This window comes from Haloarcula amylovorans (assembly GCF_004681185.1).
Taxonomy (GTDB): domain Archaea; phylum Halobacteriota; class Halobacteria; order Halobacteriales; family Haloarculaceae; genus Haloarcula; species Haloarcula amylovorans.
Genome location: NZ_SRIF01000008.1, coordinates 109855 through 163895, shown reverse-complemented (window position 1 = coordinate 163895; position 54041 = coordinate 109855). Strand labels below are relative to the sequence as shown.

General features: G+C 65.5%; 61 protein-coding genes and 1 tRNA gene (2 of these 62 only partly in view). 34 read left to right on the top strand and 28 right to left on the bottom strand.

Annotated elements, in window-relative coordinates; all coding sequences use genetic code 11:
- Both E4S61_RS20740 and E4S61_RS20735 read left to right on the top strand, forming a co-directional pair.
- Window positions 1-40: the 3' portion of a hypothetical protein gene (locus tag E4S61_RS20740; RefSeq protein WP_135305838.1), read on the top strand. 299 nt of this gene lie to the left of the window's left edge; 40 of the gene's 339 nt are visible here — the last part of the coding sequence; its start codon lies off the left edge, out of view; the stop codon is at window positions 38-40.
- Between the two features lie 95 nt (window positions 41-135).
- The gene (locus E4S61_RS20735) at window positions 136-1899 is read left to right on the top strand and encodes a nitrite/sulfite reductase (protein WP_135305837.1); all 1764 of its coding nucleotides are present in this window, start codon (window positions 136-138) and stop codon (window positions 1897-1899) included.
- Between the two features lie 45 nt (window positions 1900-1944).
- On the opposite strand, the gene E4S61_RS20730 is transcribed toward E4S61_RS20735, so the two are convergent.
- The gene (locus E4S61_RS20730) at window positions 1945-2292 is read right to left on the bottom strand and encodes a hypothetical protein (protein WP_135305836.1); all 348 of its coding nucleotides are present in this window, start codon (window positions 2290-2292) and stop codon (window positions 1945-1947) included.
- Between the two features lie 91 nt (window positions 2293-2383).
- Between E4S61_RS20730 and E4S61_RS20725 the strand changes: the two genes are divergently transcribed.
- Together E4S61_RS20725 and E4S61_RS20720 are read left to right on the top strand one after the other, a co-directional pair.
- On the top strand, window positions 2384-4078 hold the full coding sequence (locus E4S61_RS20725) for a histidine kinase N-terminal 7TM domain-containing protein (RefSeq protein WP_135305835.1): 1695 nt from the start codon (window positions 2384-2386) through the stop codon (window positions 4076-4078).
- A gap of 90 nt (window positions 4079-4168) precedes the next feature.
- On the top strand, window positions 4169-5272 hold the full coding sequence (locus E4S61_RS20720; protein WP_135305834.1) for a tRNA (guanine(26)-N(2))-dimethyltransferase: 1104 nt from the start codon (window positions 4169-4171) through the stop codon (window positions 5270-5272).
- Window position 5273: 1 nt separating this feature from the next.
- On the opposite strand, the gene E4S61_RS20715 is transcribed toward E4S61_RS20720, so the two are convergent.
- Both E4S61_RS20715 and E4S61_RS20710 read right to left on the bottom strand, forming a co-directional pair.
- Window positions 5274-5702 carry a hypothetical protein gene (locus E4S61_RS20715; RefSeq protein WP_135305833.1) on the bottom strand — a complete coding sequence of 143 codons (429 nt, stop codon included), beginning with the start codon at window positions 5700-5702 and terminating at the stop codon, window positions 5274-5276.
- Window positions 5703-5769: 67 nt separating this feature from the next.
- On the bottom strand, window positions 5770-5964 hold the full coding sequence (locus E4S61_RS20710; protein WP_135305832.1) for a hypothetical protein: 195 nt from the start codon (window positions 5962-5964) through the stop codon (window positions 5770-5772).
- A 103-nt stretch (window positions 5965-6067) separates the two neighbouring features.
- Between E4S61_RS20710 and E4S61_RS20705 the strand changes: the two genes are divergently transcribed.
- The 3 genes from E4S61_RS20705 (at window position 6068) to E4S61_RS20695 (ending at window position 9747) form a co-directional block, all read left to right on the top strand.
- Window positions 6068-7504 (top strand): MATE family efflux transporter, encoded by a 1437-nt coding sequence (locus E4S61_RS20705; protein ID WP_135305831.1) that lies wholly within the window; start codon window positions 6068-6070, stop codon window positions 7502-7504.
- Window positions 7505-7591: 87 nt separating this feature from the next.
- The gene (locus E4S61_RS20700; RefSeq protein ID WP_135305830.1) at window positions 7592-8851 is read left to right on the top strand and encodes a YihY/virulence factor BrkB family protein; all 1260 of its coding nucleotides are present in this window, start codon (window positions 7592-7594) and stop codon (window positions 8849-8851) included.
- On the top strand, window positions 8848-9747 hold the full coding sequence (locus E4S61_RS20695) for a phosphatase PAP2 family protein (RefSeq protein ID WP_135305829.1): 900 nt from the start codon (window positions 8848-8850) through the stop codon (window positions 9745-9747). The genes E4S61_RS20700 and E4S61_RS20695 overlap by 4 nt, the downstream gene beginning before the upstream one ends.
- A gap of 44 nt (window positions 9748-9791) precedes the next feature.
- On the opposite strand, the gene glnA is transcribed toward E4S61_RS20695, so the two are convergent.
- Complete coding sequence (gene glnA, locus E4S61_RS20690) at window positions 9792-11147, bottom strand: type I glutamate--ammonia ligase (RefSeq protein ID WP_135305828.1); 1356 nt, start codon at window positions 11145-11147, stop codon at window positions 9792-9794.
- A 126-nt stretch (window positions 11148-11273) separates the two neighbouring features.
- Here glnA and lrp point away from each other — a divergent pair, with 126 nt between their 5' ends.
- The 3 genes from lrp to E4S61_RS20675 all read left to right on the top strand — a co-directional run bounded on the left by lrp (window position 11274) and on the right by E4S61_RS20675 (window position 13929).
- Complete coding sequence (gene lrp / locus E4S61_RS20685; RefSeq protein ID WP_135305827.1) at window positions 11274-11738, top strand: HTH-type transcriptional regulator Lrp; 465 nt, start codon at window positions 11274-11276, stop codon at window positions 11736-11738.
- A 78-nt stretch (window positions 11739-11816) separates the two neighbouring features.
- Window positions 11817-12416, top strand: coding sequence for a TetR/AcrR family transcriptional regulator (locus tag E4S61_RS20680; RefSeq protein ID WP_135305826.1), 600 nt, complete (start codon window positions 11817-11819; stop codon window positions 12414-12416).
- 25 nt (window positions 12417-12441) lie between these two features.
- A complete protein-coding gene (locus E4S61_RS20675) occupies window positions 12442-13929 on the top strand; it encodes an MATE family efflux transporter (RefSeq protein ID WP_135305825.1) in 1488 nt (495 codons plus the stop codon).
- 33 nt (window positions 13930-13962) lie between these two features.
- Here the strand turns inward: E4S61_RS20675 and E4S61_RS20670 are convergent, their stop codons facing one another.
- A complete protein-coding gene (locus E4S61_RS20670; RefSeq protein WP_135305824.1) occupies window positions 13963-14937 on the bottom strand; it encodes a DUF5784 family protein in 975 nt (324 codons plus the stop codon).
- A 157-nt stretch (window positions 14938-15094) separates the two neighbouring features.
- On the opposite strand from E4S61_RS20670, the gene E4S61_RS25670 reads away from it, so the two are divergent.
- Window positions 15095-15271 carry a DUF5786 family protein gene (locus E4S61_RS25670; RefSeq protein ID WP_220580278.1) on the top strand — a complete coding sequence of 59 codons (177 nt, stop codon included), beginning with the start codon at window positions 15095-15097 and terminating at the stop codon, window positions 15269-15271.
- Here the strand turns inward: E4S61_RS25670 and E4S61_RS20665 are convergent.
- From E4S61_RS20665 to E4S61_RS20655, 3 genes are all read right to left on the bottom strand, one after another.
- The gene (locus E4S61_RS20665; RefSeq protein ID WP_135305823.1) at window positions 15258-15992 is read right to left on the bottom strand and encodes a DUF7530 family protein; all 735 of its coding nucleotides are present in this window, start codon (window positions 15990-15992) and stop codon (window positions 15258-15260) included. The genes E4S61_RS25670 and E4S61_RS20665 overlap by 14 nt on opposite strands.
- Complete coding sequence (locus E4S61_RS20660; RefSeq protein ID WP_135305822.1) at window positions 15989-16924, bottom strand: NAD(P)H-binding protein; 936 nt, start codon at window positions 16922-16924, stop codon at window positions 15989-15991. Before E4S61_RS20660 ends, E4S61_RS20665 begins: the two co-directional genes overlap by 4 nt.
- Window positions 16925-16991: 67 nt before the next feature.
- On the bottom strand, window positions 16992-17852 hold the full coding sequence (locus E4S61_RS20655) for a YkgJ family cysteine cluster protein (RefSeq protein ID WP_135305821.1): 861 nt from the start codon (window positions 17850-17852) through the stop codon (window positions 16992-16994).
- A 63-nt stretch (window positions 17853-17915) separates the two neighbouring features.
- On the opposite strand from E4S61_RS20655, the gene E4S61_RS20650 reads away from it, so the two are divergent.
- Window positions 17916-18134 (top strand): DUF7561 family protein, encoded by a 219-nt coding sequence (locus E4S61_RS20650; protein WP_135305820.1) that lies wholly within the window; start codon window positions 17916-17918, stop codon window positions 18132-18134.
- A 13-nt stretch (window positions 18135-18147) separates the two neighbouring features.
- Here E4S61_RS20650 and E4S61_RS20645 read toward each other — a convergent pair whose 3' ends face one another.
- The 3 genes from E4S61_RS20645 to E4S61_RS20635 all read right to left on the bottom strand — a co-directional run bounded on the left by E4S61_RS20645 (window position 18148) and on the right by E4S61_RS20635 (window position 19358).
- On the bottom strand, window positions 18148-18567 hold the full coding sequence (locus tag E4S61_RS20645; protein WP_135305819.1) for a hypothetical protein: 420 nt from the start codon (window positions 18565-18567) through the stop codon (window positions 18148-18150).
- An 8-nt stretch (window positions 18568-18575) separates the two neighbouring features.
- Window positions 18576-18944: an amphi-Trp domain-containing protein gene (locus tag E4S61_RS20640; RefSeq protein ID WP_135305818.1), complete on the bottom strand. Its 369-nt coding sequence runs from the start codon at window positions 18942-18944 to the stop codon at window positions 18576-18578.
- A gap of 219 nt (window positions 18945-19163) precedes the next feature.
- Window positions 19164-19358 carry a cold-shock protein gene (locus E4S61_RS20635; RefSeq protein WP_135305817.1) on the bottom strand — a complete coding sequence of 65 codons (195 nt, stop codon included), beginning with the start codon at window positions 19356-19358 and terminating at the stop codon, window positions 19164-19166.
- A gap of 156 nt (window positions 19359-19514) precedes the next feature.
- On the opposite strand from E4S61_RS20635, the gene E4S61_RS20630 reads away from it, so the two are divergent.
- Window positions 19515-21251 carry an ATP-dependent DNA helicase gene (locus E4S61_RS20630; RefSeq protein WP_135305816.1) on the top strand — a complete coding sequence of 579 codons (1737 nt, stop codon included), beginning with the start codon at window positions 19515-19517 and terminating at the stop codon, window positions 21249-21251.
- A 204-nt stretch (window positions 21252-21455) separates the two neighbouring features.
- Here E4S61_RS20630 and E4S61_RS20625 read toward each other — a convergent pair whose 3' ends face one another.
- Window positions 21456-22757 carry a ferritin-like domain-containing protein gene (locus tag E4S61_RS20625; protein ID WP_135305815.1) on the bottom strand — a complete coding sequence of 434 codons (1302 nt, stop codon included), beginning with the start codon at window positions 22755-22757 and terminating at the stop codon, window positions 21456-21458.
- A gap of 203 nt (window positions 22758-22960) precedes the next feature.
- Between E4S61_RS20625 and E4S61_RS20620 the strand changes: the two genes are divergently transcribed.
- Entirely contained in the window at window positions 22961-23404 is a 444-nt protein-coding gene (locus tag E4S61_RS20620) for an acyl-CoA thioesterase (protein ID WP_135305814.1), read from the top strand.
- 28 nt (window positions 23405-23432) lie between these two features.
- Here the strand turns inward: E4S61_RS20620 and E4S61_RS20615 are convergent, their stop codons facing one another.
- The 3 genes from E4S61_RS20615 to E4S61_RS20605 all read right to left on the bottom strand — a co-directional run bounded on the left by E4S61_RS20615 (window position 23433) and on the right by E4S61_RS20605 (window position 25120).
- Window positions 23433-24167 carry a hypothetical protein gene (locus tag E4S61_RS20615; protein ID WP_135305813.1) on the bottom strand — a complete coding sequence of 245 codons (735 nt, stop codon included), beginning with the start codon at window positions 24165-24167 and terminating at the stop codon, window positions 23433-23435.
- 163 nt (window positions 24168-24330) lie between these two features.
- A tRNA-Thr gene (locus E4S61_RS20610) sits at window positions 24331-24402 on the bottom strand.
- 67 nt (window positions 24403-24469) lie between these two features.
- Window positions 24470-25120, bottom strand: a complete 651-nt coding sequence (locus E4S61_RS20605; protein WP_135305812.1) for a DUF7114 family protein — start codon at window positions 25118-25120, stop codon at window positions 24470-24472.
- Between the two features lie 60 nt (window positions 25121-25180).
- On the opposite strand from E4S61_RS20605, the gene E4S61_RS20600 reads away from it, so the two are divergent.
- The 4 genes from E4S61_RS20600 (at window position 25181) to E4S61_RS20585 (ending at window position 31364) form a co-directional block, all read left to right on the top strand.
- Window positions 25181-25861, top strand: a complete 681-nt coding sequence (locus E4S61_RS20600) for an enoyl-CoA hydratase/isomerase family protein (protein WP_135305811.1) — start codon at window positions 25181-25183, stop codon at window positions 25859-25861.
- Window positions 25862-25962: 101 nt separating this feature from the next.
- The gene (locus tag E4S61_RS20595) at window positions 25963-27885 is read left to right on the top strand and encodes a PAS domain S-box protein (protein ID WP_135305810.1); all 1923 of its coding nucleotides are present in this window, start codon (window positions 25963-25965) and stop codon (window positions 27883-27885) included.
- Window positions 27886-27932: 47 nt separating this feature from the next.
- Complete coding sequence (locus tag E4S61_RS20590) at window positions 27933-29906, top strand: DUF460 domain-containing protein (protein ID WP_135305809.1); 1974 nt, start codon at window positions 27933-27935, stop codon at window positions 29904-29906.
- A gap of 453 nt (window positions 29907-30359) precedes the next feature.
- Window positions 30360-31364, top strand: a complete 1005-nt coding sequence (locus tag E4S61_RS20585) for a sensor histidine kinase (RefSeq protein WP_135305808.1) — start codon at window positions 30360-30362, stop codon at window positions 31362-31364.
- Here E4S61_RS20585 and E4S61_RS20580 read toward each other — a convergent pair.
- The gene (locus E4S61_RS20580) at window positions 31361-31552 is read right to left on the bottom strand and encodes a DUF7470 family protein (protein ID WP_135305807.1); all 192 of its coding nucleotides are present in this window, start codon (window positions 31550-31552) and stop codon (window positions 31361-31363) included. The genes E4S61_RS20585 and E4S61_RS20580 overlap by 4 nt on opposite strands.
- A gap of 38 nt (window positions 31553-31590) precedes the next feature.
- Entirely contained in the window at window positions 31591-32004 is a 414-nt protein-coding gene (locus tag E4S61_RS20575) for an SCP2 sterol-binding domain-containing protein (protein WP_135305806.1), read from the bottom strand.
- 106 nt (window positions 32005-32110) lie between these two features.
- Here E4S61_RS20575 and eif1A point away from each other — a divergent pair, with 106 nt between their 5' ends.
- The 8 genes from eif1A to E4S61_RS20535 all read left to right on the top strand — a co-directional run bounded on the left by eif1A (window position 32111) and on the right by E4S61_RS20535 (window position 38936).
- Entirely contained in the window at window positions 32111-32398 is a 288-nt protein-coding gene (gene eif1A / locus E4S61_RS20570; protein ID WP_135305805.1) for a translation initiation factor eIF-1A, read from the top strand.
- 42 nt (window positions 32399-32440) lie between these two features.
- Window positions 32441-33379 (top strand): serine/threonine-protein kinase Rio1, encoded by a 939-nt coding sequence (gene rio1 / locus E4S61_RS20565; RefSeq protein WP_135305804.1) that lies wholly within the window; start codon window positions 32441-32443, stop codon window positions 33377-33379.
- A gap of 70 nt (window positions 33380-33449) precedes the next feature.
- Entirely contained in the window at window positions 33450-33998 is a 549-nt protein-coding gene (locus E4S61_RS20560; RefSeq protein WP_135305803.1) for a KH domain-containing protein, read from the top strand.
- 171 nt (window positions 33999-34169) lie between these two features.
- Entirely contained in the window at window positions 34170-35165 is a 996-nt protein-coding gene (locus E4S61_RS20555) for an AAA family ATPase (RefSeq protein ID WP_135305846.1), read from the top strand.
- Window positions 35166-35319: 154 nt separating this feature from the next.
- Complete coding sequence (gene thsA, locus E4S61_RS20550) at window positions 35320-36999, top strand: thermosome subunit alpha (protein WP_135305845.1); 1680 nt, start codon at window positions 35320-35322, stop codon at window positions 36997-36999.
- 345 nt (window positions 37000-37344) lie between these two features.
- Window positions 37345-37890: a hypothetical protein gene (locus E4S61_RS20545; protein WP_135305802.1), complete on the top strand. Its 546-nt coding sequence runs from the start codon at window positions 37345-37347 to the stop codon at window positions 37888-37890.
- Window positions 37891-38110: 220 nt separating this feature from the next.
- Window positions 38111-38416 (top strand): hypothetical protein, encoded by a 306-nt coding sequence (locus E4S61_RS20540; protein ID WP_135305801.1) that lies wholly within the window; start codon window positions 38111-38113, stop codon window positions 38414-38416.
- Window positions 38417-38504: 88 nt separating this feature from the next.
- On the top strand, window positions 38505-38936 hold the full coding sequence (locus tag E4S61_RS20535; RefSeq protein ID WP_135305800.1) for a DUF5807 family protein: 432 nt from the start codon (window positions 38505-38507) through the stop codon (window positions 38934-38936).
- A 9-nt stretch (window positions 38937-38945) separates the two neighbouring features.
- Here E4S61_RS20535 and E4S61_RS20530 read toward each other — a convergent pair whose 3' ends face one another.
- The 4 genes from E4S61_RS20530 to E4S61_RS20515 all read right to left on the bottom strand — a co-directional run bounded on the left by E4S61_RS20530 (window position 38946) and on the right by E4S61_RS20515 (window position 42136).
- The gene (locus E4S61_RS20530; RefSeq protein WP_135305799.1) at window positions 38946-39383 is read right to left on the bottom strand and encodes a hypothetical protein; all 438 of its coding nucleotides are present in this window, start codon (window positions 39381-39383) and stop codon (window positions 38946-38948) included.
- 69 nt (window positions 39384-39452) lie between these two features.
- Window positions 39453-40544 (bottom strand): DHH family phosphoesterase, encoded by a 1092-nt coding sequence (locus E4S61_RS20525; protein WP_135305798.1) that lies wholly within the window; start codon window positions 40542-40544, stop codon window positions 39453-39455.
- Window positions 40545-40583: 39 nt separating this feature from the next.
- Window positions 40584-41612 (bottom strand): hypothetical protein, encoded by a 1029-nt coding sequence (locus tag E4S61_RS20520; RefSeq protein WP_135305797.1) that lies wholly within the window; start codon window positions 41610-41612, stop codon window positions 40584-40586.
- A 59-nt stretch (window positions 41613-41671) separates the two neighbouring features.
- Window positions 41672-42136 (bottom strand): universal stress protein, encoded by a 465-nt coding sequence (locus E4S61_RS20515; protein ID WP_135305796.1) that lies wholly within the window; start codon window positions 42134-42136, stop codon window positions 41672-41674.
- 115 nt (window positions 42137-42251) lie between these two features.
- Here E4S61_RS20515 and E4S61_RS20510 point away from each other — a divergent pair, with 115 nt between their 5' ends.
- Window positions 42252-42689, top strand: a complete 438-nt coding sequence (locus tag E4S61_RS20510; RefSeq protein ID WP_135305795.1) for a universal stress protein — start codon at window positions 42252-42254, stop codon at window positions 42687-42689.
- Here E4S61_RS20510 and E4S61_RS20505 read toward each other — a convergent pair.
- A complete protein-coding gene (locus E4S61_RS20505; protein ID WP_135305794.1) occupies window positions 42686-43207 on the bottom strand; it encodes a GNAT family N-acetyltransferase in 522 nt (173 codons plus the stop codon). The two genes, E4S61_RS20510 and E4S61_RS20505, sit on opposite strands and share 4 nt — an antisense overlap.
- Window positions 43204-43575 carry a universal stress protein gene (locus E4S61_RS20500; RefSeq protein ID WP_135305793.1) on the bottom strand — a complete coding sequence of 124 codons (372 nt, stop codon included), beginning with the start codon at window positions 43573-43575 and terminating at the stop codon, window positions 43204-43206. The genes E4S61_RS20505 and E4S61_RS20500 overlap by 4 nt, the downstream gene beginning before the upstream one ends.
- 116 nt (window positions 43576-43691) lie before the next feature.
- Here E4S61_RS20500 and E4S61_RS20495 point away from each other — a divergent pair, with 116 nt between their 5' ends.
- Together E4S61_RS20495 and E4S61_RS20490 are read left to right on the top strand one after the other, a co-directional pair.
- Window positions 43692-44438 (top strand): DUF5806 family protein, encoded by a 747-nt coding sequence (locus tag E4S61_RS20495; protein WP_135305792.1) that lies wholly within the window; start codon window positions 43692-43694, stop codon window positions 44436-44438.
- A 52-nt stretch (window positions 44439-44490) separates the two neighbouring features.
- Window positions 44491-44865, top strand: coding sequence for a hypothetical protein (locus E4S61_RS20490; RefSeq protein WP_135305791.1), 375 nt, complete (start codon window positions 44491-44493; stop codon window positions 44863-44865).
- Window positions 44866-44880: 15 nt separating this feature from the next.
- On the opposite strand, the gene E4S61_RS20485 is transcribed toward E4S61_RS20490, so the two are convergent.
- The 3 genes from E4S61_RS20485 to E4S61_RS20475 form a co-directional block, all read right to left on the bottom strand.
- Window positions 44881-45060: a hypothetical protein gene (locus tag E4S61_RS20485; protein WP_135305790.1), complete on the bottom strand. Its 180-nt coding sequence runs from the start codon at window positions 45058-45060 to the stop codon at window positions 44881-44883.
- A gap of 69 nt (window positions 45061-45129) precedes the next feature.
- Window positions 45130-46434, bottom strand: coding sequence for a dihydroorotase (locus tag E4S61_RS20480; RefSeq protein ID WP_135305789.1), 1305 nt, complete (start codon window positions 46432-46434; stop codon window positions 45130-45132).
- A gap of 69 nt (window positions 46435-46503) precedes the next feature.
- The gene (locus E4S61_RS20475; protein ID WP_135305788.1) at window positions 46504-47184 is read right to left on the bottom strand and encodes a lipoate--protein ligase family protein; all 681 of its coding nucleotides are present in this window, start codon (window positions 47182-47184) and stop codon (window positions 46504-46506) included.
- Window positions 47185-47398: 214 nt separating this feature from the next.
- Between E4S61_RS20475 and E4S61_RS20470 the strand changes: the two genes are divergently transcribed.
- On the top strand, window positions 47399-48235 hold the full coding sequence (locus E4S61_RS20470; RefSeq protein ID WP_135305787.1) for a hypothetical protein: 837 nt from the start codon (window positions 47399-47401) through the stop codon (window positions 48233-48235).
- A gap of 23 nt (window positions 48236-48258) precedes the next feature.
- Here E4S61_RS20470 and E4S61_RS20465 read toward each other — a convergent pair whose 3' ends face one another.
- Window positions 48259-48831 (bottom strand): cysteine hydrolase family protein, encoded by a 573-nt coding sequence (locus tag E4S61_RS20465; protein WP_135305786.1) that lies wholly within the window; start codon window positions 48829-48831, stop codon window positions 48259-48261.
- Between the two features lie 81 nt (window positions 48832-48912).
- Here E4S61_RS20465 and E4S61_RS20460 point away from each other — a divergent pair, with 81 nt between their 5' ends.
- On the top strand, window positions 48913-50415 hold the full coding sequence (locus E4S61_RS20460) for an Hvo_1808 family surface protein (RefSeq protein ID WP_135305785.1): 1503 nt from the start codon (window positions 48913-48915) through the stop codon (window positions 50413-50415).
- Complete coding sequence (locus tag E4S61_RS20455; protein ID WP_135305784.1) at window positions 50408-51742, top strand: Hvo_1808 family surface protein; 1335 nt, start codon at window positions 50408-50410, stop codon at window positions 51740-51742. Before E4S61_RS20460 ends, E4S61_RS20455 begins: the two co-directional genes overlap by 8 nt.
- Before the next feature lie 17 nt (window positions 51743-51759).
- On the opposite strand, the gene E4S61_RS20450 is transcribed toward E4S61_RS20455, so the two are convergent.
- Complete coding sequence (locus E4S61_RS20450; protein ID WP_135305783.1) at window positions 51760-52554, bottom strand: DUF3592 domain-containing protein; 795 nt, start codon at window positions 52552-52554, stop codon at window positions 51760-51762.
- A 133-nt stretch (window positions 52555-52687) separates the two neighbouring features.
- Here E4S61_RS20450 and E4S61_RS20445 point away from each other — a divergent pair, with 133 nt between their 5' ends.
- Together E4S61_RS20445 and E4S61_RS20440 are read left to right on the top strand one after the other, a co-directional pair.
- Window positions 52688-52885 (top strand): hypothetical protein, encoded by a 198-nt coding sequence (locus E4S61_RS20445; RefSeq protein WP_135305782.1) that lies wholly within the window; start codon window positions 52688-52690, stop codon window positions 52883-52885.
- Window positions 52886-52974: 89 nt separating this feature from the next.
- Window positions 52975-54041 carry the 5' portion of a nicotinate phosphoribosyltransferase gene (locus E4S61_RS20440; RefSeq protein ID WP_135305781.1) on the top strand. It continues 100 nt past the right edge of the window, so the window shows 1067 of its 1167 coding nt (coding positions 1-1067); it begins with the start codon at window positions 52975-52977; the stop codon falls past the right edge of the window.

The window sequence follows — 54041 nt, the reverse complement described above, 5'->3', positions numbered from 1 at the left end:
CATTCCCGAAAAGCGCACCCGACTCGCCCGGCCCGAATAGGTGGCAATATTATCCTGTTTCAGCGAGTGGGGGAGACGGTTGACGGCAAAGCGTGTCGTATAAGGGTGGATGACTAGTGGGCGAACACACTAACTATGCCGAGCAAAGTAGAGTCTTGGAAGGACGAGCTGTACGGTAACGAGATTCGGGAGCACCTCCTGGAGTTCGCAGAGGAGGGCTGGGAGGCCATCCCCGAGGACGAACACGACGCGTGGTTCGAGCGCTTCAAGTGGTGGGGACTGTACCACCAGCGCTCCGGTCAGGAGTCGTATTTCATGATGCGCATCGGGACACCGAACGGCGTCATCGAGCCGGGCCAGCTCGAAGTCATCGGCGAGGTGGCAAAGGAGTACGCGACTGGTCCCGCCTCGAACCCCGAGTTCGGCGACGCCTACTGTGACTGGACGACCCGCCAGTCCGTCCAGCTACACTGGATAAAGCTGGAGGACATCCCTGAGATATTCGAGAAACTGGAGTCCGTCGGTCTCTCGACCCAGCAGGCCTGTGGTGACTCCTGGCGAAACATCGTCGGGTGTCCCGTCGCCGGCAAGGACAAACACGAACACATCGACGCGTGGCCGGTCGCCGAAGAACTCCACGAGACGTTCAAGGGCAACGATGATTACGCCAACCTCCCGCGCAAGTGGAAGGTTGCCGTGACTGGCTGTGACGAGGGCTGTGGACAGGGCGACATCAACGACCTCGCGTACGAACCCGCCGAGAAGGACGGAGAACTCGGATTCAACATCCGCGTCGGCGGCGGACTCTCTCGGAAGGAAGCGCGTCTCGCCCGCGACATCGACGTGTGGGTGCCCCCGGAGAAGGCGGCCGACATCGGTCACGGGATGTCCGCGCTCTTCCGCGAATACGGCGACCGCGAGGACCGCTTCAACGCCCGTATCAAGTTCCTCGTCGACGAGTGGGGCCCCGAGAAGATGCGCCAGGTCCTCCAAGACGAGTTCGTCGACTTCGAACTGGAGACGGCGGGCGAGGACATGCGCGACCAGTACACCTACAACTCCGGTCGCAACGAGGGTCACGATGACCACGTCGGCATCTACGAGCAAAAGGACGGCAACTACTACGTCGGCCTGAACGTGCTGGTCGGCCGGATGGGCGCAGACGACACGCTCGAACTGGCCGAACTGGCCGAGAAGTACGGCTCCGGCGAGGTCCGACTGACCCAACGGCAGAACATCATCGTCATGGACGTGCCCGAGGAGAACCTAGAGGACCTCAAGAGCGAGGCGCTGCTCGACGATTACTCGCCCGAGCCGTCGCCGTTCATGCGCGGCTCCATCGCCTGTACGGGCACGGAGTACTGTTCGCTCTCCATCGTCGAGACGAAGAACCGGCAGGTCCGCTACGCCCGCTGGCTCAAGGAGAACGTCTCCCTTCCCGCCGACCACGAGGACTTCCACATCCACCTCTCGGGCTGTACGGCCTCCTGCGCCCAACCCCAGATCGCCGACGTTTCCCTGCGCGGGATGAAGACGCGCAAGGACGGCGAACCGGTCGAGGCGCTGGACATCGGGCTGGGCGGCGGCCTTGGCGAGGACCCACGCTTTGCCGACTGGGTGGAGATGCGCGTCCCCGCCGACGAGGTGCCCGGCGCGATTCGGAACCTCGTCGAGAATTTCAAAGACCTGCGCGAGGACGGCGAGGCGTTCCGTGACTTCGTCGAAGCGCGCGACGAGGACACCCTCGCCGAACTGGTCGAACCCGAGGAGACCGACTACGAGGACCCGTACATGCACAACACGAAGATGACGTGGTACCCCTACACCGAGGACGACGACATGCAGTCCTCGCCCGCCCCGACGGACGGCGAGGGGAACCCGCTCCCGTCGGACGACTAACGCTCGGTTCGGCAGTATTTTTACAGACGCACGGTTCGACGTTTTTCAGAGGAAATCGCGTACGTCGGAGTACCACATGTCGTGTTCGTCGACGGCATCGATTGCCTCGGCGATGCGGACGGCGATGGCGTGCCAACAGAGTTCGTCGGGGTCGGCGCTGTCGAGATTGTACTCGGCGTCGGCACAGTGACAGCCGCCGTCCTCGACGATGTACTCGTCCTCGTAGCCGACGACGACGGTGAAATCGCGGTACTGTTTGACCCGGCTCTCGCCGACGGCTTCGATGGCGCGCGTCCCGCGGTCGCCGTGGGCGTCGACGATCGCGGTCACTGCTTCGGGGGAGAGTTCTCCGTCTGCTTCCAGCAGTCGGACCCAGTCGTCGACGGTGCTCACACGCTGGCTACGGCGACCCCCGACAAAACAGCGTCGTCTCGCGCGGTGAGATGCCCGGAAGGATAAACAGGGAGCATCGCTACGATAGAGCATGGCTGCCACCGTCCCCTGGCTCGCGCTCGGTTCGTTTACGTCGGGGGTCGGGTCGCTGTATCTGCTCTCGCGTCTCCGGCGGCACTGGGGACAACCGGGCGCGAAGTGGTTCGTCGCGACGATTACCACGATGGCGGTGTGGTGTTTCACCTACGGGACCGCATTGTTCGTCTACGACCGGACGATCCGACTGGCGCTGGAGATGGTCGGTTGGGTGTGCCTTTCGTGGATCGGGTTCTTCTTCGTCTCGTTCGCGCTGGGCTATACGGGCCGAACGGCCATCCTCGGGAGCCGGTGGTTTCAGTCGACCGCGCTATTGCCCGCCGCGGCGTCGGCGCTGGCGCTGACGAATCCGCGCCACTCCCTTCTCTGGACGGGGTTTTCCGTCGACCCGACGTTCGGCGTCGCGGGGGCCACCTACACGCTCCGACCGCTCGGCTCGCTGGCCGTGTTGGTGACGACGCTGTTGGTCAGTTTCGGGACGCTACTCGTCTTCGACACCGTCGTCAGCTACGGACCGCTGTACCGCCGCGAGGCCATCGCGGTCGGACTGAGCCCGCTCCCTCCCGGGTTCGCGTTGCTCGCCTGGGCCGGCGGCATCGGTCCAGCGCCGTCGCTCAACTTTACGACGCTGCTGTTTCTACCGCACATCGCGCTAGATGCGTACGCCTTCGTCCGGAGCGACATGTTCGAGTTCCACCCGGCGACTCGACGGGCTGGCGAGCGCGCGGCCATCGACGACATCGCGACGCCGGTGGCGATCGTCGACGTCGCGGGTCGTCTCGTCAACCTCAACCCCGCCGCCGAGACGATGCTGGCAGTCGAGAAGCGAGCGGCGCTGACCGACCCGCTCGACGACCTGCTGGTCGGCGACGAGTTGCCGCTCGGCACGGACCGGGACCGACTCGGCGTCGAGAACCGCGAGCGCTACCGGGAGTACAAGGTTCAGTGGACGCCACTCCGGAACGAGCGCGACACCAATCTGGGCTACACCGTCGTCTTTCAGGACATCACCGACGAGCTGCGCCGCGAGCGACGACTGGAGGTGCTCAACCGCTTTCTACGACACAACGTCCGCAACGAGACAGTCGTCATCCAGGCGCGAGCGGAACTGCTCACCGGCGCGCTAGACGGGGAACTGGGCAACCACGCCGACACGATCGACCGGGCGATAGCCCGCCTAGCCGAATCGGGCGAGAAAGCGCGGACGCTCTCGGAGATGGGGGCTGACGAGGGGGTCGAGGCGATTCCGTTCCGCGACCGGGTGGTCGACGTCGTCGAGTCGCTCGAAGCGGACCACGACGGCAGTGTCACGGTCACCATACCCGACGACCTCACGCTGTGGACACAGCCGTCGGTGTTGGCAGTGTTGGTGCGGAACCTCGTGGAGAACGCCCTCGAACACGGGGACGTGCCCGTCGCGGTGACGGCGACCGTTTCGGGACCGGGCGACGAGATACACTTCACTGTCGAGGACGGAGGGGAGGGGATTCCGGACCACGAACTGGGGGTACTCGAACGCGGCCGTGAGACTGACCTCGACCACGGCCGCGGCGTGGGTCTCTGGTTGATCCGCTGGACCACGACGACGCTCGCGGGGGATCTCGATTTCGACACGAGCGACGGCACCACCGTCACGGTGCGACTCCCGAGAGACCGCTCGGCAGTTCGGTCGCGGGCATCGGTAGACTGAGACTGTCGACTGTAAGCTACTGAAGGCACAGCCAACAGTATGCTCGCCGCCGTTCGAACGACTTAACGGCACCCACACGGAGAGTGGGATATGCGCGTCAGCGAGGGGCAGGTGACCGTCTCGGTGCCCGAACAACCGGACGCGGGGAAGGGGGCCGACGTCTTCTTCAACCCCGTTCAGGAGTTGAACCGCGACGTGACCGTGGCAGCGCTGCGGGCCTATCGGGAACGGCTTGACGGCGTCTCGTCGTACTTAGACGCAACTGCGGCCAGCGGCGTCCGCGGGGTGCGGGCGGCCGCCGACGGCTGGGAGACAACACTGTGTGACTTCGATACGGACGCCGTAGCGCTCTGTGAGGAGAATCTCGAGCGTAACGACCTCGCGGCGGAAGTTCGCCATGCCGACGCCAACGTCCTCATGCACAGCGAGGCATTCGACGTGGTGGATTTGGACCCGTTCGGGACACCGATCCCCTTCGCCGACGCGGCGATTCAGGGGACGAAGCGCCTCCTCTGTGTCACCGCGACCGACACCGCGCCGCTGTGTGGGGCACACTTCGAGAGCGGCGTCCGCAGTTACGGGACGGTGCCGCGAAACACGGAGTTCCACGCGGAGATGGGGATGCGCGTCTTATTGTCGGCGATGGTGCGGACCGCCGCCCGTTACGACATCGCCGCTCGCCCCATCCTGAGCCACGCGACGAAACACTACGTGCGGACTTACCTCGAATTCGACCACGGCGCGAAAGTCGCCAACGACTGTATCGACGAACTCGGCTACGTCCATCACTGCCAGCGTTGTCTCTGGCGTGACCACGACGACGGGCTCATCGCGGACCCGCCCGAGACGTGCCCGGTCTGCGGGGAACACCTCCAGACGGCCGGACCGATCTGGCTTGGTGCGACCTGTGACCCCGAGTTTGCGGCAGCAGTTTCCGACCACGTCAGCGAGGACATGGGCACCGCTGAGAAGGCCAGGGACCTGCTCTCGACGCTCGGCGCGGAACTGCCCACGCCGACGCACTACGACCAGCACCGCCTCTGCAAGCGCTGGGGGCGCGGCGCGGAGGCGATGGACGCCTTCATCGAAAAACTGCGAGACGCGGGCTACGATGCCTCGCGTACTCACTACGGCGGGACGACGTTCAAAACGGACGCCGACGTGACCGAGATCCGCGAGGCGACGGCCGAATAGTTCAGAGGCGCTCCATCTTCTGGTTCCCGCTCCCGCCTCCGCCGCGAACCGACCGTACGAGACTGTACAGCAGGAGGTACACCGGGCGGAGGAAGTAGTTCGCCATTCCGATGAGTCCGAGGATGCCGCCCAGTGCCTGTACCTCCTCGCCAGTCGCGCCGACTTCGAAGACGAGGGGTACTGCCGCGATAATCGGCGCCAGCCAGAGTGCCGAAAGCAGGCTGTCGACGTCGATTCCGGCGACGTAGCCGACCTCCCCCTCGCCGGGGCGCGTGAAATACAATACCGCACCCAGGCCACAGAGCACGATGGCGAGTTGAATCGACGACGGCGCGCCGGCGAGTCCCAGTGCGAGTAACATGAATCCGGCGACGAGCAACAGCATCGTGACCTGCATCGTCCCCGACCGAATCGCCGTCTCCGTCTTCATGTCCCGACGGTCGGCGGCGGCGGTGATAAAGCCTGTCGCTCTCCGGTAGCGGGTCGCCGGGAACCGTCTACGAGTCGACGACGCGGGACACCGATAGCGCGAGGAGGATACCGAAACAGACCAGCGGAACGTAGAACACGTTGAGACGAACCGGCCCGGCAGTGACGACGTGGATGCCGGGATTGGCGAATGTGACCGTCGACGCGATCCCGACGACGCCGATTCCGACGTTTTGCCACTCGTAGAGCCGGCCCCAATCCATCGTCTGTCATCCACGCTTGGACCTCGGCCGTTACGTGCATGTCGGTCGACCGGGAGACGCGGCTTCTTAACCCATTTGAACGTCCACTGAGTAGCAGATTCGAGTGCCCTCCCGTTACAATCCCGTCCGCGGCGTCCTCCTGCTGGTCGGCAGCCTGCTCTCGCGTGCGGGACTCGTCGAACGTGACCGAATCGCGCGGGCGACGGACCTCTCGTGGCCCCGCATCGTCACCGGGCTCGCTCGGATGTCGAAGTCGACGGCCGACATCGCCATGGTCGGTCTCTCGCTCGGGCAGGTCGCTATCGCCGGCGTCGGATTCGCCGCGCCCTTTTGGGGGCTGGCGTTCGCGCTGGGCGGTGGCGTCGGCGGGGGGACCATCGGGATGGTCTCCCAGCGCTTCGGTGCGGACGCCCACGAGGAACTGGGGCTGACGGTGACGACGAGCGCCGCCGTCGTCCTCGCCGTCACGCTCCCGCTGACGGCAGCGTTCTGGTTCGTTCCGGGGACGCTGGTCGGCATCGTCGGCTCGGGGTCCGACGCGGTCACGTACGGTGAGCGGTACCTGCGGACGCTCGCCGTCGGGGTGCCCTTCGCGGCGCTGAACCTCGTCGGCAGCCGAACCCTCGTTGGTGCGGACGACGCGTACTCGCCGATGATACTCCGGGGCGGTGGCGCGGTGGTCAACGTCGTCCTCAATGCCGTCCTCATCTTCGGACTGGGGATGGGCGTCGTCGGTGCAGCCATCGGCACCGTCATCGCTAACGTCCTCGTCACCGCGGCGCTAGCCGTTGGCCTCGTTCGCGGCGGTCTTCCCGGACTCGACTTTCCGGTCCAGATCCCGCTCTCGCGGCCGTTCGTCGACGCGTCGCTGGCCCGCGACCTCGCCGCCGTTGGGTCGCCGCTCGTCGGGACGAACCTCGCCCGCACCGGTGCACAGTTCCCCCGACTGTTCATCGTCGGCCTGTTCGGGCCGACCGTCGTCTCGGCGTACGTCGTTGCCCTCCGCGTTCGCGCCCTGCTCGACACACCGAATTGGGGGCTGAGTCTCGCCTCCAGCAGCCTCGTCGGGCAGGCACTCGGCGAAGACGACGAGTACGAAGCGACCCGGTGGGCACAGACCATCTTCCGCCTCGGTATCGGCGTCTACGTGGTCGTTGCGCTCTCGCTCGCACCGTTTTCGCGCCAGATTAGCCGCCTGTTCGTCGACGACCCGTCCGGACTGGGACTCGTGACGGTATTCGTCGCCGTGGCCTGTCTCAGCGTCGTCTTCCGTGGCGTCGACGGCGGCGCGACCGGCCCACTCCGGGCCAGCGGTGACACGCGCTGGCCGTTTTACTCCCAGCTCGCCGGGATGTACCTATTCGCGCTCCCCATTGCCTACGCCGGCGTCTTGGTCCCCACGATCGGCGTCTTGGCGCTCTACGCCTCGATGTTCGCCGAGACGGCCGTCCCCGCCGCCATCACGTACCACCGCTTCCGTTCGGGAGCGTGGCGCGCTGTGAGCCGTTCGTATCGGCCCGACGCCGCCTTAGACGACTGAGACGGGCGACGGCCAGTGACCCATTGTCCCGTCGGGCAAGTACCACGCAGCGACGAGATATATGTAGCGTCCGGCCCACTTCCCTTCGTGAACAGCGCCCGCGCCGTCGCCGTCGCTCGCGACCTCGTTCGCACAGTCCGGGAGCAGCAGGTGTCGTTTCTGGCGGCCAGCATCGCGTACTACATGTTCGTCTCGCTGTTGCCGTTCCTGTTGCTGTCCCTCGTCGTCGGCTCGTTCTTCGGCGGCGAGGCGTTCGCAGAACGGGTCGTCACGGCCGTCGGGGACGCATTGTCGCCGACGGCGACCGAGTTGCTCGAAGACGCACTAACTAGCGCCGTCGGTCGAGGCGGCGCGACGGTACTCGGACTCGCCGCGACGACGTGGGGGGCGCTGAAGGTGTTTCGCGGGCTCGACGTGGCCTTCTCGCGGATGTACGGGACGACCGAGGCGAACACGTTCGTCGACTCCGTGCGGGACGCGCTGTCGGCGCTTTTTGGGATTGGTTTGGCGTTCGTCGGGCTAGCGGTGGTCATCTCGGTTGGGGGGCTGTTCGGCGTCGAAGTGGCGCTGGGTGGCCTCGCACTCGTTCCGGTGCTCACCGCCGCATTCCTCCCGCTGTACTACGTCTTTCCGGACCACAAACTGACGATTCGCGAAGCGCTGCCGGGTGCGGCGTTCGCCGCCGTCGGTTGGACGCTGCTGGCGACGGGGTTCGGCGTCTATGCCGCTGCTGCGGGGAGCTTTCAGCTCTACGGCGTCATCGGTGGGGTCCTCCTGCTGGTGACGTGGTTCTACTTTGCCGGGCAGATCCTGCTCGTGGGGGCGGCACTCAACGCGGTGTTGGCCGGCATTCCGGACCGGCAACTACAACAGGAACCGACCCGACGTTCCGGCAGAGCGATGAGTGAGGACGCCGACCGAGCATCCGGTGAGACGCCACCGCCAGACGGGGACAGCACACGCGCCCCTCGTGACGGCGGGGTCGAGGACCTCTCCGACGAGGAACTCGCCCAGCTACGCGAGGAGTTCGAGTCGTTCCGCGACGACGTCGAGGACCGGACCCTCCACCGCGACGAGGTCAAGGAGGACCTCCGCCGGTACGTCCGTCGACGGATGCGCCGGGGCCACGCCCGCGGCTGGGGGCCGTACGTCGTGTTGCTGTACGGTACAGTGATGACGATGGCCGCGTTCTACTGGCTCTCGGGGCTGTGGGCCGTCCTCTCGATGCTAGTCGTCTGGCTCTCGACGCTCGGGCTGTACGTGATGATGCTGCTGACCGGTGTCACCTTCCGCGCGACGGGGCTGCCCGGGCGAGTCATCGACCGAGTCCGTGACTGGCGAGGATGATGCGAGGCATCGGCATCACCGAGGTGCTGTCGAGCGCTCCCCACGTCGTTATCGTCTTCTTCGCCCTCGTTACGCAGTTAGGTGATTACTGGTTCGTCTCGACGGCGTGTCTGCTCGCGTACTGGGTCGGCGACGAGGTGCCGTGGCTCGGGCGCGGGCTGACCCGTGAGCGCGGCGCACTGCTGTTGGCGTTGCTCGCCACAGCCACTGCGCTCACCGCGGCACTGAAGATCCTGTTCGTACTCCCGCGACCGCCCGGCGCGGGGACGGCCCCCGAGGTCCGGCTGATTCCGGAGGCGTTCAAGGGGCTCTACCGGTCGATGGCGACGGGCGCCGGCTACGGCTTCCCGAGCGGACACGCGACGAGCTCCCTGCTGATGTGGGGCGGGTTCGCGTGGGCGCTTCGAGTCGGAACCCGACGACAGCGATACGCCGTCGCCGGGTCGGTCGCCGCGCTGGTCGGACTCTCCCGGCTCGTCCTCGGCGTTCACTATGTCGTCGACATCCTCGCCGGGTTTCTCGTCGCGGGGGCCGTCCTCTGGGTGGTAATCAACTGGCTCCAAACACCGGAACATATCTTCGTGTTCGCGGCGCTGGCCGCCGTCGCGGGCGTCTTGCTCGGTGGCCCGTCCCGGGACATGGTCGCCGCGCTCGGCATCGCCGTCGGCGGCGCAATGACGTGGGCGGTACTCGACGACGTGCCGTCGCCGACCCCGGGCGGCGCGGTTGTCACGGTCGCACTCGGCGCGCCTGTGTTGGCCGCGATCGCCGGTGTCATCCTCCGACTCGAACCGAGTGCGCCGGTCGTGGCGCTGCTGACCGCCGTCGCCACGACGCTGTTGCTGGCGATGCCACTCGCCGGTGAACGGGTAGGGAACGGCGCGCTCAGCGCGTGACCGTCGCTATGCGGGACTGAAAAGAGAGAACGAGTCGCGGCCGCTTAGAACTTCTCGAGGTACTGGTCGAGTTCCCAGTCGGAGACGTCGACGAGGTACTCCTGGAACTCCTGGCGCTTGGCTTCGACGAAGTTCTCGTAGACGTGTTCGCCCAGCGCGTCCTGGACGGTCTCGTCCGCTTCGAGCGCGTCGATGGCTTCGCCGAGGTTGCTCGGGAGCGTCTGAATACCGTACTCTTCGCGCTTTTCCTCGTCGAACTCGTAGATGTTCTCGCGGACGGGGTCCTCGCAGTCGAGGTCCTGTTCGATACCGTCCAAGCCGGCGTGAATCATCGCTGCGAACATGAGGTAGGGATTACAGGACGGGTCCGGCGAGCGCAGTTCGACGCGCGAGGCGGCCGGCGTACGGGCGGCCGGCTTGCGGATGAGCGCGGAGCGGTTGCGGTCGGACCAGGCAACGTAGACGGGGGCCTCGTAGCCCGGGACCAGGCGCTTGTAGGAGTTGACCGTCGGGTTGGCGACCGCGGTGATGGCAGGAGCGTGTTTGAGGATACCGGCGGTGAAGCTCTTTGCCGTCTCGCTCAGGTTGAACTCGTCGTCGTCGTCGTGGAAGGCGTTCTCGCCGTCCTCGGTGAACAGCGACATGTGGGTGTGCATCCCCGACCCGTTGATGCGGGCGATGGGTTTCGGCATGAACGTCGCGTGCAGGTCGTGTTCGGCCGCGATGGCGCGGACGACCGAGCGGAAGGTGGCGACGTTGTCGGCCGTCGACAGGGCGTCGTCGTACGTGAAGTTGATCTCGTGTTGGCCCTGTGCGACCTCGTGGTGGGAAGCCTCGATGTCGAAGTCCATCGCTTCGAGGCCGTAGATGATGTCTCGGCGGACGTCGCTCGCGAGGTCCTTCGGCGCGAGGTCGAAGTAGCCGCCGGCGTCGTTGGTCTTCGTCGTGGCGTGGCCGTCTTCGTCTTCCTCGAAGAGGAAGAACTCCGGTTCGGGTGCGGCGTTGACGGTGTAGCCCATCTCATCGGCGCGGTCGATGGCGCGCTTGAGGACGCCACGCGGGTCGCCGGAGAACGGTTTGCCGGTCGAGGTGTCGAAGACGTCACAGATGAGGCGAGCGCTGGAGCCGCCTTCGACGTTCTCGCGCCACGGGAGGACGGAGAACGTCTTGGGATCGGGTTCGAGGCGCATGTCCGACTCCTGGATACGGACGAAACCGTCGATGGACGAGCCGTCGAAGTAGATACCTTCGCTGAAGGCTTTCTCTGCCTGGTCTGACGTGATGGAGACGTTCTTGACCGTCCCGAGGATGTCCGTAAACTGGAGCCGGAGGAAGTCGACGTTCTTCTCTTCGATCTCGTCAAGTACGTCCTGCGCCTCGTCTGAGAGTTCGCTTGTCATCTTTGAACACCGAGTAGGAGTGGTGCTACTACTAAAACCCTGCCGTTTTGCGCAAAGATTCCGTAACCTTCGGGCGCAGTTGGACATTCGTAAAATTCTAATCCCCCGAGGTACTGTGTGGGTGTAATGACGTACGAAAATCTCGACCGTGAGTTGGTGAATGCCCTCTTGGGGGACGGCCGCGCGAGCCTGCGAAGCCTCGGTGAAGACTTAGATGTCTCCGTAACGACCGTCTCGAATCACCTCTCGGACCTAGAGGACGACGGGATAATCAACGGCTACACACCGAAGGTGGACTACGGCGCGCTGGGGTACGACGTGACGGCCATCATCCAGCTGAAAGTCGAGGGATCCTCGCTCCCGGACGTAACGGAGAGCCTCAAGAACCACAAGCAGATGGTCTCCGTCTACGAGGTCACCGGCGACTACGACATCATCGCCATCGGGAAGTTCTCCGATACGGACGGGATGAACGCCCAGATCAAGGAGCTGCTGACCGATCCCGAGATCAAGGAGTCGAACACGTCGGTCGTGTTGAACACGGCGAGCGAGAACGAGCAGTTCGACCTCGACCTCGATCTCGACGAGTAAGCCGCACTCTCCGGTTCGTTCGCCCGTGAGCCCGCGAGACCGACGAGTACTTGACTGGCTGGTCAGCTAGATTCGGTAATGAGCGACGGCGACACCGGCGAGGAGATTATGGGAGCGACGTATCGCGCTCTCTGTGCTCACGGGTACGCCGACCTGACGATGCAGGACATCGCGGACGAATCGGGAAAGAGCAAGGCGGCCCTGCACTATCACTACGACAGCAAACACGACCTACTGTGTGCATTTTTGGAGTATCTCTACGACGGCTTCGTCGAGCGCACGTCGGGTGTCTCCGGCGAGAACGCCTACGAGCGGCTGGTCGCCTTCATCGATGCGGTGCTCGACAAACCAGACGACGACAGCGAGCAGTTCGGGACGGCCATCCTCGAAATCCGCGCACAGGCCCCCTACGAACCGAGATTCCGCGAGCGCCTGACGGAGTTCGACGACTACCTCGCCGAGGAACTGTCGGCCATCCTCGAAGCAGGCATCGAGGACGGTACCTTCGACCCGGAGATGGATTCAGCGGACACCGCCCGCTTTCTCGTGACGGTACTGACCGGTGCGGCCACCGAGCGTGTCACGTCGGGCCGCTCCGTCGAGTGCACCCGGCGGATGCTCACCGAGTACGTCGAGACGCACCTCCTCACTGACCGCGCGCGGGAGGCCGAGACATGACTGAGCGAACACGGGGGACCGAGTCGTGACGGCCCGCGATGGAATCCGGGGCCTCGCCGAACGCGTCGGGGCGCTGTTCAAGGGCCAAGAGGAGTTAGACCTCACGAGCGGTCCCATCGGGAAGCCCTTGCTCTATCTCTCCTTTCCGATCGTCGTGACGAACCTGCTGCAGGTCGCGTACAACCTCGCCGATACGTTCTGGCTGGGGCAGTACAGCACGACGGCACTGGCGGCCATCTCCTTTGCGTTCCCGATGATCTTCTTGCTCATCTCGCTGGGGATGGGCCTGTCGGTGGCGGGAAGCGTCCTCGTCGCCCAACACACCGGGGCCGACGAGCCTGAAAAGGCGGAGTACGCCGCCTCACAGACGCTCACCTTCGCGGTCACGGCGTCGCTGTTGCTCGGTGCCGTCGGCTACTTCTTCGTCGAGGACTTCCTCTCGCTGCTGGGTGCCTCACAGCAGATACTCCCCGGCGCGACGGGCTATCTACAGGTCGTCTCACTGGGGCTCACGACGATGTTCGGTTTCTTCGTGTTCATCTCGCTGATGCGGGGGTCCGGCGACACCATCACGCCGATGCTCGTGATGTTCGGTACCGTTCTCCTCAACATCGCCTTGGACCCGTTTCTCATCTTCGGGTGGGGACCGTTTCCCGAACTGGGCGTCGTCGGCGCGGCCGTCGCCACCATCTTCTCGCGCGGGCTGGCCTTCGCTGTCGGCGTCGCCATCATGCTACGCGGGAACCGTGGAATCCGTGTCCGACCGGGCGACATGGTGCCGGACTTCGAGTACCTCGGGAAACTGTTGCGGCTGGGCGTTCCGGCCTCCATCGAGGGGACCGGGCGAGCGCTGTCGGTCAACGCGATGCTCTTTATCGTCGGGACGTTCTCGGTCACCGTCGTCGCGGCTTTCGGCGTCGGCATCCGCGTGTTCTCGCTGGTGTTCATGCCCGCTATCGCGATGGACCGCGGCGTCGAGACGATGACCGGGCAGAACCTCGGTGCGGAGCGTCCGGACCGCGCCGCGAAGGCCAACCACTTCGCGGCGAAGTTCTCCTTCGTAATCCTCACCGCGCTGGGTGCGATCACCATCTTCGCCGCGCCGGCGGTCGTCGACGTGTTTAGCGACGACCCCGCCGTGGTCGAGATCGGCGCAGAGTTCCTCCAGTGGGTCGCGCCCACGTTCGGCTTTATCGGGATTATCCGAGCGTACTCGGGCGGGTTCCGCGGAGCGGGCAAGACGCTCACGTCGGCGGCGCTGGCCGTGTTGATGCTCGGCGTCATCCGCCTGCCGATCGCCTGGGTCGCTTCCCGGCCGGTCGCGGTGCCAGCGTGGCTCGGCGAGGCGGTCGTCGACCTCTTCACGGCGTCGCTCGCCGAAGAAGGTATCTGGCTCTCTTTCGGCGTCTCGAACGTGCTTGCGGCCGGTATCGCGCTGGCGTGGTTCCTGCGGGGGACGTGGCGCGAAGCCGACCCCCGAACGGACACCGAACCGGCCGTTGCTGACGACTGACTGCCCAGTGGCGGTGTCGCTGCTATCGGATTTCTAAAACGGGAGCGGGAACGGCACCGATCCGTGTGCGTATCCTTCGACGGTGCCGTCCGGTCGATACCGAAACACGACGAGCGGTTCGTAGCCGACGCCGGGCCGTTCGCCGAGAACCCGTCGCCACTCGTCGTCGTGGAAGGAAGAGCAGTCGACCACCAGCACCGCACCCGGGTGGGCGGCCAGTTGGTCGCGAGTCTTGGCGTCGCCGGAGGCCTTCAGCGCGCCGATGGCGGTGTTGGCCTGCCGGCGGGCCGGTGGTCGGGGGCGCGTGACTTCGACGAGGGTGTCGTCGACGCGGAAGTCCACGGAGTGGCCCGAGCCGAGTTCGACTTCGGGTTCGATGTCGTTGCCGGCGTCGACAAGCAGTTTCGCGGTGTTGAACTCACCCATCGTCGCCTGCATCCGCGAGAGGTCGAACCCGTCGCTGGTGCCGAGCTTGCTCGCCATCGTGTAGCGGTGGTCGTCGAAGACGCCGGTCGAGAGGAAGTCGTCGTAGAAGCTGAGTCCGGCCTCGCGGTCGGCGTCGGGGAACCCGCCGGCGTGGTCCCGGAAGAAGGTCCGCGTGGAGTCGCGGCCGTCCTTCGAGAGAAAGACTGGAAGGAAAAAATGCGAGAGGTCGTCGTACTCGGTGAGCCACGGGTCCTCGACCTCCAACTGGGCCAGCAGTTCGCGCTGACCCCACTCCGAAATGATGTCGGGTGACTCCTCGAAGGTGTACTTCTCTGTGCGCCAGAGCGTTTCGGGCGTCTGGGTGTTGCCCAGCCAGTAGGCCTCGTTGCCGTTCCAGCAGAACAGCGCGAGGTCGCCGTTGTCCATCTCCAGTCGTCTGGCGGCCCACCCCTCGGGCGGCGCGAACCAGGGACCGTTCAGTTCGGCACCGAAGGTGTCGTCGAGCGGAGAGAGGAGGTCGCGCTGGACGCGGTCCTCGCTCCAGCGGTCGGTCGAGTAACGAAATCGAAGTGGGCCTGCCACGTCGTTCCCTAGTCGGTCAGTGAACTTGTGCGTTCCGCTCGCCCCTCATACTCGGACTGAAACGCCGGTATGGTGTGGGTAGAAGCGCTGTAATGGCACTTTTATCGTGACCGTTACATTGATACGTACTAACATACAACTTTAGGTGTGGTAAGCTATGTCTATGGGAGCGTATGACGACGACGAACACGAACGCCGTGAGCGCAAGAACACTGAGGTTGATACGTCCGACGACGACGACCGGACAGCGTATCACGGGACCGTGTCCTACGGTGACGACGACGAATCTACCGAAGAGCTACTCGACCAGTTCAAACAGATCAACTCCGAGTAGCGTCGGGTTCTCGCGACCGAACCTGTAGCAGCGTCACAGAGACGGCTGTCACGACTGTCACCGCCGCGACGTGAGCGAGTAGCGACGCTAACAGGACTGGTTGGTCCAGTACGAACGGGACCAAGACGAGTTGCAGGACGCCGAAGCCCCACGTCTCGAGGTCGGCACGCTGGAACACTCTCGCCGTCTCGTGGTCGAAGCGAAAGCGTAGCGACCGCCAGAGTCCGGTGATACTGGCCCACCACCCGGTGCCGATGCGGTAACAGACGTCCCAGAGGATGAGCAACGTCAGGTACACCACCAGAACGGGCGGTTCCGGGCCGAACAGCGTCGTGACGAGCGGTGTCTCAGCCACCTGTGGGTCGAAGACGAACAGGTGGGTCAACATGGCGATGTAGGCCAGCACCGACAGCACCACCTCCATGTTCGAGGAAAAGAGGAGAGCACTGTACGTTGGCGGCACGTCGATACGGCGGATGAGCGTGCTGATACGCAGCAGTTCGATGCTGCCGATAGTGGCGACGAAGATGACTGCCGTCGCGGCGATGGCGGCGTTCCAGACGTCGTAGTACCACGCCATGGCGACGACGGCCACCTCGAAGACGACCAGTTGAATGGCGAGCGCCGCCCACGTGGGTATGTCGATGCCCGGGAGCGCCTTGACGATACTCTCGTACACCCACGTCTCGCCGTACTCTGGAGGGGGGTTCTCGCTGCTCACGGGCGGTCACCACCGGCGACGACCGCTCGCCGCCTGCCGTCCGGTCGCGTCCCGTCGAGCGCTCGCTCGACGGCCGTCTCGAAGGGGGTCAGCGATACCGGAATCGTCCGCTGGAGGCTATCGTCGGTGGCGACGACGGGCGTGTTCAGGCCGTGGATGAGCGGTCGGGCGACGTTCGAGGGGACGTCGGTCACCAGCCCAATACTCCACGCCGAGAGGCGCGGACTCAGTATCGGAATCGGGACGACGCGCGGCTCGACGCCGCGTATCACCTTCCCGGTACGTCGGAGTATCTCCGCGTAGGTCAACACTTCCGGGCCACCGATGTCGTAGGTCTCGCCCGCCGTCGTCGGTTCGTCGAGGACGCCGACGAGGTACGCGACGACGTCCGCGATGGCGATGGGATGACAGTCAGTCCCCACCCAGCGCGGCGTGAACATTACCGGGAGGCGCTCGGCCAGTTCGCGGACGAGTCGGAAACTGGCGCTTCCGGTCCCGATGACGATGGCCGCCCGAAGCGTCGTCAGGTCGTAGCTCCCCTCACCAAGCAGATGCTCCACCTCACGGCGTGAGCGCAGGTGCGCCGAGCGGAGTTCGTCGTCCTCGCCGAGGCCGCTCAGATAGACGACACGGTCGAGACCGGCGGCGTCGGCGGCGTTCCGGAAGTTCGTCGCGGCCCGGCGGTCACGTTCGACGTAGTCCGGACCGGCCCGCATCGAGTGGACGAGGTAGTACGCCGCGTCCACCCCGTCGAAAGCGGCCTCGAAACTGCCCGGCTCCAAGAGGTCGCCGTGCATCACTTCGACGCCCTCGGGCGCGTCGTACGCCGCCGGCTCCCTGACAAGGGCGCGAACGTCGTGGCCGGCGGCGCGGAGTGCGGGGACGAGATGACTCCCCACGAACCCCGTCGCGCCGGTCACCAGCACGTGCATGTCCAACGCACGGGGCGGCAACGGGTTAAAATGCACTCCCGACCGGCCGACAGTCTCCGCCCGGTACCTACCACCCCGGCGTGGGCGGCGCGCCGTCGTCGTCCTCGATCTCCTCGGCGACGGCGGGGTCGGGAGCCGCTTCCCCGAGTCCGTCGGCGACCTCGGCCCACCGGTCGATGGCCCGGCCCGCCCACGAATCGGCGGTCAGGACCGTTTCGAGCGTCTGCTCGTATCGCTCGTCGTTGATAGCGAGCGTCCCGGGACTAGACGCGGCGGCGACGGCGACGAACTCGGCCCGGTCTTCGGTCGTCAGCGCGTCGTCGCGGAACCGACCGACCGCGCCCGCGACGCGATCTGGCTCGGGGTGAGCGAACACCCGTTCGCCCACGGCGGCGGGACCGAACAGCGGCGTCACGTCCGGCGGCGCGTCGTCGAGCAGTCGCTGGCCGCCGTAGACCGACTCGACGCGCTCACACTCCGTCTCGGTGTCCAGCGCGAGGTTCTCGCCGGGGTAGGTGGCACACGCCTCGGGATACAGGTCATCTCCGTGGATGCGACACTGCAGCGTCGTCGGGTCCAAGAAGACGCAGGTCCGGAGCCACGTCGGCGGCGTTTCGAACGGCTCGACGGCCTTCGGCGGCTTTCGCAACCCGACGAAGAAGACGGGGCGGCCGTCGATGGCCGCCACGTCGACGCCGTCGAGCGTAACGCTCCGCTCGTCGTCGTCGGCCCGCCACAGGCGCGGTCGGAGCGCGTCGCCGTAGCCCGCCTCGACGAATCCCCGAACCTCCTCGCGGGCGAGCGGAACGAGATTGTAGGTGTCGTCAAGCGGTTCGAACGGGCCGCGTCGCTCGTGGTCGATGGCCGCGTCGGTGAGGGGTCGCCAGTCGATACAGCAACCCGCACAACCCTCGCAGTCGACCTCCATACTGCCAGTTGGTACCACAGCGCAAAAAGAAACGTCCTTACGCCTGCCGGTGGTAGTCACGGTATGGCATCCCAGCCCTGCGACGGCTGTGGACGGAGCGTCTCGATAGCTGGCGGCATCGCCAACATCTGGACACAAGAGGCCCGGCCCACCGAGGGGATCGTACTAGAACTCGGTGATGGGACCGAACACTTCCTGTGTTACGCCTGTATCGACCGCCTACCCGACGACCGCGAGGTCACCGCGGCGGACGTGGCGGCGCTCCCAGAGGAGTCGCCGTAGTTGCCGTTATGGCCTACGCCCCGGGGACGCCCATCGCCTCGGGCGTGACGAAGCCAACCTGCGCGAGAGCGAAGAGGATAAGGACGGCCACTAGCCACGCGATGAGGCCGATACCCGCTGCCGTTGCCCAGCCGCCGGGGTACTGCCAGTTGATGACGGCCACCCACGCGAGCAACATCAGTATCGGCCCGAGTAGCGGAATCCAACCGAGGAAGAACCCGACGAGCGTGTAGACTAACGCACCGATGAGCGCCGTCACGGTGGCCCGTCGGAAGCCCGTATCGCGGTCGATGAATATCTGTGCACCGAGATTTATCGCCGCCGCGCCGACGAGCAGGCTCACGAGGAAGACGAGGACGGCGCTGGCGATGGCTTCCGGTCCGCCAGTCGACTGCAAGACGGCCCCCTCGGCGACGCTTGCAAGTGCAGGCATCGATGCGCTCACCGCCCGGTCTCCGAGTCGCGCTCTGTGCTCGACTCGCCTTCGATCGTCGGTTCGGAGCCGGATCGCTGGCCGTCGTCCGCATCGCGCTCCGTCGCCGCCTCGGCGTCGGACTCGGCAGTGTCCTTCGTGGGGTTCCACTTGAAGGTGAGCGCCAACTGCTCAGTGTCCTTCCGGATTCGCCGCGACCGTTCGGTCACCGCCGCCTCCGCATCGATCGAATCCGGCGGCGACAGCTGGACGTCCTTGTTGCCGATCGGAACTCGAACTCGCCCGCTGCTCGAGTCCAGTTCGTCGGCGAGTCCTCGCAGGAACTCGGCGGTTTCCGCCCGGGTCCACTCCGCGCTGTGTGCGGTCGTTTCGGCCATAGACTACCCGTCCTAGGGATTCTGGACGGAAGAGGAGACGGGCTGAATACACAACTCTCGAGTTCGATTCCAGTGCGTCACCGTCGAAACCTACCGGTAAGCGGGGACTCACTTCGAGCGAGTGGCCACACGATGCGGGCCAGTGCCGTCGCTCTCCGGTAGTGTAGTGTGACAAGAAAGGGGTAGATGTAGTCGCCGCGTGGCGACCGAAAATCTGCCTTACTGCCGAACGACGTTCGTCGCGCGGGGGCCCTTGTCAGCCTGTTCGATGTCGAATTCGATCTCCTCGCCCTCTTCTAAGTCCGGGCCGCCGACGTCTTCCATGTGGAAGAAAACGTCCTCGTCCGCGTCGTCAGTCGAGATGAAACCGTAGCCGCCAGTGTCGTTGAAGAAGTCAACCTTACCGTTTGCCATTGCAATCAATCGTACAGGCGGGGGAGGGATAAGAGTTCTGAGAGTCACGGTACCACGAACGCGTGTGTGTGCACACGACGCACGGTGTCGTTCCGAGACAGTCGCACTTTCGGCCGACAGGAAAGGTTTACGCCCGCCGGCGCGTTGCCTTCGCCCGTGTACCCGGCGCGGATTCACGACGGATTTCCCGCCCCGAGCTATCGGGGGAACCAGAAGGCGGCGCTCTCGGACATTCGCGCGGCGTTCGAGGGTGGCAACGACGTCGTCCTGGTGCGTGCCCCGACCGGGAGCGGCAAGTCCCTGCTGGCTCGCGCCATCGCGGGCTGTGCCCGCACCGCGGGCGAGGCCGCGCCCGAACAGGTCATTGACGCCTACTACACGACGCCCCAAGTTTCGCAACTTGACGACGTGGCCGAGGACGCCCTCTTAGAGGACCTCTGTGTTATCCGCGGGAAGAACAACTACGACTGCATCCTCCCCGGCGAAACGGATACGCCGGTCAATCAGGCCCCGTGCGTGCGCGAACGGGAGTTCGACTGTCAGGTCAAACATCGGTGTCCGTACTTCTCGGACCGCGCCATCGCCTCGAACCGCCGCATCGCCGCGATGACGCTGGCCTACTTCATGCAGACCGCCGGTAGCGACGTGTTCGGGAAACGCGACGTGGTCGTCATCGACGAGGCCCACGGCCTGGGCGAGTGGGCAGAGATGTACGCCACCATCGACCTCTCGTCGGAGACCATCCCGATGTGGAACGACCTCGACATCCCCGATATCGAGGGCCTCGACGACGCGCTGGGTCTCGCCGAACGCATCGAGTCGCTCGCCGAGCGCCGCGTGAAGGAACTACGTGGCAACGCCGAACTCGGTCCCGAGGAGGTCGCCGAACGCGACTCGCTGAACACCCTGCGAAGCGACCTCTCGTGGTTCCAAGAGGATTACCGCGACCCCGAGAGCGCGACGACGTGGGTGGTCGACCAGACCGACGGCGAGGGCGCACCGGTGACCATCAAGCCGATGAACCCCGAGCGCTACCTCAATCACACCGTCTGGGAGCGGGGCAACAAGTTCGCCCTGCTGTCGGCGACCATCCTCAACAAGGACGCCTTCTGTGCCAACGTCGGGCTGGACTCCGACAACGTCGCCCTGGTGGAGGTGGGCCACACCTTCCCCGTCGAGAACCGCCCGCTGTACGACGTGACACAGGGGAAGATGACCTACGAGCACCGCGACGATACACTCCCCGACGTGGCCCGCTCCATCGTCCGTATCATGGTCCGCCACCCCGACGAGAAGGGCCTGATCCACTGTCACTCCTACGCGATTCAAGAGCGATTGGAGGAACTACTGGACGACTTCGGCGTCGGCGTCCGCGTTCGCACGCACGACAAAGAAGGCCGAGACGGCGCGCTCGCCGCGTGGAAACGGAGCAAGAACCCCGACGTGTTCCTCTCGGTGAAGATGGAGGAGGCCCTCGATTTGGAGGGGGACCTCTGTCGCTGGCAGGTGCTCTGTAAGGCCCCCTATCCCAACACCCGGGATTCGCGCGTCGCCCGCCGCCTCGAAGACGACCAGTGGGGCTGGTACTACCGGACGGCGCTTCGGACGGTGATTCAGGGTTGCGGTCGCGTCGTGCGCGCGCCCGACGACTACGGCGCGACGTACCTGGCGGACTCCTCGCTACTGGACCTCTTCGAACGCGCCCGCCACGACATGCCCGACTGGTTCCGGGAACAGGTCGACCGGACGAGCGATCCCGATCTCCCGCCGTTCGCGCCCGACCGCGCGCTCGCGGGTATCTCCGCCGGGGCGAAGCGCCGTCACGACCGCTCGCGCTCCCGGTCTGGTGGCGGGTCGTCGAGCGACCACCCGCTCTCGGACGTGTGGGACTAGAAGATGGTGAACGCGAGCGCGTAGACGACCGACGACCCCACCATCAGGACGGCGAGGATGACCGCTAGTATCTGCTGTCTATCCATGTCCCGTCTTTCTCGGTCGGCCAATTAGGCGTTACGACGCTCAATCGAGCGGACTCCACGTCAGGACGACGAGGTTGACCGATGCCGAGAGTCCGAACTGGTCCGTCGGAGTACCCGTTTACTCCTCGACAATGAACTGGCCGGCGATCTCTTTGACTTCCGACATGGACTTCGGCTCGTCGACGGCCTTCGGGAACGGTGACGTCGCGTTCAGTTCGTTGAGGAAGGCAGCGTGGCGGGCCTCGACGCTGTGGATACCGAGCGCCGCGGTGAACACGTCGTCGTTCGACACCGTATCGACAGCGCCCTTGTAGGCGGCGACGCCAGTATTTTCGAGGGCCTTGGCGACGCCGAGGAACTCGCTGGGCGTCTCGTAGCCGAAGTCGTAGTTCGCCTCTTGGACCGGCGTTCCGCCGAGTTTCTGGACGGTATCGCTGATCGCGGAGACGTGTGCGGCCTCGTGGGCACCGACGGTTTCGAGGTGGTCGGGCACTAGCATCTTGATCTCGTCGCCGAACTCCGAGAGCGCTTCCGCGTGCATCAGTTCGTCGTCGCTGAACGTCTCTAAGCCCTCGCGGTAGAAGGCGTTCTCTAGGTGTTCGAGCGTGAGCGCGTAGTTCAGGACGTTCACGTCGCTCGTGTCGTCCGCTTCTTTCCGCTGCGGTGCGGGCCGGTCGTCTTCGAGTTCGTAGACACTCGCATCCACCTCCGAGGTGACGAACTGGCCGGCGATTTCGAGGACTTCGCTCATCGATTTGGCCTCGTCGACGGCCTTCGGGAACGGCGAGGAGTCGTTGACGAGGTTCAGGAACGACGCGTGCCGGGCCTCGACGCTGTGGATGCCCGCGGCCGCACCGAGGACTTCGTTGTTCACGACCATCGGTGCTGCGCCCGCGTAGGCGGCGACGCCGGTGTTTTCGAGGGCCTTGGCGACGGCGAGGAACTCGCTGGGGGTCTCGTAGCCGAAGTCGTACTCACCCTCTTCGACCGGCGTCCCGCCGAGTTTCTCGACAGTCGCGCTGAGTGTCTTCACGTGGGCGGCCTCGTGGTCACCGACGGTCTGGAGGTAGCCCGGAACTTCCTGACAGACCTGGCCGTCGAACTGCGAGAGTACGTCCGCGCCGCTCAGTTCGTCGTCGCTGAACGTCTCTAGGCCCTCGCGGTAGAAGGCGTTCTCTAAGTGTTCGAGCGTGAGCGCGTAGTTGAGTATCGGGACGTCCGGTGCGGCATCGTCCTCGTCGGTGGCCGTTTCGGTTCCCATCTCGGTGCCCGTCTCGGTCTCCATCGACTCCGTCTGGGTGGCGGCCGCGGGATCGCCGCCGTCGCTCGCACACCCGGCGATAGCGATGGAGCCGAGCGTGGCAGTGGTTCCGAGGAATGCGCGTCGCGTACGGTCAGTGGTGTCGTCGTTCGGACTCATATCGACGGGCAAACAAACCCGACTCCTCCTAAAGGGAATTTTCCGAGTTCCGACGGCATTCCGGCGGAACTCTCACCCAAATTCCGCCCCATTTGGTACGGTCGGATACTTCGAAAGTTGCGATTGAAAATGGGGGGAAATATATTGGCGCGTGTTTGGACGTAGTATCAACCGTTATCCGCGGCGGTGGCATACCGCCGACCATGCCTGCTATCGCCGACACGCACATCGTCAACCGCGAGCGCGTCCAGCCGACCCACGCGAACAACTACGAGAGCGCCCACGGAGGTATTGTGATGAAGTGGATGGACGAGATCGGCGCGATGTCGGCGATGCGCGCCGCCGAGGAGTCCTGTGTCACCGCCCAGATGTCCCGCGTGGACTTCGAACGGCCGATTCCAATCGGCGACAATGCCCGCGTCGAGGCGTTCGCCTACGCCACCGGCCGCACGAGCGTCCGCGTCCGAATCGAAGTCGCCGCCGAGAACCCCCGAACCGGCGAGACGGAGGAGACCACCAGCGCCTACGCTACCTTCGTCGCCGTCGAGGACGGAAAGCCGGTGCCGGTCCCCGACCTGACCGTGAAAGGCGAGAAGTGCAAGGAGCTGCGCGACCGAGCGCTCGCCGAGGAGCCAGAGCGGGAGTGAACGGGGCCGAAACCGCCGATATCACCGATTAGACGCCGGCCTGCAGACGCTCGTTTAGTCCCGTAGTCGCTTCCGCCGCCGCGTGTAACCGCGATACTTCGTCGAAACTGACGAACTCTACTCGGTCACGAATCGGTTCGAACCCCGATTGGGAGAGGCGCTTTTCGAACTGCGCTTTCCGCGTTTCGGCCGCGGCGATGACGAACGACGCGTGGTAGTCCCGGAGGTCCAAGAACTTGTGCAGCGAGTTCTGGAAATCCGTCGAGAACTCGACTTCGATGAGCGTAGCAGGCATCCGCCGTTCGTTGAACCAGACCGTATCGACCGTCCTGGCCCGCTGGACCAGTTCGTCGTAACCGAACTCCGGTAGCGACGCTAAACTGCTGACCTCGCCCAGCGTTCGGTCCAGAAAGGGACGGTTCTTGTCCTGAGCAGGTACCCACGTCTCCGCTCGCCGGGCGTTGCCGACCTCGGTGAGCAATCCCTGAAAGTACCAGTGGTCGTATCGCGTTTGCTCCTCGGTCCCGGATTCTTGATAAACGCTTTCCGGTAACTCGTCGCGGCAGTCGACCAGTGCCCAGAGCCCGGGCCGAATCTTGAAGAACTCCTCGCGAGTCTGGACGATTCGGCGGATGCTGGCGTTCGGTGTCTTCGTTCCCCACTCGCTGCCATCGACGTGCGGAGCCCGCTGGTACAGCGTTTTCAGTGTCGCATACCCTCCGTTTTCCTGCAACACCTGTTCGACTGCTTCGTACTGGTACATCCCGACATGCACTCCACAGTCTCGGATCATAAAGCCAGTTACCGACTCAGAACCCGTTGTGCGGTGAACACCTTGCCCGGGATTTGAACCCCGAGCTCGCTACACACGTCGCAACGGGACGCGGCGCGACGAGACGCGCCGCTCGCAGTTTGCTTCCGAGAAGAGCCTAGGCCGGAATTTGAATCCGGGGTCTCGTCCTTACCAAGGACGCGCTTTACCGCTAAGCTACCCAGGCACGCACTCAGTTGTTGCCGGCAGTTGTCTTTATTCGTTTCGATTCGGGGGCGGCGTGGCGATGGTTGTCAGTGGTCGGCGGCGGCCTCGGCGTCGCCCGGCGGTTGGTCGGGATGGAGACGGGTCGTCAGCGCGTCGACTACGTCGTCACCGACGAGACGAGCGCTCGTCGGCAGGCCGCCGTCGGCCAGCGCGGCGGCGTACTCCCGGAGCGAGGCCGTCGGTGCGGAACCGCCAGCGGCGACGCCAGTGACGGCGGCGAGTTCGCAGATATCGGCCTCCAGATTGGCGTCGAGCGACTCGCCGGTGGTCTGCTGGACGGTCTGGTCGTGGCCGAAGGCGCGGACGACCTCGACGGCGGCCTCGGCGGCCTCGGTTCGAGCGAGGAGGTAGAACCCACGGGAGACGAGGATATCGGCGATGAGGATGTCGAGGTCGGCGGCGTCGCGGTCGCCGACGGCCCACGGGTCGTCGTGGGCGAGCTGGCGGGTGAGCCGAAGTCCCTCGTAGATCAACTGGACGCCGGCGGCGTGGTCGGCGTGGCCGTCGACGGGGTCGGCCGCGCGTTCGCGGGCGGCGCTAACGCTGACGAGTGTCAACACCCCGGGGGCGAGCGAGGCATCGTCGAGGCGCGTCGCGATGCGTTCGCGGAGACGTTCAGGTTCGACGTCTTCGACCGCCGCCAACGACGCTTGGCGGACCGCCGCCACTTCCTCCATTGGTGTGACGTTGCGGTGGGAAGGGCAAAGACCTTTGGAAACACCGACATCACACAGTTCATGGTCCGGACGACGGCTGATGGGGGCGTTCGCGTGCTGACCTTCGACCGTCCGGAGCGGCGCAATGCACTCGACCGGGAGGCGCTCGCCGATCTGGAAACGGCGGTGACGAACGCGACGGAACCGGTCGTCTACCTCCGCGGTGCTGGCGAGGCGTTCTGTGCCGGCGCTGACCTCGACGTGGTTCGCAGTCTCGATGGCGACGCCGCCGCCGCCGACTTCGCCGCGCTGGGACAGCGAGTGGCGACGACCATCGAACGCTACGACGGCGCGGTCGTCGCCGGCATCGACGGGGCGGCCCGCGGCGGCGGCGTCGAACTGGCGTTGGCCTGTGACCTCCGCGTGGCGACGCCCGAGGCGACGTTCGCCGAGACGGGCGTGAAACTGGGGCTGTTCGGCGCGTGGGGCGGCACCGCTCGCCTTCCTCGCGTCGTCGGTGAGGGAGAAGCACTGGACCTCGCGCTGTCGGGGCGGACTATCGCCGCCGAGGCCGCACTGCGGATGGGCCTCGTCTCCCGTATCGTCGAGGACCCGCGGCGCGTCGCCGACGAACTGGCTGCCGTCGATACCCGCGCGCTTCGGGCGCTGAAAGACCGGATGCGCGACGAGGCCGACCAGCAGACCAAAGAGACGCGCGAACGGACCGCGTTCGCACGGTTGGTCGAACGGGCGGAGTGGTGAGCGGACGGGCCGTCTCTCCTGCCTCTAGAGCGTGGCGCGACCGGGGCTACGTTCTCTGCCGCAGAGAAAGATTTACCACCGGTCAGAGGGCGAATACGTATATGGCTTCGCCGTCCGAGACGGAGGTGGGGAGAGAGGGGCACATCCGTCGACAGGAAGTCGTCGCCGAGATCGGCCAGTTGGCACTCGAAACTGACGACCTCGACCGACTACTGCAGGACGTAGCGGACGCCGTCGCAGAGACGCTGAATGCCGAGTACAGCGCCGTCTTTGAGTTACAACCGACCGACGACGAACTCCGTCTCTGGGACGGTGCTGGCTGGTCGACCGACTGCATCGGGACGGCGACGACCCCGACTCGGCCGGAGTTACAGGCGGGAGAAACGCTTCGAACGGGCAACCCGGTCCTCGTCGAGGACTGCCGGCGCGACGACCGATTCGCTACTACCGAATTACTCGAGGAACGCTGTATCAAGAGCGGAATCACGGCCATCGTCGGGGCGGTCGAAGAGCCGTGGGGGGTACTGGGCGTTTACTCGACGACGGCGGGACACTTTGCGGATCCGGACATCAGTTTCGTTCAGAACGTCAGCAACGTCCTCACCTCCACTGTCGAGAACCGGCGAACGAGACGGCGTCTCGAAGCCGAGAAGCTACTCAAGTCCCAGATCATCGAGACCAGTCCGGTCGGCATCGTCATCGTCGGCTCCGACGGAACGATCAAGTTCACAAACGACCGTGCGGTGGAGATTTACGGTCGAAGTCGGGACGAACTCGAATTGTTCTCTCACGACGACTTGCGGTGGGATCTCGTCGATACAAACGGGCACCCGATGCCGGCCGAAGAACTACCGTTTAACAAGGTTATGGAGTTCGGGGAGCCGATTTTCGACATGGAGATTGGCCTGCGTAAACCCGACGGTCAACGCGTCTGGGTGTCGGTCAACGGGTCGCCGCTAGCAGCCGACGAAGACGTCGGTAGCGCCGTCTTCACGTTCACCGATATCACCGACCGACTCCGACTCGAAGGCGAGTTCGAAGAGATACTGGCTCGCATCACCGACGCGTTCTACGCGCTCGACGAGGAGTTCCGGTTCACCCACGTCAATGCCCGCGCCGAGGAACTCCTCCAGCACTCCGAGGAGGAACTCGTCGGCGAGAGCCTCTGGGACGTCTTTCCGTCGGCCGCCGAGATCGACGAGGTTTGGGACGCCTTCCACACCGCGCGGGACGAACAGAAACCGACGAGCTACGAACTCTATTACGATACACTCGAATTCTGGGTCGAAGCGAATCTCTACCCCTCCGAATCCGGGATCTCGGTGTACTTCCGCGATATCTCCGACCGGATCAAACGCGAGCGCAAACTCGAAGAGACCATCGAGGAACTGGAACAGTCCAACGAGCAACTGGAGAGCTTCGCGAGCATGCTCGCCCACGAGATTCGCAACCCCGTCGCCATCGGCCACATCTACAGCCAGCAGCTGTCCACCGAGGAGAACCCGCAGGCGGTCGAGTACGTCAAAGAGGCCTTCGACCGCATCGAGGAGATGGTCGACATCATGCTCTTGTTGACCCGAGGCGACGGCGCTACCGGTGAACGGGAGCCTGTCTCGCTCGCGGACGTGGCACGGGACGCGTGGACGGACATCGATTCTCGTGACGCGACGCTCGCAGTAGCCGTAGACGACCAGATTCCAGCCGACGAGACGTATATCCGGCATCTGTTCCGGAACCTCTTCGAGAATGCGGTCACGCATGGCGGAGACGGCGTTTCCGTCCGCATCGAGCGGTTGCCGGACGGGTTCTACGTGGCGGACGATGGCGTCGGTGTCCCCGAGGCTGACCGAGAGCGAGTCTTCGAGGAGGGGTACACGACGACGGGCGACGGTCGGGGGACGGGACTGGGACTCGCCTTCGTCTGTGAGGTGGCCGACGTCTACGGCTGGGAATGCCAGCTGGCCGAGAGCGAGGCCGGCGGGGCGCAGGTCGAGTTCCACGAGGTCGATTTCCTCGGGGAATAAGAACAGGCCGGGACGGATTTATCATCACTCGCCCACTATAGCACGGCGTGAACCGCACGGCAGCGCTCGACGCCGTCGTCTTCGGGGTCGACATCCAGAGCGGGGACGTCCGTGGGGATGCGCCCTCGTACGCGCTCGTGGTCTACGACGGTGAAAGCATCCAGCGGGACGTGGTGTCGCGGCGAAAGCTTCGGCGGCGGATCGACGATGAGGAACCGGCCATCGTCGCCACGGACAACATGTACGAACTGGCCGCCGACAAAGACCAGCTGGTCCACTTTCTCGGAACACTCCCGAACGAGACGATGCTGGTGCAGGTGACCGGCGACGAGCGGCCGGAACCACTCTCGCGGGTCGCGAAGCGACACGGCGTCCCCTACGGGAAGAAGCCCATGAAGGAAGCGGAGGCCGCCGCCCGGCTCGCCGCCGCGAACGTCGGACAGGAGGTGTCGGCGTTCACCGACACCACCGAAATCAAGGTTTCGCGCGGCCGCTCGACGGGGAAAGGTGGATGGTCCGAAGACCGCTACACGCGACGCATCCACGGGGCGGTGAAGAAACAGGCCCGCGAAGTCGAGTCAGAACTCGACGCAGCGGGGCTGGAGTACGAACGCGACGTCACCGAGAAGTACGGCGGGTTCTCGAACGCCGTCTTCCGCGTCGAGGGACGACCACAGGATATCCCGGTCTCCACGCATCGGTCGGGCGACACCCGCGTCGAGATGGAACGAGTCCGTCGGGACGGCATCGAGTTCCGGCCGCTGGCGAAACGGCGGGACCACGTCGTCGTCGGCGTCGACCCCGGGACGACGACGGCGGTCGCTATCGTCGGCTTAGACGGCGAAGTGCTCGACGTCTCCTCCTCGCGGACGAACGACCGCGCCGATGTCATCGAGTGGATAATCGAACGCGGCCGGCCGGTCGTTCTCGCTGCCGACGTGACGCCGATGCCCGAGACGGTCGAGAAGTTCCGCCGGTCGTTCGACGCCGCCGGGTGGGAGCCCGAACGCGACCTGCCGGTCGACGAGAAGAAACACCGGACCCGCGAGGAGCGGTACGAGAATGACCACGAACGGGACGCGATGGCGGCCGCGCTGTACGCCTTCGACCACCACGAGAGTCAGTTCGACCGCGTCGCGGAGAAGGTGCCGCCACAACACGAGGTCGGTCACGTCGTCGACCGCGTCGTCGCCGGCGAGGAGTCCGTCGAGGCGGTCCTCAGAGACCTCGAAGGCGAGGACGAGAGCGAGGAGGCGGCCACCAGCCACCAACCTCGGGAACTCACCGAGGACGAAAAGGAGATACAGCGACTGGAGGCTCGCATCGACCGCCTCGAAGGCCACGTCGAGGACCTCAAAGCGACCATCCAGCAGAAAGACGACCAGCTCGACGAGAAGGACAAACAGCTTGAGAAGGCCAGACAGGAGGGCCGCCGCGAGGTCCGGAAAGATCGCGAAGTCACCAGATTAGAGCGGCGAAACGACGCGCTGGAACGCAAGGTCGAGGAAGAACAGGAACGGCGTGAGGAACTGGCTGCCAAGCTCGAACGCTTGAAGTCCCTCTGGAAACTCGACCACTCGAACTTCGCCGATGTCTCGGAGAAACAGGAGGGGTTGGTCCCGGTGAAAGTCGTCGAGCAGTTCACGCGGGACGCCATCGACGACGCCGACGAACGGTTCGGCCTCGTCGAGAACGACGTGCTGCTGTTCCGTGACGCCTCGGGTGCAGGCCGGTCGACAGCGCAGCGACTCGCTGACATCGGTCCCCGCGTCGTCCTGCGAAACGGTAACCTCTCGGACGCTGCTGACGAAGTGCTATTTGACCACGACATCCCGGTGGCTCCCGCCGACATGGTCACGGTCCAGGAAGTGGACGAACTCGCCATCGCCCGCGAACAGGAGGTGGAGACGGCCATCGAAGACTGGGAGGAGCGGGCCGAGGATCGCGAGAAAGAACGGAATACGGCGATGGTCGACCAAATCATCAGCGAGCATCGGGCGGGGTCCGTAGGGGAGGAGTAGCGTGGTTCGGAGCGAACGAAGTGAGCGAGAACCACGTAATGCGAGCGGCGGAGCCGCGAGCAGTAGCGAGGAACCAAACGCCGTTCAGTTCCTCGAAGCGAAACGGCGAGCGAAGTGAGCCGTAGAGCAGTAGCGAGAGGCGCGACCAGAGAGGGACCAACGGTCCCTCAGACAGTCGGGCGGCGGAGCCGCCCACAACGCAGGGTGCAGCCCTCGGATACCGGCGCGGTGAGCGATAGCGAGGCCGCGTCAGCGGCCTCGGCGAGTCGAGCGGGCGATACCCGCGAGACAGCGAACCGTGGAGTAGTAGCGAGACTTCTCACTTCGCTCGAGCTCTCGAAGTGAAACGACAGCAGCCATCCGCATCTCGTCAGCCGACGGAACCAGCTAATAGACGTTTTCACGGGCGATGTTCGCCGAATACTTCAATATGAGTGCCAGTCTATCTCTCCTATGGCGGGGGACGGCGGTGTACTCGAACGGGCTCTAGATACGTTAGACGATGTCTTCTACGTCTACGACGCGAGCGGGCGACTGATACACTGGAACCGGCGATTGAACGAACTGTTTGGCTTGAGCGATGCGGAACTCGACGGGATGCTTCCGGCGGAATTCTTCGAGGAGGCCGACCGGCCGGCCGTCGAAGCAGCGATGACTGACATCTTCGAGACCGGCGAGACGCTCGTCGAAGCGTGGGCGGAGACGACACAGGGGCGAGTCCGCTTCGAGTTGACGGGACGGCTCCTCGCCGAGGAGGACGGATCAGTGCTGGGCTTTGCGGGGGTCGGTCGGGACGTAACCGACAGACGCGAACAGGCGTGGCACCTCGCCAAGCAGAACGAGCGCCTAGAGGAGTTTGCCGACATCCTCGCTCACGACCTGCGCAGTCCGCTGTCGGTCGCCAACGGCCATCTCGAACTGCTGCAGACGACGGGCGAGATGGACCGTCTCGACGATATCGGGGCCGCACACGAGCGGATGGAACACATCATCGAAGACGTGCGGACGGCGACCCGCGAGGGAACGCTGGCGGCCGACGTGGGGCCGGTAGACTTGGTGATCGTCGCACGCGAAGCCTGGGAGACGGTCGAAACCGACGGTGAGGCGCTCGAACTCCCGGGCGAACTGACGGCCGACGCCGACGCGTCGCGGCTCCGTCGGCTGTTCGAGAACCTGTTTCGGAACTGCGTGGACCACGGTTCGACGGAGAGCCGCCCCGTGACGGTTCGCGTCCTCACCACCGAGCGGGGATTCGCTGTCGAGGACGACGGCCCGGGTATCGACCCCGCGGACCGAGAGGGTGTCTTCGACCCCGGCATCAGCCACAGCGACGGCGGGACCGGGTTCGGTCTCTACATCGTGCGCACCATCACCGAGGCCCACGGCTGGTCGGTGACCGTGGCTGAGGGAGCCGAGGGCGGCGCGCGCTTCGAGTTCGACCTTCGCGGGGCGGCCTAGGGCATCCCGCCGCCCATCCCGAAGGAGGCCAGCAGGCTGGTGACGAGTCCGTAGACGATAAGTCCCATACCGCCGACGACCAGCGCGAGGCCGGCCGCGAGAATCAGGTTCTGCCACGCGACGAGACCGATGCCGCCGAACAGGATGACGACGCCGGCGATTCCGGCGACGCCGAGTTTGTCGAGCATACCCGTGTTGGTCCGGCGGGCGGACAAAAGCCCGTCGGTCAGTACGCGAACTCGGTATCGACGTTCTGGGCGGCAGCGACCATCTCGGTGATGGCCTCTTGTCGGCGCAGCAGCGTCATCGTGTTCCCCTCGACGTCGAAGGTCCCGTTCATGACCGACTCCGAGACGTCGAGTTCGCCTTCGAGCATCGCGACCCACGCCTCGTAGGGACCGCGCAGGGCGAAGTCGTAGTCGGCGTCCGGGTCGGCGACGGTCGCCTCGGTGCAGGTACCGTCGGCGACGGTCACGCGGAAGTTGACTGGGTCGCCGTCGTAGGTGTCGTCGGCGCGCAGCTCGAAGCGGAACGTCGCGTCGAAGTCGGCGGTGGCGGTTTCGAACCCGTCGCGGTCGTTGATACGGTCGCGCCAGGCCGTCGCCCAGTCGGCAGCGTCGGCGGGCAGCGTGTAAGTCATTGGCGGCGGTTACGGCGGCCGAACCTTGGGCCTTACCACTCGCAGCCGAGGGCGGCCACGGCAAAATCGTACAAAACTTAACCCTCCCCGGACCGAACGGGCAGACATGAGCGACAACGAAGGCCGAAAGGACCTGCGGATGCCCGACGACGACGAGGTGTTCGCCGTCGTCACGAACATGCTCGGAGCCAACCGTGTGAAGGTGCGCTGTATGGACGGGACAGAGCGTACAGCCCGGATTCCGGGCAAGATGCAAAAACGAATCTGGATCCGGGAAGACGACGTGGTACTCGTCTCGCCGTGGGACTGGCAAGACGAGAAGGCCGACATCACGTGGCGCTACGAGAAGCAGGATGCTGACCAGTTACGCGAGGAGGGACACATCCAGGAGTAGCGCCCTGATGCACCGCCCCACAGTACCGACGGAGGAGTGGCTATGAGCGACAGCGAGGCGGAGTTCGGACTGCTCGACACCGACGAGGCCGAGGGCGTCGGCGACGAGTGGGAGGAGATAGACGTTTCTGACACTGAAGCCGACCGCATCGCCCGGAAGCGGGACCGCGAGTTCAGCGAGTTCCGCAAGCGAATCAAGGACGCAGACCAGTTCAAAGTCGAGGCCAGCGTCTTCGACGACGCCACCTACGGCGCGCTGTACAAACTCGTCCAGGACGGCCACATCGACGCCTTCGGCGGCCCCATCTCCACGGGAAAGGAGGCGAACGTCTACACGGCGCTGTCCGGTGACGAGGAAGTCGCAGTGAAGGTGTATCGCATCAATGCCTCCGATTTCACCGATATGCGGGGATATCTCGACGGCGACCCGCGATTCGAGGGCATCGGCTCTGACAAGAAGAAGGTCGTCACCGCCTGGGTCCGGAAGGAATCGTCGAACCTGAAACGCGCCCGTCGAGCCGGAATCCGGACGCCGAAGCCGATTGCCGTCGAGCGAAACGTTCTCGTCATGGAGTACCTCGGCACCGAGGAAGGGCGAGCGAAACGGCTCAACGAGGTCCACATCGAGAACCCGGAGACGGCCTACGAGGTCGTCAAGGAGTACATCCGCCGCCTCTACGACGCCGGGCTCGTCCACGGCGACCTCTCTGAATACAACGTCGTCTTCCACGAGGGGCAACTGTACATCATCGACCTCGGACAGGCGGTCACGATTCACCACCCTAACGCCGAGGAGTTCCTCGAACGGGACTGTCGAAACGTCGCTAACTTCTTCGCCCGGCAGGGCGTCGACGCCACGCCCGAAGAGCTGCTGGCGTACGTCCGCGAGTATGCGACGCCGGAGGACGACGAGGATACCGCGCCGGGGAGCGACGACGACGCCGTGCCACAGGGAACGCCTGCCGACCGTGACGGGGAGTAAACCCCTGTGTTTTGGTAGCCGTTACCGCCGAAGTCTTAAACAGGCAGAGCCCCGTACCATCCAGTATATTATGAAGCACGTGAAGATTCCGCAGGACCGCATCGGTGTGCTGATCGGCGAGGGTGGTGAGACCATGCGCGAGATAGAGGAGCGCGCTGAGGTACGACTCGACATCGACTCCGAGGACGGCACGGTGAAAGTCGACACCGTCGGCGACCCCGTGACGGCGCTGAAGGGGCCGGATATCGTGAAGGCCATCGGTCGCGGGTTCGCGCCTGAGGACGCACTCGCCTTGCTCGAAGACGACATGATGCTGTTCGAACTCATCGACATCGAGGCGGCCTCCCGAAACAAGAACGACTTCCGGCGACAGAAGGGCCGACTCATCGGCGAGGGCGGTCGCACGCGCGAGCTCATGCAGGAGTTGTCCGGCGCATCGGTCGTCATCTACGGGTCGACGCTCGGTATCATCGGCGGTCCCGAGCAGGTCGACGCGGTACGAGAGGCCGCAGAGATGCTACTTGACGGCGCTCCCCACGGCTCTGTCTACTCCTTCCTCGAACGCAAGCACAACGAGATGAAGCACAAGGGACTGGAGTATCACCAGTTCTCCGGCTAACCGCCGAGCGCGACACAGCGCCATGGGAACCGCCGTTTTTCCACCAGTCTGAGCGTAACATATAACGCCGCTGACTGTCAAGGAAGGTGAAGAACGACCGTGCCAGACGACTTCGACGGCGCAGGCGGGACCGACACCGACGCCGAGAGCGGCCAGTCGGTCGGTGACGTGATGAATCGCCTGGAGCGACTCAGAAGCGAGGACGACGAGCGGTCGGCGAGCGCCTCCGAGGGCGTTCTCTTAGACCAGCTGAACGAGGTCGAACAGCGACTCTTGGCCTTCGGCGAAGCACTGGGCGGACGACCCGAGGATGTGACTGACCTCCCTTTCACCGAGGAGGCGGGACTGGACCACATGCCCGAACCGCTGTACGTCCGCCACGACACGGCGATGCTGAACCAGGTCACGTCGTGGCTGTTACAGGACCAGCACATCGGACTGGTGAGTCCCTACGGCACCGGCAAGTCGGCCTTCCGCGAGATCGTCCTGCGCGACCTCTCGAAACACGACGACTTCGTTGTCACGCATTTGGACAATCCGCGCGAGACGACGCCCCGGACACTCTATCAGACGATACTCGAAGCGGCCTACGCGGCCGGCTACTCCGTCGCGTTCGGCAACTACTCGCAGGTCCGAAACGGCATCCCCTGGGCGACGGCCGAGGCAAAAGCCGCCGTCCGCGAAGCCGTCCAGCGAATCCGAGAGCACGGAAAGACGCTCTTGCTGGTCGTCGACGAGATCGAGGTGTTGCAGGCGGACCTGCTCTCGCCGCTCCAGGTGGCCGGCGACGCCGGCGTCCGTCTCTTCCTCAGCGGCACGCCAGAGGGGAAACGCCGAGTCGCCGAGATTCGCGGGACGCTCGACTCGCGGCTTCGCTACTACGAGAGCATCGAACCCTTCAGCCCCGACGACATCGCCGAGTACGTCGCTCGCTCGTTTGCATACTTCCGAGACGAACCATACGAAGGACAAGCTCCCGACCTCTTTACGCAGGCGGCCATCGAGGACGTTCACGACCGCACCGAGGGCGTCCCCCGCGAGGTGCGCATCGAGTGTCGCGAACTGTTCACGCGCGCGGCGTTCGTCTGGTACCGCACCGGCCAGGACGTCTCGCGCATCCAGATCACGCCGGAACTGCGCCACCGCCGGTTCGGGATGAGCTACTGACAGGCGACTGACGACCGAACTCCGTATTTAAACCGCCCACGTTATACCATCACACACCGGCCGACGGCCCTCCAGCGTGGCGATGGTCTCACCGCCACCAAAAGCTTTATATAGAATCACATTCAATCATCGTCTGACTATGGCTCAACAGCAGATGGGCAACCAGCCCATGATCGTACTTTCCGAGGAGTCCCAGCGCACCTCTGGGAAGGACGCACAGTCCATGAACATCACGGCCGGGACGGCCGTGGCCGAGGCCGTTCGGACGACACTCGGCCCGAAGGGCATGGACAAGATGCTCGTCGACAACTCCGGGTCCGTCGTCGTCACGAACGACGGCGTCACCATCTTAGACGAGATGGACATCGAGCACCCGGCGGCCAACATGATCGTCGAAGTCGCCCAGACCCAGGAAGACGAGGTCGGCGACGGCACGACGACGGCCGTCGTCATCGCCGGCGAACTTCTCTCGAAGGCCGAGGAACTCCTCGACCAGGACATCCACGCCACCATCCTGGCACAGGGGTACCGCCAGGCCGCAGAGAAGGCAAAGGAGATTCTCGAAGAGAACGCCATCGAGGTCGACGCCGACGACACCGAGACGCTGGAGAAGGTCGCCGGCACCGCCATGACCGGCAAAGGCGCCGAATCCTCGAAGGACGTGCTGGCCGAACTCGTTGTCCGCGCGGCCCAGTCCGTCGCCGAGAACGACATCGTGGACACCGACAACATCCAAGTCGAGACGGTCGTCGGTGGCTCCACCGACGAGTCCGAACTCGTCGAGGGCGTCATCGTGGACAAGGAGCGCGTCCACGACAACATGCCCTTCGCCGTCGAGGACGCCGACGTCGCCCTGCTGGACACGGCCATCGAGGTCCCGGAGACGGAACTCGACACCGAGGTCAACGTCACTGATCCCGACCAGCTCCAGCAGTTCCTGGACCAGGAAGAGAAACAGCTCAAGGAGATGGTCGACAAACTCAAAGAGGCCGGTGCCGACGTCGTCTTCTGCCAGAAGGGCATCGACGACATGGCCCAGCACTACCTCGCACAGGAGGGCATCCTCGCCGTCCGCCGCGCGAAGAAGTCCGACATCGAGGCACTCTCGCGCTCGACCGGTGCGCGCATCGTCTCCAACATCGACGACATCGAGTCCGACGACCTCGGCTTTGCCGGCTCCGTCGCCCAGAAGGACATCGCCGGCGACGAGCGCATCTTCGTCGAGGACGTCGAAGACGCCAAGGCCGTCACGATGATCCTCCGCGGCGGCACCGAACACGTCGTCGACGAAGTCGAGCGCGCCATCGAGGACTCGCTCGGCGTCGTCGCCGCCACGCTGGAGGACGGCAAGGTTCTCCCCGGCGGCGGTGCCCCCGAGACCCAGCTGGCGCTGGGCCTGCGTGACTACGCCGACTCCGTCGGTGGGCGCGAGCAGCTCGCCGTTGAGGCCTTCGCCGACGCCATCGACGTCATCCCGCGCACCCTCGCGGAGAACGCGGGTCACGACCCCATCGACTCGCTCGTCGACCTGCGCAGCCAGCACGACGGCGGTGCCGTCACCTCCGGCCTCGACGCCTACTCCGGAGAAATCGTCGACATGGAGGAAGACGGTGTCGTCGAACCGCTGCGCGTGAAAACGCAGGCCATCGAGTCTGCGACCGAAGCAGCCGTCATGATCCTCCGCATCGACGACGTCATCGCCGCTGGCGACCTGAAGGGTGGCCAGGGCGACGACGACGAGGACGAAGGCGGACCCGGCGGCCCCGGCGGCGCGCCCGGCGGTATGGGCGGCGGCATGGGCGGCATGGGCGGCGGCATGGGCGGCATGATGTAAAACCACTTTTTGCAACTCCTTCGGGCGGCTTCGCCGCCCTCAGTCGTGCAAAAACGTGGGGAAAATCGTGACTTTTGCGAGCGGGCGATCCCCTCTCGCACGGGCCGAGGGACCAAAGGTCCCTCGCGGCCTCCTGTCGCGCGCCATAGGCGCGCGGTAGTCCGCTCGTCGCGGTAGAACCGGCGCGCTCCGCGCGCCGGATACTTCCCAGACTGCCTTCCGCTGAATCGTTCTCCAACTACTTTCTCTCTTTGCGGTTCGAACGACCCCGAGCGCTGGCCATCGCTCAAAGCGTGGTTTTCGCCTCGGGAGCGTTTATGCTCGCGGCGGGAGTCGCTCTCTCGTATGCGACGGCGGCGAGTGTTACAGACTGCGTGTGCGGCCGTTTCTAGTATCAGTGGCTGTGGGGGTCTCGTCGCGGACAGTGAATCGCGGGACAGCACCGCATCGCCTGCGTCGAAATCCGTCTCCGCGTATCCGTGCCCGCCGGACGGGTCGGGCCGAGACGGGTACGTCTGCTCACATACCGTGGACACGGACGCTGCGAGCGTCTACTTGCTCCCGTCGGAACCAGTAACGACTGCACCGCCATCGGACGTCCTGTTGACGCTACACAACGACTCTTCGACCGAACTGACGCTCAATCCGTTCCAGTGGACGATCCGGCGGCAGACGACGTCCGAGTGGGAAGCAGTCGAGCAGCAGTCTTCCGGGAACGGACGACTCGCCCTCTCACCCGGCGAGACGCACAGTTGGACACTCAGTGGGGTCGTGAACTTTGTCAACCGCGAGGCAACGCTCGAAACGGGGACGTACACCGCTGCAATCGACATTCCTGGCCCCGGAGGTGCGGAGTGGAAACGGTGTCTGGCGCTGCTCCGTCTCGAATGAGTCCGCTGACTCGCGTTCGAGCATTCGGACTCTCTTCCCAGTGAGTACCTCTCTCGGGAGACTGAGAACTGTTCACTCGCCACTTGGAAGACACCCTCATGCATAAAATATCAGGATTGATTCCCTACATAAAAGTATAAGTCGGCAAACGGAGTAGCAATAGTACTGCGACCGGTGTGGGTCTGTATTCTCTCTCGGTTGCGGGGAAGTTCGATAGCAAATGTGGCAAGAATATCTCATTACGGCAGTAACGCTCGTCCTGACGCTCTCTATCATTCCGACTCTGCGTGATCCCCACGCGCGGGTTCCGTTACAGACGTCCGGACTCACGACGCTCGGTCTCTTGGTGAAGGCCGTCATGTTCAGCTCGATCGGGATGCTCTCTCCGGCAATCGGTGCCGGATTCGGCTGTCTCATGTGGGGGCTGCTCGCGTACCTCCGCTCGGGCGTCCGTGAGCGGTTGTCCGGGACGAAAACGGTCACGACCGAATCGGCCGTCGCCGACTACTCGGTCGCCGACGACTGACGACGGCGACAGTCGCGTTCGCGTCCGCGCGGGCTCTCGGCCGCCCGAGAGCGCGTCACTTTTGCCTCGCGGGCGACTCTGAGCGAGCATGAGCAAGCACACGGAGTTTCTGGCGGGTGAGCGGCCCGACGACGTCCTTTTTTTCCTCCACGAGGACGCCGTCTCGAACCCCGGCGCGCTGGCCGACTACGCTGACGCCGTCGAGGACGGGCACGTTCTCGTGCTACCCGGCGACGACGGCCGGAGCGCGTTCCAGTCCGCCACCGGCATCGACCCGATGGCGCTGGCCCGCGAGGCGATGGATACCGACGGGACGGTCCACGACGACCTGACCGGCGCGGACTGCCCCGTCGCCGAGGAAGAACCCGAGGAGGACCACACGACGCGCTTCGTCTTCGCGTTCGCCGAAGAACAGAACGAGGACGTGGGCGGTCTCTACGCCGAAGGCGACGTGATTCACGCCTATGCGGTCTGTGCCTGCGGCGAACGGTACAGCGACAAGTGGGTCGCAGGGCAGTAGCCGACGGCTCTACAACAAGAACGGCTCGGCGAATCGAACGAGCAGCGCCTTCGGGAGCCCAGTAACGATACTGCCGTCGTGGGAATATTGTATCCCGACTTCGTCGCGGGTGACGCCGTGGCGGAGATGCTGGACACCGTCGAGGAGGAACCAACCACCGACAGCGACGCCGACGGCGAGTAGCCACGACGGCGGCGTCAGAACCGCGGCATAGCCCGTCGCCACGAGGACGAGGACGCCGAACAGGGCGTTGTCCGCGTAGTCGCCGATTGCGGCCTCGGCGAGATCGGTGAGCAATCGCAACACGAAGAACGCAACGGCCGCGCCAGCGGCAGAGGAGAGCGACCCGTCGAGGACGTACAGGGTGGCACCGACGACGGCGGCGGTGGAGAGTTCGCCGAGCAACGCCGCTCGGTCGGGAAGCCACGCGGGGAGGGCGGTGGACATTCGACAGTCGAGGTTCGGTCGGCGGGCGTATCAGCGTTACGCGGACGAGAAAGAGGCGTTCCGAGTTAGCTACCGTTCTGTCTCGACGCCCTCGTCGTCGTCCTTGGGTAGCCGTCGAAACGCGTCGAGTATCGCCTGCTTCGCCACCGCGCCCCGCGTCGTCCAATGGTGGGCGTAGTCCATCATGTCGTCGTAGATGTCGGGCTTACAGCCGGCGGCTTTCGGGTGCCCGCCGCCGTTGACCTGCTGGGCGACCTCGTGGGCGCGCTCGAAGTTCTCGGTGCCCCGAATCGACGCGGAGCCGGCGGGTTTGACGATGACGGCAGCGTCGGAACCACGCTCTCGGAGCGCCTCGGCGACCTCGTTCTGCGAACAGCGGCCGTAAGTGACACCGACCGTCCACTCGCCGACCTCCCGCATCTCGGCGCGTTCGACGGCCTTCTCGATGAGCGCCTCCTTCTCGATACGCTGCTCGGCGAGGAACTCCCGTACCTCCGGCGAGAGGTCCGCGCCGTGTTCGGCGACGGCGTCGATGTACTCCTCCGGCTCGGACCAGTACGAGAAGTCCGCGAGGTCGTCGCTGCGCTCGTCGTCGCGTATCCAGAGGTCGTGGTCGCGGGTGACGGCGGCGAGATCCGCCCAGCGCTCCTCGAACTCGTGGTCCAGTTCCACGAGCGCCACGTCGGCGGTACAGACCTCGTCGCTGTCGCCGACGGTTCGCTCGACGCCGGTCTCGTCGACCATCGCACCCAACTCGTCGTCCCACTGATGGTGGTCGAACCAGACCACGCGCTCGACGCGAGCGGTGAGGTCCGGGAGCGCGTCGATATCGGACTCGCTGTCGGGACAGAGATCACAGACGAAGACGGTCGCGTCGGATTCGGCGTACTCGGCGGTCCACGCGAGCGCTTCCTGCAGTTCGTGCGGGCCGGCAGGCAGCAGGGCTCCCTCGCCGTGGGCCTCACGAATCAGGGCCGTACAGGCCAGTCCGTCGGCGTCCGGATCCGCGATGACCACGACACCCGCGTCGGCGAGCGTCTCGGCGGCCTCGGCCTCGGCCTGCTCCTCCTCGAAGGTGTCGGGGAAGAAAAACCCCTCCCCGGGGAGTAGGGATTTGCGGCCGATAGAGAGACGGTCGTCGTCGATGAGCCAGTCGTCCATGCCCGTTCATGCCAGTCGCCGGCAATGAACCCCGCGGTCTCAGGGGTACCAGACCGCTTCGCCGGGCGTGTGGTGACCCCAGGTGTCGTCCGAGCGCAGCAATCGTGGGTCCCGCCAGCGAAAGCGAGCGTTAGCGAGGTACGAAAAGCGGCCCCCGAGTTCGTCGGGGACCACGCGACACCGCGAGCAAGCGGTGAATCCGTCTCGCGCGGCGTCGGTCGTGGGGGTGAACACCTGCCGGGCCTCGTCTTCCGTCGTATCGCTCTTATCAGCCACCGTCAGCGACTCCGTTGTTTTGCTTCCTGGCCCGATACGGTCCAGTCGGCTGTCGAACTCGGACGCGAGAACGACGCTGTCCGCTCGATAGCGGTCGTCGCCGTCGGCCGCATCGCCACTCCAGATAGTCGCCGACGTATCGACGTACACCGGTGTCACGTCGTCGTCGGCCGCCACGAGGACGCTGTCACGCCGGTCGAATCCGGCAACATCGTTGCGCCCCCGAATACGCGCAGTCCCGAGGCGGGTCACGTCCTCGGGCAACTCGACGTGTTCGAACGGGGCCGTACAGGACTGGGCCGGCGGCGATAGCGTCTCGCTCAGCGCCCACGGTAGGTCCCGCGGGAGCTCCGCGCCGACGACGATGTGGGTGTCCAGTCGGCCGCCTCGCGGCACCGCCGCGACGAATCTCGTCTGGGCTCCCCAGCCACTGCTGGCGAGTCCATAGCTCGCATCGAGTTCGCGACAGGCCTGCATGAGCGTCCACTGCGCGTCGGTCCCGGCGACGGCGACGGGCGTGCCGTCGGCCAGCGTCACTGCGGCTTGCTCGACGCTAGCCTCGGACGGAGCGAAGACCGCAATGTCAGCCGCCGTGGTGTCGTTAGTCCGGTCGAACTCGACGCGGTCGGGGACGGATACCTGCGAGTCGACGAAGACGGTCCGGCCGGTGAGGCCGTCGGCGGTCGGCGGCGGAGCCGTCGGCGGCTCGGTCGAGAGGGCGGTACACCCGGCGAGCGATCCGAGGCCGACCCCGGTGGCTGTGAGGAAGGCGCGGCGGGAGCGAGAGGGCATATCTCGGGGTTCGACAGCACCACCCCTGTTCGTTTCGATGGCTGAAAATCCGGTTAGAGCTATACCTGTTTGCGCTCCGGGTTCGCCTCACCCTCTAGCTGGCGAACCGTCAGGACGGGCATCTCCGCGTGTCGGACGATCTCCTCGGCGACGCTACCGAGCAAGAAGCCGTGGTCGCCGTGCCGACCCCGCGTCCCCGTCGCGACCACGTCGGCGTCGTGTTCGTCGGCGTACCGGCAGATCTCGTCGGCGGGGTCGCCCTCTCGAACGGCCGTGACGACATCGTCGTCGGCCTCGGCGGCAGCGGCTTCCCGGACGAACGAGAGCGCGCGGCCGCCGGTGGTCGCGAGGGCTCGTTCCAGTTCCTCGCGGACCTGTTCGGGCGTGGATTCGACTTCGCCGGAGTCGACGACGTACAGCGCGTGGACGGTCGCATCGAAGTGTGCGGCCAGGTCGAGTGCGGCCTCGACGGCTCGCTGGGCGCTCCCCGAACCGTCGGTCGCGATGACCACCGTTTCGAACATACTCCGGGCTACCGCGGGCACGACCAAAAAGCCGCTCCCTCGGTCGCCGGGTGAGCGCGGAAAGCGGCGCGCTGATGGGATGGCTTTTTGCCCGGGCCGGTCACAGTGACGGATGATGGACATCGACCTCGTGCTCGTGCCGGTCGACGGAAGCGACCGGGCCGAGCGAGCGGCCGAGTACGCTATCGCCATCGCCGAGCGATACAACGCCGACCTCCACCTGCTGTTCGTCGTCGACGAGCGACTCAGGCGGGATATCGACGACGGCCTCGTCGACGCCGAGTCGGTCGCCGAAGAACACCGCGCGTTCACCGGGGAGGTACGCGAGCAGTTCCGAGCGGCCGGTTACGACGGCGGCCTCGAGACTTCGACCGCGACGGCGTTCTCAGAACAGCGGCTGATGCAGACGCCGGGGGGCGTCATCCTGGACGCGGCGGAAGACGTCGGCGCGGAGTTCATCGTCGTTCCGCGCGAGGGCGGCGGCGAGGAGGCTATCGGCCGCGCCGCGCTGTACGTCCTGGAGTACGCGAGCCAGCCGGTTCTCTCGGTCTAAAGCTCGATCGCCATCTCGATCTCGAAGCTCTCGGCGTTGCTCGTCTCGAAGCCCATCTTCCGGTAGAGCGCGATGGCGGGGTCGTTCCACCGCTCGACTGTGAGCCAGACTCGCTCGATGCCCTCGACCTGTCCCTGTCCCAGGAGCGTCTCTAACAACATGGTCCCGATGCCAGCCCCCTGAAACGCCTGTAGGACGAAGATGGCGAGTTCGTGTTCGTCGTGGCGATCCGGGACGAGCGTCGCGTGCCCGACGGCCACGCCGTCGTGGCGAGCGACGACGTTGACGCAGTCGTCTTCGAGAATCGTATCGAGCCAGTTCTCGATTGCCTCCTCCTTGACCGGCGGGATCCCCTGCGCGCGGTCGGCCGGGTCGAAGTCGAGGTACATCTCGACGAGGCGCTCGCGTTCGGCTTCGTCGGCGGGAACGAGTTCGATTTCGCGGTCCTCGCCGTCGGTGACGGTCCGCGGCGGTGCGGGGAACTCGCCGGCGGGGTCGTCGGGGTACTCTCTGGTCATCGGATGAGCGTGACGGGCGTCTGTGCGTTCAACAGGACGAACTCGACGATAGAGCCGAGCTGAATCTTCCCCAGGGTCGAGCGCTCGCCGCCGCCCAACACGATGCGGTCGAACTCCTCCCTCTCGGCGATATCGATGAGTTGGCTCCCCGGCGAGTCGCCCTCGATTTGGCGTATCGACGCCGCGAAGTCGGCCTCGGTCAGCGTCGACTCGACCCGTTCCTGTATCTCGTCGGCGTTCGTATCGGCCTCTTCGTTGTCGAAGATGGCGACGGTCACCTCGTCACCCGTCTCCTTTGCGCGTTCGATCGTCTCGTCGAGTGCGTGGTAGGAGAGTTCGCTCCCTCCGACCCCGAGCAGGACGTTCATACGCGGCCACTCGGCGGCGTCGCTCAAAAATCCACCCCCACGACAGCGGCGTGTGAGACGAGGACGCGCACGCTGCGGGCGATACGCTTTTTCCGCGCGGGGACACAGAGACGCCAATGACAGAGGGTGCGCCGCCGGAGGAGAGCGACGAGACGCCGACGCGGGTCGTCACGCCCCACGAACCGGACGACGAGAACGCGGACGCCGCCAACGAGGACGGCGACGCTGCGGGTGGCGACGCCGGGGACGGCGATGTTGAGGCTGACAACGCCGAGAACACCGACGCAGCGGCGGACGAAGAGCCCGCCGAGGGGGTCGCGCCGGCCAGCGACGTCCCCGAGGACGTCCGGAAGTACGAGCGATTCAAGAAGATAGAGGGGGGCACCTACGACCGCGCCAACGAGTTCCTGCGCGAGCGGACGTACGTCACCGCCCGCGAGTGGGCCATTGCCCGCCTCTGTGCGGACTTCCGGACCGAGACCGGCGTCGAAATGACGAAAATCGGCGAGAACCTCCCCGAACTCGTCCCGTTCATGACTGATACGTACACCCCGCAGGCGGTCAATCAGGCCCGCGCGTCCTTCGAGGAAAAAGTCCGCAAGGCCGGCGCGACTTTCCTCTACGGTGCGATGTCGGACTTCTTCACCGCCGAGGAACTCGACGACGTGATGTACGAGGCAACGGAGGTGGCGAAGTTCCTCCTGGAAGTCGAGGGCGTCGACCTCGCCGTCGAAGACGAGATGGAGGCCGAGGACCGCATCTCGACGGTCATGCGGGAAGTCCGCGAGCACTCGGCGGCGCTGCGTCACGACGAAGTTTGCTGTCCGGAGTGTGGTCACGAGTTCGGCGTCGACGAGAAGTGAGTTGACCGGCGGCCTCGTCACCGTTAATTGTCGGCCGACCGAATTACGGACGATGAAGCCCCGCACGAAAGTCCTCCTCATCGACGGGTTTCTCGCGGTTCTCTGTCTCGTACAGGTGTGGCTTAACATCGACGATGGTATGTCGTGGCCGCTCGCGGCGCTGTTTACGGTCACGACTGTCCTCGCCACCTACGCCGGTGAACACGGCACAACCGACCGACTTCCGGGGTCCAAGATCACCCGGACTGTCGCGCTTATCGTGGTGTTGGGTGCTGCGATACTGATCGGTGGCTCCCTCCTCGGTCCGGACTTGATCACGTCAGTACTACTGGCGGGGCTGGCCGGTCTCGGCGTCGGCCTCCTCTGCTATCGCGCGTACTTCGGACTCGTCCGACCTGTCCCGGCAGTACGATTAGAACGAGTGTGATGGCGACAGATGTGATTAGCTGACTCCCAAGACTTTCCCGCACTGTTTGCACAGCCAGAGGTCGCGGATGTTCGCTCCGTACTGGACCCGTGGCGGGCCGTCTCCCGCCTCGTCGATTTCTATCTGCTCGACGTCCTCGTGGTCCAGTTCCTCGGTGGTCTCGGCCTCCGTGTCGCAGTTCTCACAGCGAATCATATCTGTTGGTTCGGAAACACTCTATATCATCGCGGCGCGGGTGTGCGTGTTCCACACACCTCCGCTGCGCTACTGAAGGACTTCGCCGTCGGCGTCGCGGACGTTCTCGCCCTGATGGCCGTAGAAAACGTCTTCGTCGGGGTCTCGCTCGTACACCATCGTCCCCCGAACCATCGTCCACTCGGGGAAGCACCCCACAAACCCTTCGAAGGGCGTCCACCCGCAATCGGTGTGGAGGTCCGCGCCGCGAATCTCGGTCGTCTCGGTGGTGTCGACCAACACGAGGTCGGCATCCCTGCCGGGTTCGATCGCGCCCTTCTGTGGTACGTCGAAGACTTCGGCGGGGTTGGCGGCGGTGAGGTCTCGGACGCGCTCGTAGGTCAGGTCGGTGTCGGGGTCCTGCGCTTCCGCCAACAAGAGCGGCAACACCGTCTCGACGCCCGGTACGCCCGACGGCGCATCCCAGATGTTGGTGTCCTTCTCCTCGCGGGTATGTGGCGCGTGGTCGGTCGCGATCATGTCGACCGTGCCGTCGACGACCCGTTCGTAGACGCCGCGGCGTCGCTTCTCCCGGCGCAAGGGCGGGTTCATCCGCCCGAACGTCCCCAACTCGCCGAGGTCTTTCCGTGAGAGCAGGAGGTGATGCGGTGTCACTTCGGTCGTCATCCCGGCGTCGGCGGCGATGTCGATGCCCTCCGGCGTCGAGGTGTGTGCGATGTGAATTCGAGCGTCCATCCGCTGAGCGGCCTCGCAGGCCCGTTCGACGGCTATCGCCTCCGCCTCGGCAGTACGGTAGGCACTCCACGCGTCGGCGTCGTCGCGGGCGCGGGCGTCCTCGTTGAACGAGTCGGCGTCCTCGGCGTGGACCGTGACGGTGACGCCGCTCTCCGTCGCCGCTTCGAGTGCGTCCTCGAAGAGGTCTGTCTCGATACCCATATCCCCCGTCGAATCGGCGAGGAACACCTCGCCGAGCGCGAACAGGCGTCGGCGCAGGAGGACGTTCGGAATCCAGTCGGCCGTGACGCCGCCGTTGATGCCCCAGTCGATTATCGAGTCGGCGGCGAACCCGGCCTTCTGGTCGAAGGCGTCGCCGTCGACCGTCGGCGGGTCGGTGTTGGGTTGGTCGACCACCGTCGTCACGCCGCCCGCTGCCGCGGCGCGAGAGCCGGACTCCCACGTCTCCTTGTGTGGGTAGCCGGGCTGGCGAAAGTGGACGTGGACGTCCATCATCCCGGGGAACAGGCGCTTACCCGTGGCCTCGATGGTGCGTTCGTCGTCGGGCGAGAGGTCCCGACCGACCTCGGCGATGGTCTCACCACGCACCCGGACGTCCCGTTGCCGGCCGTCCGCGAGCGTCGCGTTGCGGATGAGCATACGCCCTGTCCGTCGGGGGCGTCCCTAAGTGTCTCGGAAGGCGTCGCTGACGACCGCGACGGCGAGCGGTCACTCCACCGTCTCGCGGGCCGTCACAGTGCGGCCCGCGACGAGTTCGCGCTCGATGACGTCGACGACGGTCTCCGAATCGCCGACGCCACCTGCTCGCGCGACACTGCCCACCGACTCGGGGTCGAAGGGAACGCCGAGCGCGTCGTACACCGGGTCGAGAACGGCGGCGATGGCCGCGTGGTCTCTAACGACGACGATGCCAGCGGTGAGCGCCACGTCACTTCTGACTCGTTGGGCCAGTCCCACGAGTTTGCCGTCGGCCTGTAGCGAGTGTGTCCCGGGACAGAACGAGTCGGGTGGCTCTCCCTCGCGGGCCTCGACGCCGACCTCGGCGAGCGCACGCTGAACTGCCGCCGTCACGCGGTCGTAGCGAGCGCCGATGCTGCTGCGACCATTGGCCGTCGGCTCGGCCAGCGCGAACGCGACCGTGTTGCCGGTGTAGGCGACGGCTCGGCCGCCGACGGCTCGTTCGAGGACGGCGTATCCCCGCTCTCTGGCGACCTCACGGGCGCGGTCATACTCCTCGGCGCGGCGGTCCCGGCGACCGAAGGCGACCTGTCGGTGGGGGGTCCAGACGCGAAGCGCGGGCGTACTGTCGTCCGCGGCCCGGCCCGTCATCTCTCGGGTCAGGGCATAATCGCGTTCGTAGTCGCTCGCTCGCCCGCGGAGGAGACGCATAGCCGCCGTAGGGACGGCAAGGACTAAACGCTCCCGTCGGAGCCGTAGCTGGAGAACGATGGCGAACAGGCGACACTTGACGACCGCGACGGGGTGTGTCGCGCTCCCGCGAACCCGTCGCGGAGATAGTTACCTCACGATCTGGCATGGCCTCGTCACTCGACTTGAACTCTCGGACGATAAGCACATACTTCGCGCTCACCAACCCCTTCCGATGGCAGTCACCGTCCCGCGGGAGGTACTCCACCGGTACTACCGCTTCTCGCTGTACAACTCGCCGTTCGACGCCCACGGCGGAGGGTGTGCGATAGACCTCTATCCCGAAGGCCAGCGAGCGCCCTCACCCGTCGCCGGCGAGGTCGTCGACACGAAACAAGTACGCGCGCCGCCGAAACCGTACGCCGCCGAGAGCGACTACTTGATTCTAATCGACACCGGCGAGTACGTCGCCCGGTTGCTCCACGTGAAGCCGAGCGTCGAACCGGGCGAGCCAGTGGCCGTCGGCGACGATCTCGGCGAGCTCGTCCGTGCCGGTTTCTTCGCGCCGTGGGTCCCGAACCACGTCCATCTGGGCTTTCGCGCGCCCGACGCGAACCCCTATCGAGCAGCCGGGTCCCTACCGATTTCGGTCGGCGTCAGCGTCGAACCGCTCGCGTGGGACGGCACTGGCACCGTCGTCGAGGCAGGCGAGACGTGGGCGCGCCTCGACAGTCCCGAGCACCCGACACCCGGTGAGCGGTTCGCGGGGATAGCGAACGAAGGCGGAGACGGCGGCGCCGCTGCCGGTGTTTTAGACGGCGGGCTCCCGCACTACGACGGTGGCGGGGTACTGGGCGGGGACGGGACCGAACGGTCCGCACTTGCGGGAAGCCGGGTCGGAACTGTCGACGGCCGCACAGTCGCATGGGACGACGTAACAGTGTGTGCGAACGGCGACCCCGTCACCGGCCTCGCACTGTTCTGTTCGCGCGACGACGCGGGCGCGAAACTCGTCGGCGAGAGCGTCGAGCTGGCGGTGGGGGACGACGTGACCGTGACTATCGACCGCTAGTCGCCGTGAACCGGGTCGCTCATTCAGGCGAACTCGATCTCCTCGCGGTCGGTCACCTCGCCAAAGAGCCAGTCGGCGTGCTCTAGGGCGTACTCGCGATGGTCCTCCTCGATGAATCCGATGGCGTCCTCGGCAAGAATCGGGCGGTAGTCACGCAGGCCCGCGCTGGAGGCCGTATGGAGGACACAGACGTTCGCCAGCGTCCCGCAGACGACGAGATCGTCGATGCCGTGGGCGTCGAGCCACCCTTCCAACTGCGTCTGGTAGAAGGCGTCGTAGGTGTGTTTGACGACGACCAGTTCGTTCTCGCGGGGGTCGAGTTCCTCGACCAGTTCCGCCCCCCACGACCCTTCGAGGACGTGTTCGCCCCAGCGGTCGAACTCGTCGTAGTAGTGGGCGTCCTCGAATTGCTCCGGGGGATGGACGTCCCGCGTGAAGACGACGCTCACACCCGCCTCGCGGGCATCCTCGACCAGTTCTGTGATGGGGTCGATGGCCGCCTCGCTGTCCGGTGCGTAGAGGCTCCCGTCGGGGTGACAGAAGCCGTTCTGCATGTCCACCACGACGACGGCAGTATTGGCCTGGTTCAGTTGCATATTCGACGGTTCGGTCGCCGCCCCTACGAACCTTCTCCCGTGCGTGTCACTTTTCACCATCCTCCCCCTTCGAGAGGGTAGATGCGCCGTCAGTCCGCCGTCCTCGTCTGTGCCGTGGCCCTCCTGCTGACCGGCTGTCAGGGGTTCGGAGCACCCGGAACCGAAACGGACGCGGAACAGACGCAGACGCCGGACGCGGTGTTCACGCTCGAACTCGAAAACGACACGAGCGACAGCACAAGCGGTAGTTCGGCCCAGAGCGGAACCGCGCCGCCGGACCCCGAGCGCGACCGACTCGGCTGGGAGAGCGGTTACTGGCACAACGAGACGCTCGCGGTTTCGACCGAGGACGGGCTCAACGAGAGCGAGCGACGCGCCGTCGTCGCCCGGTCGATGGCCCGCGTCGAGTTCGTCCGGCAACTGGAGTTCGAGAAGCGAGTGCCGGTCGAGGTCGTCTCCCGCAAGGCGTTCCGAGCGAACCGAAGTCAGCGCGACGGCCCGGGCGAGGCGCTCAGCCGGTTCGACAACGCGAAGTTCGAGGCGCTGTTCCTCGTCGGCGAGGACCGCGACTCCGTCGCCGTCCAAGAGAGCACCCTCGGGTCGAGCGTGCTCGGGTACTACAGTCCGAGCGAGGACCGCATCGTCGTCGTCAGCGACTCCGCGACGCCGACGATAGACGAGGCAACGCTGGCCCACGAACTCGTCCATGCGCTCCAAGACCAGCAGTTCGGCCTCGGCGGTGGTGACGCCGCGACTCGTGACGCTTTACAGGGCCGCAACGGCCTCATCGAGGGTGATGCGGGCGCGACCGAGGCCCGCTACACCGCCCGCTGTGGCCAGCAGTGGCAGTGCTTACCGAGCGAGTCCGGCAGCAATGGCAGCGGTGGCGACCGACACTTCGGGCTCTCCTACCTGCTTTATTTCCCGTACAGCGACGGACCTGGATTGGTCGAGAACCTGTACGAGCGCGGCGGCTGGGCGGCGGTGAACGACGCCTACGACGAGAAGCCACAGGGTGCACGCGAGGTCATCGTCCCCGATGAGTACCCCGACTGGGAGCCACGCGAGGTGACGCTCGAAGACCGGTCGAGCGACGAGTGGCAGCGGGTCCGGCCCTCGGCCGACCGCGACCGTCCGGACTACGCCGTCCTCGGCCCGTCGGCCATCGCCGCGACGATGGCGTACACGCTGACCGACGACTACAACGAGTCAGCCATCGTCGATCCGCGAGCGGTCTTCAACTATCAGGAGAACGGCTCGGTCGACAGCAGCGACCCCTACAACTACGCCCTCCGGTCGGCCGAGCAGTGGGACGGCGGCCGCATGTACGTCTACACGGACGGGTCGGAGTCGGCCTACGTCTGGCGGACCGTCTGGGAGGACGAAGCCGCGGCCCGGACGTTCGCGGAGTCGTGGGCCGCCGTTATCCGGCACTGGGGCGGCACGCGTACCGCCGACGGAAACTGGGTGCTCGCCGAGGACAGTCCCTTCACCGACGCCGTCGCCGTCCGCGTCGAGGGCGAGACGGTCACCGTCGTGAACGCACCGAGCGAAGCGGAACTCAGAGAGGTCTACGATGCGTAGAGAGCTACTACTCGCACTGACTATCGTGTTGGCCGGCTGTACCGTCCCCTCCTTCGGCGGGAGCGGGAGCGACCACCCTGCGACGCCGGAGGGGGGTGACACCCTCGGCTGGGAGAACGGCTACTGGTACGACGACTCGGTGAGCGTGACGACCGAGGACGGCCTCAACGCGAGCGAGCGCGAGGCCGTCACCGCCCGGACGATGGCCCGTCTCGAACGGATACGCGAACGGGAGTTCACGCAGCCCGTCCCCGTCGAGGTTATCTCGCGGGCGGAGTACCGCAACCGCTCGCGGGGCAACCAGAGCGGGGCCGCCGGGCCGCCCGCGGACCCGTGGAACGACCAGGTGTGGGAGTCGCTGTTACTCATCGGCGAGGACGAGGGGAGCAGCGAGGCCATCGACAACACGCTCTCGTCGTCCGTCCAGGGCTTTTACTCGCCGAGTCGGGACCGAATCGTCATCGTCAGTCCGACGGAGACGCCACAGGTCGACCGGGGGACGCTCTCGCACGAACTCACCCACGCCTTACAGGACCAGCAGTTCGGCCTGAACACCTCTGCGAAGACACAGGACACCCAACTCTCGACGGACGGCGCGATCGAGGGCGAGGCCAACTACATACAGGCGCTGTACCGGAACCGCTGTGACGGGCAATGGTCCTGCATCGCGAACCCCGAGACGAGCGGCGGGGGCGGCGGCAGCAGTAGCATGAACCCCGGTCTGTTCACCGTCATTATCCAGCCGTACGCTTCGGGACCGCGGTTCGTCGACAGTATCCGCGAGGACGGCGGCTGGGACGCCGTCGACGCGCTTCACCGGCAGTACCCCAACAGCACCGAGCAGGTCATCCACCCCGACCGCTACCCCGACGAGGAACCCGTCGAGGTCACCGTTCCCGACCGCTCGAACGACGAGTGGTCGCGCTTCGATCACGACCCGGTCGGTGACACCGTCGGCGAGGCCTCCATCTTCGCCACGATGTACCACAACAACCAGACCGACGCCGACCGCTACTCCTACGTGAGCGACCCCTCCGAGGGATGGGCCGGTGACAAGGTCGTCCCGTACAAGAACGGCTCCGGTGGCGGCGGCTACGTCTGGGTCAGTACGTGGGACAGCGAGGACGACGCCCGCGAGTTCGCACAGGCGTACCGAGCCGCGCTGGTAGAGGAGCACGGCGCGACCCAGCCCCGGGAGAACGTCTACGTCGTTCCCGAGTCCAGTTCCTTCGAGGACGCCTTCCGCATTACTCAGTCGGGTGACACCGTCCGCATCGTCAACGGGCCGACGATCGAGGACCTGCGCGCCATCCACCGACCCCAGTAAGGTGAGCCGCAGGTCGCTCACTCCAGCAACGATTGGTACGCCCCGCGGCCGAACGCCAGCACCGCGCCGACGCCGGTGAAGATGGCCGTCTCGTCGTACGGCGGTCGGGAGACGATGACGAAGCCGACGACAGTGACGAAGATTCCAAGTCCGACCGCGAGCCACGCCGCCTGTGCTGCCCGCCCGGTTAGCGGGGCCGAGTCGGTCGATTCCGATGCCGACGCCAACGAAGCCGAATCGCGGTCGTCGAGTATCGCCGTCGGGTCGTCGGGGACAGCGTGTCGCCGCTCGGTGCTGTCGCTCTGTTTCCCCTCTGGACCGAGCGGAATCCGCGAGAGAACGACCCCGATGACCCGCGTCCGCGGCGTGAGCACATCGCCGAGCAACAGCAGTCCGACCGCGAACAGAACGCCGCCGGGGAAGAAGGCGAACCGACGGCTGAGATGCGCGCTCTCGGGCGAATCCGGGTCGTAGTACACTGTGACCCGTTCGCCCGCGCTGTACCGGTCCAACACCTCCGTGGCCCGACTGCGCGCGTTCGTGTCGATTTCGCCACCGAGTGCGACGTTCCGACCGGTGTAGTTCTGTCCCTCGACCCGATACGAGTAGGTCACGTTCGGTTCGTAGTATCGGTTGCCGCCGAGGTGGATGCGACCAACGTGCTGTGTCGTCTTCATCTCGGCCGACTGGACCGTTCCCGTCGTCCGTTCGTACGTCGTCGCCACCACGTACTGTTGGCCGGCGAACCAGCCACCGAGAAGGAGCAATGCGACGGCGAGGAGGAGGGCGATCGACCGGCGAGGACCGAGCATAGCGTTCGTGACATAACGGCCGGAATAAAGCGTCTCGACACGCTGCTGTCTCGATAGCAGTATAGATGTCGACTTACCAGACAGTATCCCTATTACACACATTCTTATAGATGCGGTTACACTATCCGCATAGATGCAATCGATGGCTCCCCCTACGGCAACGGCCCGGGCCGAAAAGACACACGACTGCCCGCTCTGTGGTCACGAACTGGCGGCGGCCAACGACGTGTACGTCCACCTGCAGGTCAGTCACCGTAAGAGCGAGATAAGCGAGGCGCTCATACAGGCGACCGCGGACGAATCCAACCAGTCGGTCGTCGCTGAACGTTAGTCACGGCACGGCGAACGGAGACAGCGACTCGTCGTCGCGACCGCCGTTCGGACCCGCGTCCTTTTTGAACCGCCGTCCGAAGGCCGGGTATGACCGAGGAGTTCGACGTTATCTCGCCTGAGACCATCCGCGAGGGACGGGCGACCGACGCCTACTTCGACCGGACGATGGAGGCCCTAGAGCACGCGGGAAAGAATCCGAACGTGGTCGCCGAAGTGACCGCCAGCCAGTTCGGCACCGGTGAGTGGCACCTGCTGGCCGGCCTGAAAGACGCCGCGGCGCTGCTGGAAGGGCGAGCGATAGACGTCGACGCGATTCCCGAGGGACGACTGTTCGACGGCGGCCCCGTAATGCGAATCGAGGGCCCCTACAAGGAGTTCTGTCGGCTAGAGACTGCGCTGTTGGGCTTTCTCTCGCACCCGACCGGCGTGGCGACGCGCGCCCTCGAAACCCGCTCCGCCGCGCCCGACTCGACGGTGCTCTCGTTCGGGTCCCGACACGTCCACCCGTCGCTGGGCGCGATGATAGAGCGCTCGGCCCTGCTGGGCGGGCTCGATGGCTTCTCGAACGTCGCCGCCGAGGACGCGACCGGGCGGAAAGCCGGCGGGACGATGCCCCACGCGCTGGTCATCTGCTTCGGCCGTGGCAATCAGGAAGACGCGTGGCGGGCCTTCGACGAGGGCGTCCCCGCGGAGACGCCCCGCATCGCGCTGACCGACACCTACAGCGACGAGGTCGACGAGGCGGTGCGGGCCGCCGAGACAATCGAGGAGTTAGACGGCGTCCGCATCGACACGACCGGCTCTCGCCGCGGCGACTTCCGGCACATCCTCCGCGAAGTCCGCTGGTCACTGGACGCCTACGGTCACGAGGACGTGGACGTCTTCGCCTCCGGCGGATTGGGCCCCGAGCAGCTACGCGACCTGCGGGACGTGGCCGACGGCTTCGGCGTCGGCGGCTACGTCTCCAACGCCGACCCGCTGGACTTCGCGCTGGACATCGTCGAAGTCGAGGGCGAACTCGCGGCCAAGCGCGGGAAGTTGACCGGTAAGAAGGCGGTGTACCGCACCGCCGACGGCGGCCACCACATCGGCCTCGCCGACCGCGAGGCTCCCGAAAACGCGGAGTCGCTCATGGAACCGCTCATTCGAGACGG

Coding starts and splice junctions, on each gene's coding strand:
- E4S61_RS20735 (WP_135305837.1), top strand. CDS start 136: ATGCCGAGCAAAGTAGAGTCTTGGAAGGACGAGCTGTACGGTAACGAG.
- E4S61_RS20725 (WP_135305835.1), top strand. CDS start 2,384: ATGGCTGCCACCGTCCCCTGGCTCGCGCTCGGTTCGTTTACGTCGGGG.
- E4S61_RS20720 (WP_135305834.1), top strand. CDS start 4,169: ATGCGCGTCAGCGAGGGGCAGGTGACCGTCTCGGTGCCCGAACAACCG.
- E4S61_RS20715 (WP_135305833.1), bottom strand. CDS start 5,702: ATGAAGACGGAGACGGCGATTCGGTCGGGGACGATGCAGGTCACGATG.
- E4S61_RS20710 (WP_135305832.1), bottom strand. CDS start 5,964: ATGGATTGGGGCCGGCTCTACGAGTGGCAAAACGTCGGAATCGGCGTC.
- E4S61_RS20695 (WP_135305829.1), top strand. CDS start 8,848: ATGATGCGAGGCATCGGCATCACCGAGGTGCTGTCGAGCGCTCCCCAC.
- glnA (WP_135305828.1), bottom strand. CDS start 11,147: ATGACAAGCGAACTCTCAGACGAGGCGCAGGACGTACTTGACGAGATC.
- lrp (WP_135305827.1), top strand. CDS start 11,274: ATGACGTACGAAAATCTCGACCGTGAGTTGGTGAATGCCCTCTTGGGG.
- E4S61_RS20680 (WP_135305826.1), top strand. CDS start 11,817: ATGAGCGACGGCGACACCGGCGAGGAGATTATGGGAGCGACGTATCGC.
- E4S61_RS25670 (WP_220580278.1), top strand. CDS start 15,095: ATGTCTATGGGAGCGTATGACGACGACGAACACGAACGCCGTGAGCGC.
- E4S61_RS20660 (WP_135305822.1), bottom strand. CDS start 16,924: ATGCACGTGCTGGTGACCGGCGCGACGGGGTTCGTGGGGAGTCATCTC.
- E4S61_RS20655 (WP_135305821.1), bottom strand. CDS start 17,852: ATGGAGGTCGACTGCGAGGGTTGTGCGGGTTGCTGTATCGACTGGCGA.
- E4S61_RS20650 (WP_135305820.1), top strand. CDS start 17,916: ATGGCATCCCAGCCCTGCGACGGCTGTGGACGGAGCGTCTCGATAGCT.
- E4S61_RS20645 (WP_135305819.1), bottom strand. CDS start 18,567: ATGCCTGCACTTGCAAGCGTCGCCGAGGGGGCCGTCTTGCAGTCGACT.
- E4S61_RS20640 (WP_135305818.1), bottom strand. CDS start 18,944: ATGGCCGAAACGACCGCACACAGCGCGGAGTGGACCCGGGCGGAAACC.
- E4S61_RS20635 (WP_135305817.1), bottom strand. CDS start 19,358: ATGGCAAACGGTAAGGTTGACTTCTTCAACGACACTGGCGGCTACGGT.
- E4S61_RS20625 (WP_135305815.1), bottom strand. CDS start 22,757: ATGAGTCCGAACGACGACACCACTGACCGTACGCGACGCGCATTCCTC.
- E4S61_RS20620 (WP_135305814.1), top strand. CDS start 22,961: ATGCCTGCTATCGCCGACACGCACATCGTCAACCGCGAGCGCGTCCAG.
- E4S61_RS20615 (WP_135305813.1), bottom strand. CDS start 24,167: ATGTACCAGTACGAAGCAGTCGAACAGGTGTTGCAGGAAAACGGAGGG.
- E4S61_RS20605 (WP_135305812.1), bottom strand. CDS start 25,120: ATGGAGGAAGTGGCGGCGGTCCGCCAAGCGTCGTTGGCGGCGGTCGAA.
- E4S61_RS20600 (WP_135305811.1), top strand. CDS start 25,181: ATGGTCCGGACGACGGCTGATGGGGGCGTTCGCGTGCTGACCTTCGAC.
- E4S61_RS20595 (WP_135305810.1), top strand. CDS start 25,963: ATGGCTTCGCCGTCCGAGACGGAGGTGGGGAGAGAGGGGCACATCCGT.
- E4S61_RS20585 (WP_135305808.1), top strand. CDS start 30,360: ATGGCGGGGGACGGCGGTGTACTCGAACGGGCTCTAGATACGTTAGAC.
- E4S61_RS20580 (WP_135305807.1), bottom strand. CDS start 31,552: ATGCTCGACAAACTCGGCGTCGCCGGAATCGCCGGCGTCGTCATCCTG.
- E4S61_RS20575 (WP_135305806.1), bottom strand. CDS start 32,004: ATGACTTACACGCTGCCCGCCGACGCTGCCGACTGGGCGACGGCCTGG.
- eif1A (WP_135305805.1), top strand. CDS start 32,111: ATGAGCGACAACGAAGGCCGAAAGGACCTGCGGATGCCCGACGACGAC.
- rio1 (WP_135305804.1), top strand. CDS start 32,441: ATGAGCGACAGCGAGGCGGAGTTCGGACTGCTCGACACCGACGAGGCC.
- E4S61_RS20560 (WP_135305803.1), top strand. CDS start 33,450: ATGAAGCACGTGAAGATTCCGCAGGACCGCATCGGTGTGCTGATCGGC.
- E4S61_RS20555 (WP_135305846.1), top strand. CDS start 34,170: ATGAATCGCCTGGAGCGACTCAGAAGCGAGGACGACGAGCGGTCGGCG.
- thsA (WP_135305845.1), top strand. CDS start 35,320: ATGGGCAACCAGCCCATGATCGTACTTTCCGAGGAGTCCCAGCGCACC.
- E4S61_RS20545 (WP_135305802.1), top strand. CDS start 37,345: ATGCGACGGCGGCGAGTGTTACAGACTGCGTGTGCGGCCGTTTCTAGT.
- E4S61_RS20540 (WP_135305801.1), top strand. CDS start 38,111: ATGTGGCAAGAATATCTCATTACGGCAGTAACGCTCGTCCTGACGCTC.
- E4S61_RS20535 (WP_135305800.1), top strand. CDS start 38,505: ATGAGCAAGCACACGGAGTTTCTGGCGGGTGAGCGGCCCGACGACGTC.
- E4S61_RS20530 (WP_135305799.1), bottom strand. CDS start 39,383: ATGTCCACCGCCCTCCCCGCGTGGCTTCCCGACCGAGCGGCGTTGCTC.
- E4S61_RS20525 (WP_135305798.1), bottom strand. CDS start 40,544: ATGGACGACTGGCTCATCGACGACGACCGTCTCTCTATCGGCCGCAAA.
- E4S61_RS20520 (WP_135305797.1), bottom strand. CDS start 41,612: ATGCCCTCTCGCTCCCGCCGCGCCTTCCTCACAGCCACCGGGGTCGGC.
- E4S61_RS20515 (WP_135305796.1), bottom strand. CDS start 42,136: ATGTTCGAAACGGTGGTCATCGCGACCGACGGTTCGGGGAGCGCCCAG.
- E4S61_RS20510 (WP_135305795.1), top strand. CDS start 42,252: ATGGACATCGACCTCGTGCTCGTGCCGGTCGACGGAAGCGACCGGGCC.
- E4S61_RS20505 (WP_135305794.1), bottom strand. CDS start 43,207: ATGACCAGAGAGTACCCCGACGACCCCGCCGGCGAGTTCCCCGCACCG.
- E4S61_RS20500 (WP_135305793.1), bottom strand. CDS start 43,575: ATGAACGTCCTGCTCGGGGTCGGAGGGAGCGAACTCTCCTACCACGCA.
- E4S61_RS20495 (WP_135305792.1), top strand. CDS start 43,692: ATGACAGAGGGTGCGCCGCCGGAGGAGAGCGACGAGACGCCGACGCGG.
- E4S61_RS20490 (WP_135305791.1), top strand. CDS start 44,491: ATGAAGCCCCGCACGAAAGTCCTCCTCATCGACGGGTTTCTCGCGGTT.
- E4S61_RS20485 (WP_135305790.1), bottom strand. CDS start 45,060: ATGATTCGCTGTGAGAACTGCGACACGGAGGCCGAGACCACCGAGGAA.
- E4S61_RS20480 (WP_135305789.1), bottom strand. CDS start 46,434: ATGCTCATCCGCAACGCGACGCTCGCGGACGGCCGGCAACGGGACGTC.
- E4S61_RS20475 (WP_135305788.1), bottom strand. CDS start 47,184: ATGCGTCTCCTCCGCGGGCGAGCGAGCGACTACGAACGCGATTATGCC.
- E4S61_RS20470 (WP_135305787.1), top strand. CDS start 47,399: ATGGCAGTCACCGTCCCGCGGGAGGTACTCCACCGGTACTACCGCTTC.
- E4S61_RS20465 (WP_135305786.1), bottom strand. CDS start 48,831: ATGCAACTGAACCAGGCCAATACTGCCGTCGTCGTGGTGGACATGCAG.
- E4S61_RS20460 (WP_135305785.1), top strand. CDS start 48,913: ATGCGCCGTCAGTCCGCCGTCCTCGTCTGTGCCGTGGCCCTCCTGCTG.
- E4S61_RS20455 (WP_135305784.1), top strand. CDS start 50,408: ATGCGTAGAGAGCTACTACTCGCACTGACTATCGTGTTGGCCGGCTGT.
- E4S61_RS20450 (WP_135305783.1), bottom strand. CDS start 52,554: ATGCTCGGTCCTCGCCGGTCGATCGCCCTCCTCCTCGCCGTCGCATTG.
- E4S61_RS20445 (WP_135305782.1), top strand. CDS start 52,688: ATGCAATCGATGGCTCCCCCTACGGCAACGGCCCGGGCCGAAAAGACA.